Here is a 56332-nt window from a genome sequence, read left to right as displayed (position 1 = left end):
TGTCGAGAAACACCATCCGGAAATGGGGCAGAGCGCCGGAAGCCACTTAGCCGGCGTACCAGCGGTGCGCAACTTTCAACAAACTCAGTCCGTTTCACCAGACGCTGGAGCAGGCGCTCAAGGCCGATTCGTTTCGGGCAAAGCACAACCGCGGAAGCGCCAAAGCCCTCCTAGAGCTGATCAAGGCCGAGGGTTACGACGGCGGCTACAACCAGCTCACCGCCTTCATACGTTCGTGGCGCGGCGAACAAGGCAAGTCTTTACGGGCCTTTGTACCGCTGACGTTTGCACTCGGTGAGGCTTTTCAATTTGACTGGAGCGAAGAGGGTCTGCTGATCGGGAAAGCACTGTGAAGACCTACCGCAACCGGGCGTTCGAACGACTAGGGATCAACTTTCGCAGCCAGTTGTTCGCGCTGTTCACGGCGGTTGGCTGAACCCTGCTCAATCCGCAACGAGTATTTCCTCGTCGTTCGGTCCTTAAGTGGTGCGCTGGCGCGTCAAGTGGACGGTAGCTGAGCGCAAGATGCCGGCTTGAGCGTGCTCCAGTCTCCCGATGTGTAAGCCTCCATCATTTTTTGCAAACGATCCTTGGTTTCGTCGCCAAACGGGCACACTTTACGGGTGTCGAGATTCACATGCACCGCCGTCTGCTGCATGGTCGCGCTGAGATAGTTTTGCTCGTCATGGAAGAGCTCGACCAGAGTCACCAGGCGTTTCTCGTCAAATCTCAGGGGCGTGAGCTCCACACGCAGTGGATCGCCCGCGCTGACCTCCCTGAGGTATTTCAGATTGGCCTCAACGGTAAATAGCCCGCAATTGCGCTCCCGTGTGTATCCCTCGCCCAGCCCGAACTGCTCCAGGATGCGATGGCCCAAGTCATCAAGGAGCTTTACGTAATAAGCCATGTTCATATGGCCGTAGAGGTCGATCCATTCATCTCTGACGACCGCCTTCTCGCAGGGCTTTGCGTTCGGTTGCGGAATGTTCATTGGCTGACTCCTTGTATGTGAAATGTACTATTACGGTGCAGAACCGGAACCGGGCACCCTGACTGGTGCATTAATGTCGCCTTTTTCCAGTTCTCCGGGGAACACTGAATGCAGCCACTGCCGCAGCCGGACGATGGCTTGATCATTCCATTTTCGAGTGGGAGCGATGAAGTAATACCCGCCTAGACGAATCGTCATCGGCAATACATCGATCAGTTCGCCAGCAGCGATTTTTTCATCGGCCAGCAGCTCGCTGACGAGTGCCACACCCTGACCCATGCAGGCCGCTTCGAGGGTGAGGTGACCGTGCCACAGCCGTGGCCCGCGCAACCTGGGAATATCCGTAACACCGGCGATGCTGAACCATTGCGACCAGCGCTGCGTATTACGCTCATGGATCAACGGTAATTCCAGCAAGTCTTCGGCGCAGATCACCTCGGCAAAACGATTGCAAAACGCCGGGCTGGCCACTGCCCGGATCAAGGGTCGGGCGAAAAGCTCTGCGCACAGTTCCTCGCCGAGATTCAGTTCTTCCAGATAGACAATCTCGGCATCCGCTTCATTGCGACTGAAGTCGGGGCGCGTACTGGTCGGCTCGAGTGTCAACTCACGACCGTTGAGTGCCTCTTCCAGCTCGCCCAGTCTTCCCAACAATCGTCTGGAAGCCAGACCCGCCATGCAGCAGACGTGCAGCGCGTCTTCGCCCTGGCGCAGATCGCTGCTGGCGTCCGCGATGATATCCAGTGCCCGCCGAAGCTGTGCCGCGTAGCGCTGGCCTTCACGTGTCATCTCAAGTCCGCGACCTGACTTCTTGACCAGTTTCGTGCCGACGGCGGCTTCCAGATTCTGTATATGCCTGGAGATTACGGTATGTGAAACCGAGAGTTCTTCGGCGCACTGCCGCACGCTTCCACAACGACTGAATCCTTCGAAGGCGCGTACGGCGAGTAGGGGCGGTAGTCGTCGATTCATAGGTATTCCAGGCCTCGGGAGTTAAAGACAAGCGCAAGTCTCATGCCAATGCATCGGTGCATCCAATGCACCATTCAGGCATTTTCTAACTGCTTGTTCGCACGGCCCTCGATGACGGAATTTGTGGGTCATGGCTTTCGATCTTTTCAGGAGTGTGCCTTGAACCTTTCCGGACGCGCCGCCATTGTCGGCGCCTATGAATCGCCCCGCAGGGACGCGCCGAATGTTCATCCTTTCGCGATCCAGGTGGAGTGTATCCAGGCAGCGCTGGTGCAAGCCGGGCTGACCCTTGGGGATGTCGACGGTTTATGTGTGGCGTCGGGCGACTGGGCCGAGGGGGGCGGTGTCAACAGCGTGACCGAAATGGCCGAGTACCTGGGCATAGAGCCGCGCTGGTTCGACAGCACCGACGTCGGCGGTTGTTCCTATCTCGTTCATGCCGCCCACGCGGCAGTGGCGATTGCTGCCGGGCTGGCCGATGTCGTGGTGATCAGCTACGCCGCGTCACCGCGCTGGTGGCCATTGAAGACCCCTTCATTCGATCCGTTCGTCCTTCCTGCCGGCCCGGGACAGTTTGAATTGCCATTCGCGCCGACGCTCATCTCAACGTATGCCATGTATGCCCAGCGTCATATGCACCTCTATGGCACCACGGCCGAGCAGTTAGCGCAGGTGGCCGTAACATTCCGTCAACACGCCGCTGCAAATCCCGATGCGTTTCTGGGGGGCAAACCCATCACCGTCGAAGACGTTCTGAATTCATCCATGATCGCGTCGCCGTTGCACCGGCTCGATTGCTGCGTCGTGACCGATGGCGGCGGCGCAATCGTGATGACGAGCCGGGAGCGCGCAGCAGATTGTCGGAAAAAGCCGGTTTACCTGAGCGGTTTCGGCATGGCCACACAACGCACTCAAATCAGCCAGATGTCCCGCGAACTCATCACGCCAGCGGCTCGAACCGGCCCCCGCGCATTCGAAATGGCCGGGTTGAAGCCTGCCGATATCGACGTTGCGCAGCTCTACGATGCCTTCACGATCACACCAATGCTGGCCCTTGAGGACCTTGGATTCAGCCCTCGGGGTGAAAGCGGGCGGTTCGTGGCGGACGGCCATCTGAGCATCGGCGGTTCTCTACCCTGCAACACCGACGGCGGCGGGCTGGCGTCGAACCATCCGGGCAAGCGCGGCCTGCTGGCGCTGATCGAAGGCGTCCGGCAATTGCGCGGTGAAGGGCCTGGGGTGCAGGTGAAAGACGCGGAGGTCGCGTTGGTTCATGGGCTGGGCGGAACATTCTGTGCCGCTGCCACCGTCATTCTGACCGTCTGAGGAGCCAGCGATATGACCACTTTCAGTCCTGTTGTCACCGACGCCCTGTCGGCACCCTGGTGGGCCGCCCTGCGGGAAGGGCGGTTGCTCGTTCAACACAACCCCGTGTCAGGCGCGTGGCAGTGGTACCCCCGGGACCATTGCCTTGATGATCTGTCGATCCAGCCCGAGTGGGTGCAAGTCTGCGGGCACGGCAAGGTGTTTACCTATTCGGTTATCCACCGTGGCCATTCACGGCTGGACGCGCCTTATGTATGCGCCTTGGTCGAACTCGAAGAAGGCCCACTGATGCTCTCGCAACTTCACGGCATGGCGGTCGACGAAATCACCATCGGCATGAACGTGTCGGTTGCGTTCATTGAAACGGATTCAGCCACCTCATTGCCGGTTTTCCGCCCAAGGAGCCACTCATGAGTTCCACCCTCTACTTCGACGACCTGGCCGTTGCTCAGTCATTGGTGTCGTCCCGTATCACGTTGACGGAAACCCACATCGTCCTGTTCGCCGGGTTGACGGGCGATTTCAACCCGTTGCACATGGATGAAGAAGCTGCGCGTGAGGGCACCTTCGGGCGCCGGATCGCCCACGGCATGTTGGCTCACTCCATGAGCACCGGACTGCGCTCGAGTATCGATGACTGGGCGATCATCGCGTTTCTCGAAACCCGTCGCCGATTCGTCGCGCCGGTGTTCGCAGGCGACACGCTGCACTATGTCGCGGAGATTGAAGCACTGCGCAAAAGCACTTCAAACCCCTCGCGGGGCATTGCCCGGGTCAGGCTGCGCCTGCTCAACCAGAACGGTGAAGTGGTGCAGGAAGGCGACGACGTATTTGCGGTCGCCTGCCGCACAGGGAGCGAATCATGAGCACACGTCTGCAAGGGCATGTCGCGTTGATTACCGGTGGTGCTGGCGGCATTGGCTCAGCGATCTGTCAGCGCCTGGCGCGAGAGGGCGCAGCGGTCGTCATTGCCGACCTCGGCCCTGGTGCAGCCGAGCTGGCTCACGCCCTGACCTCTGAGGGCTATCAGGCGATAGCAATCAATCTTGACGTTTCGAGCCGTGCCAGTTGGACCGCGGTCATGGCTGAACTGCCGCCGGCCTTCAAAGCCGTCGACATTCTGGTGAACGTGGCAGGCATCGTGCGTGATAGAACGTTGATGAAGATGACCGATGAAGACTGGGACGCGGTGATCGACGTCAACCTGCGAGGCTCCTGGATGGGGTGTCAATTCGGGGTGGCGGCGATGGTCGGGCGCGGTTGGGGCAGGATCATCAATATCGCTTCCACTGCGATCCTCGGCACCTACGGTCAGTCGAATTATTCATCGGCCAAGGCGGGCGTGGTGGGTTTGACCCACACCGTCGCTCTGGAGGCCGCGCGCCACGGCGTATTGGTCAACGCCGTGGCACCCGGGATCGTTGAGACACCTATTCTGGCGAGTGTGCCAGAGGAAATCAGGGCGCGCTGGATCGCAAGAATGCCACTGGGCCGACCTGCACAACCTGCAGAAATCGCCTCTGTGGTCGCGTTCCTCGCCTCCGACGACGCCAGTTACATGAGCGGGCAAGTTCTCATTGTCGACGGCGGTGCAACGACAGGCGATTACTGAACCACAGAAACACGGCTATCCACCCACAATAATTACGCAGCAACAGGCGAAGGGGCATCGAAATGGTCGAATTTACGCGGCGCAGATTTTTGCAAGCGAGCAGTATCGCAGGTGCAGGTTTAGCAGCAGGATTGATTCGTCCTTCGTTCGCTGCCGACGAGTCGCTGTACGCGGCTGCACAGAAAGAAGGTGCACTCAACCTTTACTGGGGCTCCTACGAACAAAGGACCATTGAAGCCATCCGTGACACGTTCACCCGGCGCTACCCGGGGATCAAAGTCAACCTGCTGCGTCAGGCATCGCAGACGATCTACACCCGGTTGCGTCTCGAGCTGCAGAACAATGCGCCCAACTGCGACTCGCTGGGCAGTACCAATATTCTTCACTACCTGGAGTTGAAAAAGATCGGCGCGTTGATGCCCTACAAACCGGCGGGTACGGAGTTTCTGCCGCAGGAATTCCAGGGACTGGACAAGGACGACACCTTCCAGGTCGGCGCCATCAGCCTGACCAGCCTGAATTACCAATCGGACAAAGTCACATCAGCGCCCACCTCATGGGAGGCTGCTCTGGATGCTCAATGGGCCAACAAGCTGACGGTCGGCAGCCCGTCCTTTTCGGGGGATGTCGCTTCCTGGGTGGTAGCGATCCGTAAAAAGTACGGCGACCATTACCTCAAGGAACTGGCGAAGCTGAACCCCAAGGTCGGCCAGTCGAACGTGGATACCGTCACCGATATTCTGTCAGGCGAGCGCCTTGTGGGTCTCGGTGCGCCCTTCAGTTACTCGCTGACACAAAAGGCGGCTGGCAACCCGATCAACGTAGTGACCCCGACTGACGGCACTATTCTCAACCTGGGGCTGAGTGCCATTCCACTGAAAGCGCCACACCCGAACGCGGCGAAGCTGTTCTCCGACTTTTTGTATGACCTTGAAGTCTCGCAAATCCTGGCGGCAAACTTCTGGCCAACATTGCGCACTGACGTGCCATGGGCCGAGGGCCGCAGCCTGTCCCAGTTAACCTGGTACCGCAATCCACCTGAAGACCTGGCGGCCGAAGTCGCCGAAGGTATCGCCAAGTGGAAAGACATCATCGGTTGAACCAATACCCGCCGGGCCCGAGCGGCCTGGCGACGGTAGATTCAGGAGTGACCCCTGTATGGGCGTTTTTGCGATAAGCACTTCCTCGGCGACCGTTGGCGCCGAGATGAGACGACACCGACCCTGGGTGCGCTGGACCGTGGTGACCGTGGTTCTGGCGGCGCTGTTCTTATTGGTTGCGCAACCGGTCGGCTGGATTCTGTTCAACAGCGTGCACGATGACGCCACGCAACAATGGACGCTGAACAATTACGTGCGCCTGGTGACTGCCAAAGGCATGCTCCAGCCAATCATCAATTCGATTATTCTGGCGTTCTCGACCGCAGCGATTTCAACGCTGCTGGGTGTTCCGCTGGCCTGGCTGGTGGCGCGTACCAACATGCCGGGACGCGGGCTCATCAGGATGCTCACGCTGGGGGCCTTCGTGACCCCGTCGTTCATTGGCGCACTGGGCTGGATTCTGCTCGCGGCACCTAACGCCGGCTGGCTGAACACGCTCTATCGACAAGTCTCGGGCGGCGATTTGCCCCTGCTCAACATCTACTCGATGGGCGGGGCGATCTTCGTCTGCGCCATCTATACCGTCCCGTATACCTTTACGATCGTCGCCAGTGCGCTCGATGAAATGGCGGTCGAACTGGAAGACGCGGCGACGACGCTCGGCGCCAGCGTTCTTCGCACAATGTTCAGCGTGACCATCCCGATGGTGATGCCTTCGGTCATCGTGGGTTTCATTCTGTCGTTCATTCAGGGAATGACCCTGTTCGGGGTTCCAGCCTTTCTGCTCACGCCTTCAGGGACATCGGTCGTCACCACCAAACTGGCCGAGTTCTATCAGTTGTTCCCGCCCGAGTTGTACATGGCGGCGGCGTATTGCATGCCGCTTCTGTTGCTCACTGGCGGGTTGTTCTGGGTACGCAAAAAAATGCTTGGCCGCAGACGTTTTGTGATGATCGGTGGCAAGAGCCGGGCGGGGCGCAGCATCGATCTGAAAGGCTGGCGTTGGGCCGGGTTGTTGTTCGCGCTGATTGTCCCGGTGACGGCGGTGATCCTGCCTTACTTCGCCCTGATCGTTGTTTCTCTCTCCAAAGCCTGGGGGCAGGGGCCATCGCTGAGCAACCTGACGTTCCACTGGTATCGATGGGCTATCCTGGAGAACGCCGAAACTCAGGCGGCGATTATCAATTCATTGGCCTACGCCGCCATAGGCGCCAGTCTTTGCGTGCTGCTTGGCACCCTGATCGCCTACATCGTCGAACGCCGCCTGGTAGCGGGGACGGCCATTATCGCGGCGTTGACCAATCTGCCGATCATCATTCCCGGGATTGTGTTGTCGGTGGGTTTCTTCGCGGCCTATACCCAGCCACCCCTGAGCCTGTACGGGACCTCGGCGATCATTATTGCGGCGTTCGTCGCGACGTTCCTGCCCATTGCCTATTCCCATGGTGGGGCAATGCTCAAGGGCATCAGCCCGGACCTGGAGCGGGTCGCACGGATTCTGGGTGCTAGTGAGTCGAAGACATTCACCAGCATCACGGCACCGTTGTTGAGGTCTGGACTGATTTCAGGATGGCTGTTGGTGTTTATCCCCGTGATGCGCGAGCTCTCGGTGGCAGTGTTCCTGATAACGCCCAGCACCAACGTCATGACCACGTTGATTTACAACTACAAGGATGGCGGCAATTACGAGGCGGTGGCTGCCGCTAGCGTATTGCTGCTGGTTGTCACCATGGTGGTGGTGGCGATCGCTCAAATGCTCAGCGTGAAGCTAGCGAAACATAAACGTGCCAGTGCTGAAACCGGAGTCGCCCCATGAGCCAGATCCAGATCCGTGATTTGCAAAAAAGCTTCGGCCAGTTCCAGGCGCTGAAGGGCATCGACCTGACCGTGGAGGACGGAACGCTGTTGGCGTTGCTTGGGCCATCCGGCTGTGGCAAGTCGACCACGCTGCAGTTGCTGGCCGGTTTTGAAACCCCGACCGCAGGCGAAATTCGCGTCAATGACCGGGTCATTTCCAGCGCGCAGGGCGTGGTCCCTCCAGAGCGTCGGAATATATCGCTGGTGTTTCAAAACTATGCGGTCTGGCCACACAAAACCGTGGCCGAGAACGTGGCGTTTGGCTTGCAGATACGCAAGGTGCCGCGGGCTGTACTGCAAGAAAAACTCACTAAAACCCTCAAGACCGTGCACCTCGACCACCTGGCTGATCGCTATCCCTCTGAGTTGTCGGGTGGGCAACAGCAGCGTGTGGCCCTGGCGCGGGCGCTTATCGTCGAGCCGAGCATTTTATTGCTCGACGAACCGCTGTCGAACCTTGACGCGCACCTTCGGGAAGAAATGCGCTTCGAAATCCGGCGAGTGCATGACTTGCTTGGACTGACGACGGTCTACGTCACCCACGATCAGGGCGAGGCATTGGTGACGGCCAACCAGGTGGCAGTGATGAATGGAGGCAGCGTGCAACAACTGGGTTCGCCGAGGGAGATTTTCGAGCTGCCGGCCAACGCGTTCGTCGCGGCGTTCATCGGCAGCAATAACGTGATCAAGGGCGTGTTAACGGGGCCCGGCACATTGCGCTTTGGAGAACAGTCACTGGTGGGGGTGGACCGCAGCGGCGCCGGTCCTGGTGCAGAAATCACCCTGTGTATCCGTCCGTCCAAAGTGCGGATCGTCGGGCCAAATCAAGGCGTGACCAATGTCCTGCCCGGCACGGTGCTGCGCACGGCGTACCTCGGAGAATATTGCGATGTTTTGGTGGACATCGGCGCTGGCCTTTCGGTGCGCGCCTTTACGCCCCCGACGGTCGACTATCGGGTAGGGCAGGTCGTGCTGCTGCATTTGCCAAAACAGGATTGCCACCTGCTGCCATCCGGAGAACGGGTTAACAGTTAAACCGGTAGGTTGGCAGCGGCCGTCGAGCGGTAAGTACTCATTAAAAGGCCTGACAGGATTCAACTATGAAAATCGAAGAGAGTGGCGAGATTATCCGGTTACGGCGAGGGAGCGTTGAATGGATCATCTTCAATCGGCCTCACGCCTTGAACGCGATGTCGCCGGCAATGGAAGAGGCGTTGACGGAAATATTCCAGGCGCTTGCAGGCGATGCCTCGGTCAAGGCACTGGTGCTGACCGGTGCTACGGGAGCGCGCCCGTCGTTCATGGCAGGGGCGGATTTCGGCGCGCTGGAGGATGCGAAAACGACCGCAGAGTTTCTTGAGCTCGAAAGTCACAGTGAAACGCTCATCCAGTCGCTCGAAGCGCTGACAATCCCGACCGTCGCTGCCATCGCCGGGCCCTGTGTGGGAGGGGGGGCGCTGATTGCCGCGGCTTGTGACGTGCGCATCATCAGTCGTTCTGCGCGGTTCGGATTCCCTATTGCACGAACCGTTGGCAATTGCCTCAGCGCCCTGAACTATCAGCGCCTAGTTGATCTGTTCGGAACCGCGATGACCAAGGAAATGGTGTTCAGCGCACGCTTGCTGGATGCCCCGGCCTTGATGGCAAGTGGCGCGTTCCGGGAGCTGGTCGACGACGACGCGCTGGAAGCTGCCGCCGAGCGGGTAGCAGAACACCTGGTGCAACTTGCGCCACTGACGCTCTGGGCGACCAAGACCACTCTGCGCCGACTTCGCGACGCGCAAGTGGCAAGTGTCGAGGACGAGGATGTGTTGTTGCGTTGCTATCACTCGGCTGATTTTCGTGAAGGCGTTGCGGCGTTTCAGCAAAAACGTCCTCCCTCGTGGAAGGGGCTTTAGAACAACATTGCGGTGTGATGAAACACCGGTGTTATCACGTTACCGACAGTAGAAAGCGCTGACGCCTGGGTAAACAGCTGCTTTCTCTAATTTAACTAATCATAGTTCGCTGGCAACTTCCGTTGCCGGGCAGGGTGAAGTCATGTCGATTAAATCTGAAATACCCAATAAAGGGCCTTTAAGCGGTATACGTGTCATCGATGCTACGCATATGTTGGCAGGGCCATATTCAACCTGGCTGCTCGCGATGCTCGGGGCTGATGTGATCAAGATCGAGCGTCCGCAAGGGGGGGACTACACCCGTAGCGTTGCGCCGTTCAAGGATGAGGAGAGCATCTACTTCAACAGCGTCAACCGGAACAAGCGCAGCGTCGCGCTGAACTTGAAAGAGGAAGAGGGCAAAGCTGTACTTCGCCAGTTACTGACGACGGCCGATGTGTTTATTGAAAACAATCGGGCGGGGGCAATGGAGCGCCTGGGGTTCGGATATAAAGCCGTGAGTGAGTTGAACCCGCAACTGGTTTACGCCGCCATTTCAGGCTTTGGGCAGGATGGTCCTTATAAGCACTTGCCGTCTTTTGACGTGGTCGCGCAGGCGATGTCCGGCATGATGAGCATCACCGGCGAAGAGTTCGGACCACCTGCGCGCGTGGGCATTTCGCTGGGCGATATCGGGTCTGGCCTATTCACCACCGTCGGTGTGCTGGCGGCGCTGGTGGGCAGGGGCCAGGAGGGCGGAAAGGGGTCGTTCATCGATATTTCGATGCTCGATTGCCAGCTGGCAATGATGGAGAACGCTGTCGCGCGCTTTCTGCAGGTGGGTGATATTCCGCGCCGCCTGGGTAGTCGCCACGCGCTGATCGCGCCGTTCCAGGCCTTCGCTACCGCCGATGAGCCGATTGCCATCTGTGTCGATACCGAAGAGCAGTGGCAACGGATGTGCATCGCGATGCAGCGGCCAGAGTGGATCGATGATCCGCTGCTGCGTGACGGTCCGCTGCGCGCGCAGAATCATGCTCGTCTGGAGCCCTTGATGACGGCCCGATTGCAAGAGAGCGGGCGTGAGTTTTGGATGACGACACTTCAGGCGGCCGATGTACCCTGCAGTCCGATCAACACGGTGGTCGAGGCAATCGCCGACCCGCAAGTGCAGCATCGCGGCATGATCGTCGAGGTGCCGGCCCAATCGGGAAATCGCTACGTGAAGCACCCAGTCCATATGCCTTACACCGAAATGGTTGAAGAGAAGCCATCACCAGGTTTGGGCGAGCATAGTGTCGGCGTTTTGCGGGAGCTGGGGTATTCAGACGAACAGATCTCTGCATTCAAAGATCGAGGAGTGATCTGATCTTAAAGGGTAGCTGCCCAGCTCCGACGTTCGAGATTCTGTGGCATAGCACGAGTTGGTTGACCCTATGAAGGTGGCGACGTCTCTGTCGCCACGTACGCTGGAAAAGACATCATCGACTCGGTTGGTGGAGGCTCGTAGGTTGAGGACAGCACAGCACTGAGTCGATCACCCAACAGGTTCCAGGCGCGCTTTTTCTCTTCAGCATAGCCATGATCCAGGTAGTGGCGTCTCACCGGCTAGCACATGATTTTGACAGCGATCGATGACGTTCAGGCTAACACCTAAGGCTTGCATCATGGTTGCGCCCGTGCGGCGTAGGTCATGCGGCGTCCAATCACCGTTCTGGCCGTCGGCCAGTACCAGCGTATCGTCATGGCGTCGTCGTGAGAGGGCCTTACGATTTTTGAACCGGGCCTGGCGATCGCTGACCTGTTTACTCACCACTTTTACGTCCACATGCTGATCATCCTGCTTATCGGGAAAGCACCATTGGCTATGCCCAGTCAGCGTTTTCAGATCCTGAAAGAAGTGCAGGGCAAATGGTGAGAGGAAAACATGATGGTCTTGTTTCTTGCGCTGGCTGCCTTTGACGTTACCGCTCGGGATGAACCAGGTATGTTTCTCCAGATCGACGTTCGTCCATTCGGCCTGAAGCAGTTCACCGATCCGGCAAAACGTTCCCAAACAGATCCAAAGTGCAAGTTAAAACTCTGGTTTTAGGGAGCGAATTCCATCGTACTTCTTCCCGGCAGGTAGCGCTGCATAGTCTGCGGTCATTTTGTGAAAGCGTTGGTTTAATTCTAGAAGTTCGGAACAGGAGAGAGTTCGGGTACGTTCCTGTTGGTAGTCGCTGGGTATAATTCTTTCGATTTCGACCAAGTCTGCCGGATTTCCGTTGGCCAGCAATGCTCGCCATGGCTGGCGTTTCTCAGCCCATCCAAACATCTGAACGACATCCGAAAAAAGACTGATGGCCTGACGAGTAGCACCGCGAGCCATGACGGAACGCACCAAGTCCCGCAGGTCATGCTCACTGACGGTACTGATCAATTTTGAGCCAACGGCGGGGGAAAGATCTTTCGCCAATTTTCTCCGTAGCTCGGCATTACCGTCTTTTCGTGCATCACCATCGCGAAGCCATTCTCCCGCCAGGTCTAGCACTGTTAGCTCCATAGATTTTTGCTGATCGGCTTCTGCAGGTTTTCAGCCAGCTCCGCTTTTAGTCTGACCTTCTCTACGCGTTTGTACTCATTAGGATTGATCCCTTTGGCTACAAGGTCTCGTGCTTCATTGCGCTCCTTGCGGATTTCAGTCAACGACTTGTTTGGCCAGGTGTTGCACGAAAAGCGGGTGTAGATTCCTTCCCACCGAAACTGGAAGTAAAAGGGGGTGGCGATACCTTTTTTGCGAAGTTACGACCATATAATTCAAGGGGTTTCGAGATTATATCTCGCGACCCCCTTTTGTTCTTAGGCGTTTTTACCCCTACAAAACGACTGGCTCGGGGTGGAATTCTCACTGCTTTAGTGGAAGCCAGCGTCCGCTAATGTAACGTCCAGGTGATCTTAGGTTCCCAACCCGGAAAACTCCTCCATCGCGTCCAACATGGCCTCACGAAAATACGTCTTCGAGGCCCGATCACACAAGATGTGAAAACAGGCCCGCTGCGCCATACTGGAGTTGATCACGATCACGTTGATCCGCGCCGCCGAGGTTTGCGCTACTGCGCCGGGACCGAACGCCAGAGGATTCAGGTCGACGCCGCAGAGCTTGGCCATGACGTCGGCCAGGTGTTCGCCGTTGAGTTGGAAGCAGGCATGGCTGTCCTGACGAGGCAGCAGATAGTTGGCTTGATGATCAAGTTCCCAGCGGGCCTCTTCATCCGCCATTCGTTGGCCCTGATCCTCGGGACTGCCCAGCAGCAGGTATTCGGTCTGCGACAGCCGCACCACCTGACTGCCGTCGGCTTGAATTACCGCTCGGTTGGGCGCATCCGGCAGGACGAAGCCGCGGCTGCGCAGGTACTCGGCACTGTGGGCACCGCGAAAACCGACTCGCGGCAGGTCGGTAAGGTCCTCCAGGCGGCACCCCTGCGTCGGTGCCAGGGCATGCCGGGCGATGGTGTGTTGTTCTCTCAGACTGGTCATGATTCAAAGCTCCTGGCGTTGGTTGTCGGGATCGAAGAAGGGCAACTGCACTACATCGGCCTGGACCACGATGCTGCCTTCGACGCGGATCGGAATCCGTTGCCCAGGCGTGCTCTGGTCGATGCCGGCGTAGGCCAGGCCGATGATCTTGCCCAGAGAGGCGGAATACTCGCAGGAGGTGACGTTGCCGCTGATGTCCGGGCCGTTGAGCACCAGATGACCTTCCAGTGGCTGCAGGCTACCTTTTGGCAGGCTGAAGCCCACCAGTTTGCGTTTCAGCGGCTGGGCTTCGAGGATGTCTACCGAGCGCCGGCCGACGAAGAACGGCTTGGTGCGATTGACCGCCCAGCCCATGTCGATTTCTGCCGGGTGGGTCATGCCGTCGGTGTCCTGACTGATGATCACATGGCCTTTTTCCAGGCGCAGCAGGCGTTGGGTTTCGACGCCGAACGGTCGGATATCATGCGCTTTGCCAGCCTCAATCAGTGCGTCCCAGAGCATGAGCCCGTGACGCGCGGGCACGTGGATTTCATAACCCAACTCGCCGACGAAACCGACTCGTAGCATGCGGGCCTTGATACCGGCCACGGTGCCCTGGCGAACGCCCAGATAAGGGAAGGCATCGGCGCTCAGGTCGAGGTCGGTGCAGACCTGTTCCAGCACCTTGCGCGAGTTCGGCCCGGCGACGTTGACTGCACAAATGGCCGCAGTGACGTTGGCGACATCCACGTCGAGGCGCCATTGCGCGTTCCACTTGAGCATCTGCTGATAGATCCGGTCGACACCGCTGGTGGTGGCAGTGACATAGAAATGGTTCTCGGCAAACCGCGCACAGACGCCGTCGTCGATTACCACGCCGTGCTCATTGGTCATCAGCGCATAACGGGAGCGGCCGATCGGCTGCTTGAGGAACGCAAAGGTGTACATCCGATTGAGCAGTTCGGCCGCGTCCGGACCGCGCACATCCAGGCCACCGAGGGTCGAGACATCGATGATGCCGACCTTGTTGCGCACGTGCAGGGCTTCGGCCTGCATGCATGTCTCGCGATCCTTGGCGTTGCCGTAGTAGGCCGGGCGTTGCCAGATGCCCGCAGGCATCATCTTCGCGCCAGCTTGCAGGTGACGAGCGTGCATCGGCGTTTGCCGGTACGGGTCGAACGCGCGACCGGCGACATGCGCCAGTTTTTCAGCCACAAACGGCGGTCGCGCCGTGGTCACGCCGGTTTCACTGATGTTGCGTTGGGTGGCCCAGGCCACCAACCGCGCGGTCGGCAGCGCCGAGTGACGACCTTGAGACGGGCCCATGCCGACGGTGGAGTAGCGCTTGACCAGTTGCACGTCGCGATAGCCGATCCGGGTGGCGTTGACGATGTCGGCCACTTGCAGATCCTCGTCGAAGTCGACGAAGTCCTTGCCCTTGGGGTGCGGGAAGATTGGCCAATTAAAGTTGACCCGAGCCTCGCCGTTGAATGGCACGCGTTGCGTGCTGACCGTCAGACCCAGCGCGAGAGCGGCTTCGGAACCGGCATTCACACCATCGGCAATCACGTTATCCAGCAGGTGACGACCGTTGACCGAGCCGGCGACATTCAGATTCTTAGGCAGGCCGCTGAGCGTGAACTCGGCACGCTGATCGTCGTAGGCCAGTTTGCCGCCGGCCTGGCACAGCAGTTGATAGACCGGCATGTAACCGGCGGACATGCACAGTAAATCGCACTCCAGGTGTTGCCCGCTCTCGGCGACCTGGCCTTGTGCGGTGATCTTGCGCACGTCGACGCCGTTGATATGGCGCATGCCTTTCTCGTGCTGGGCCTCATATACGGTGCTGTTGCTCTGATGGTAGATCTTGCGTTGTGCCAGTGCGCGCAGCAAGGATTCGTCCGAAGGACCATGGCGCAGGTCCGCCACAGCGACGACCTCCACGCCCTGGTCATGCAGATCCAGCGCGGCGAGGTAACCGTCATCGTTGCCTGTCAGCACCACGGCGCGTTTACCGGGTTTGACTGCATACAGTTTCATCAGTCGTTGCGCGGCGCTGGTCAGCATCACGCCCGGCAGGTCGTTGTTGCGAAAGATCACCGGTTGATCGAAGGCCCCGCTGCACACCAGGCACTGGCGGGCGCGGACCTTGTACATGCGTTTGCCCTGAATCACCGGCAGGTAGTTGTCGGTGAACCAGGCGTTGCAAGTGGCTTCGGTCAGGATCTGGATATTGGCGTGTTGCTCTACCGCAGCGAGCAGTTCGCGGCGCAGGTTTTCAGCCCTGTTGCCTTCGATATCGAAGCGGGCATAGGTGAGCGAACCGCCGAGAACCGGTTGTTGCTCGATGAGCAACACCTTGGCCCCCGCGTTGGCTGCCGTCAGCGCCGCATGGAGCCCGGCGGGGCCGGCGCCGATGACTGCCAGGTCGGTGAAAAGGTAAGCCTTGTCGTAGTACTCGGGCCGGAAGGTCAGGTCGAGCACACCGAGGCCGGCCTTCTTGCGAATGATCGGTTCCCAGACTTTCCACATGCCCTTGGGTTTGTAGAACGAGCGGTAGTAGAAACCCACCGGCATGAATTTCGAGAACTTGCCGAGGTAGGCGTCCTTGTCGTTATCCAGCGAGCCGTTGACGTTCTGCGCCGTCACCTGCAACCCAGCGGACAACGCATGTGCGTCGGCCAGCACGTTGGGTTCTTCGGGCAACTGCACCAGGCTGTTGGCGTCCTGGCCGGCCATGGTCAGCGGGCCACGCGGGCGATGGTATTTGAACGAACGGGAGATCAGGAAACGCCCGTTGGCCAACAGGGCACTGGCGATGCTGTCGCCTTGCAAGCCTTGGTAGCGGTGGCCGTCGAAGCTGAAATCCAGCGGTTGATCACGGTCGATCAGCAAGCCCATGGGGGCGGGTAGGCGATTCATCCTGCGATCTCCTTGGCGGCGCTGAAGTCGACGCGGGTGGTGAACAGTTCTTTAGGGTCGAAGGTGCGCAGGATTTCATCGCTGATGGTGTGACGCTCCGCCAGAAACCAGTAGCTGGAGGGCGTGTGCATCCACCATTCGCGCACCACACCGGCGAGGTTGTCGGTGTTGAACACGTAGTCGGCCCATTCGGCGTCGCTGCAACTGACCGGGTCAGGCATCGGCTTGAATTCACCGCCATAGGTGAACTCGCTGATATTGCGCGGCCCGTTGAGCGGGCAATTCATGATTTTCATAGTCCGCTCTCCGTCAGTGACTGGCCGCCGTGGCGCCCATTTCGTTGACTTGCTGGAAGGTTGAGAAGCGCTCAAGACCGAAGGGTTTGATCAGCTCCGGCACCTTGCCGCCGCTGGCCACCAACTCGGCCATGGTCTTGCCGCAGATCGGCGTGGCCTTGAAGCCCCAGGTACCCCAGCCGGCGTCGAGGTAGTAATTCTTCACCGGCGACAGGCCCATGATCGGGCTGTAATCCGGGGTCATGTCGGTGATGCCGGCCCATTGGCGCATAAGCTTGGCGTTGGCCAGGAACGGGAACATTTCGATCGCATGGGCGAGCAGGCTTTCCTTGAGGTCCAGCGTCGAGCGGGTGTTGAACAGCGGATAGGGATCGGAGCCACCGCCGAAAACCACTTCACCGCGGCTGGTCTGTTGCACGTAGCAGTGCAGGGCGGAGGAACTCACCAGCGGATCGAGAAACGGTTTGAACGGCTGGGTGACCATCGCTTGCAGCGGGAAGGTCTGGATCGGCGAACGGATCCCGGCCTTGGCCATCAGCAAAGAACTGTGCCCGGCAATCGCCTGCACCGCACAACCGCATTTGATGGTGCCTCGGTTGGTCTTGACGGCGGTGATGGCGCCGTTCTCGATGATCAGGTCCTGGACTTCGGTGAGCTGATGGATTTCCACGCCGCGCTTGGCTGCTTGTTTGGCGTAACCCCAGGCCACCGCGTCATGGCGCGCGGTGGCGCCGTCGATATGCCAGAGCCCGGCGATCACCGGCAAGTGGCCGGGATCGAGGTTGAGGCTGGGCACCAGTTCGCGGATCTGCTGCCGGTCGATCATCTCGGTACGGCCGCCAAAGTGTTTGTTGACCTCGGCTCGCTGCCGGAACGAACGCACCGTGGCATCGGTGTGGGCCAGGGTCAGTTGGCCGCGCTCGGAGTACATGATGTTGAAGTCGAATTCGTTGGACAGCGACTGGAACATGCGCACCGACTCGGCATAAAAGCGCACACCTTCGCTGGTCAGGTAGTTGGAGCGGATCACCGCGGTGTTGCGCGCGGTGTTGCCGCCGCCCAGGTAAGACTTTTCCAGCACCGCGATGTTGGTGATGCCGTGGTACTTGGCCAGGTAGTAAGCGGTGGCCAGACCGTGGCCGCCGGCACCGATGATCACCACGTCATAGCTCGACTTGAGTTCCCGCGGTGGCGGCAAATCCACTTCCACCGGGTACTCCGAGCTCAGCCCGTATTTCAATAGATTGAATGGCATAGAGCCTCCGATTGGCTGCGTTGAGCCTGGTGTTGCGCAAGGGCTGCGGTCACGGTGTTCTTCATCAGAAAGGCGATGGTCATCGGCCCGACACCACCAGGGACCGGGGTGATCGCTGCGACATGGGGTAGGGCGCTGTCGAAGTCGACATCGCCTACCAGACGGTTGCGGCCATCGTCTTCGATGCGGTTGATGCCGACGTCAATCACCACGGCGCCTGGCTTGAGCCAACTGGCGTCGATCAGCCTTGGGCGACCCACGGCGGCGATGACGATGTCTGCCTGCCGGCACAGAGCCTGCGGATCCGGGCTGCGCGAATGCAGGACGGTCACCGAGCAGTCGGCCTGCAGCAACAACGCTGCCATGGGTTTGCCGACGATGTTCGAGCGGCCGATCACCACTGCGTGCTTGCCGCGTAAATCACCGCAGGTTTGTTCCAGCAAATACAAACAACCACTGGGGGTGCAGGGCGCGAGCACCGTGCGACCCTGGCTGAGACCACCGACGTTCTGACTGTGGAACCCGTCTACATCCTTGTCCGGAGCGATAGCCTCCAGTGCGCGTAATTCATCGATATGCGAAGGCAGCGGCAGCTGCAGAAGAATGCCGTGGATCGAGCGATCGGCATTCAATCGGGCGATCAGAATGAGTAACTGTTCAGTGCTGGTGTCCGTGGACAGCCGATGTTCCAGCGAGCGGATACCCACCTCTTCGGCGCGCAGGATCTTGTTTCGCACGTAGACCTGGCTGGCCGGGTCGCTGCCCACCAGAATCACCGCCAGTGCCGGTTGAATGTCTTGCTCGCGCAGGCGCTCCACGTCCTTGCGGACCTGTACCAGCACGCGGGCAGCGGTGGCTTTGCCGTCAATCAACTTGTGCATGTTCACCGGAAGATCACCGTTCTGTCCTGGTTGAGGAAAACCCGATGCTCCAGGTGGTACTTGACCGCCTTGGACAGGGCCACGGTTTCGGTGTCGCGACCGGTGGCGACCAGGTCGTCGGGCAGGTAGACGTGGTCGACACGCTGCACTTCCTGCTCAATGATCGGTCCCTCGTCGAGGTCGCTGGTGACGTAATGGGCGGTGGCGCCGATCAGTTTCACGCCACGCTGGTAGGCCTGGTGATAAGGCTTGGCGCCTTTGAAACCGGGCAAGAACGAATGGTGAATGTTGATCGCCCGACCCGAGAGTTGCTTGCACAGGTCATCGGAGAGGATCTGCATGTAGCGCGCCAACACCACAAGTTCGGTGCCGGTGTCGTCGACGATCTTCATCAGCTCGGCTTCCTGCCGGGCTTTGGTGTCTTTGGTGACAGGCAGGTAGATGAAGCGAATGCCCTCGCGTTCGGCCATTGGCCGCAAGTCGAGGTGGTTGGAGACGATGGCGGTGATGGTCATGTCCATCTCGCCCTTGTGGTAGCGGTAGAGCAGGTCGGTCAGGCAGTGGTCAAATTTGCTGACCATCAGCAGCACGCGCATCGGCTCGCGGGTGTCATGCAATTCCCAGGTCATCTCGAACGCCTTGGCGACGTCGGCGAAGCCGTCCTTGATCTGTTGAATGTCGCCCTGATGGCCGTCGTTGAAGCGGAATACCGCACGCATGAAAAAACGGCCGCTGAAGTCGTCGTCGAATTGCGCCATCTCCCCGATGTAGCAACTGTTGTCCGCCAGGTAAGTGGTGACGGCAGCGACGATGCCGGACACCGCGGGACAGGTGATCTTGATGATGAAATGGTTTTTTTCGTGTTGCATGACACGTCCTCGGGATGATGGCGGCAGCTCATCGCATAGCGAAAAAAGTGTCAGCGGACAGCAGGCTCATCCATGAGCGCATTTTCTTGTGGGGAATAAATTATTCCTGTTTGTGGCTTTATAGGGGAAATGGGTGTGTCACGTCTAGAGCTTTTAAGAAAGTTTTTTAACTGGCAGGAAAATGCTTGAGGCCGACGTGGGTCGGCCTCAAGGCGGGGCAAAGCGGGGGAAGAGGGGGCGTTACTCTTTGTCGCTGCCGTAGTTCATGATCGACAGCAGGCGGATCGGCACTTGCACCAGTTGCTCGGGGCCGTGAGGAATTTCGCCTTCAAACGTCAAGCTGTCGCCAGCCTCCATGCGGTAGAGCTGATTGCCGTGGCGATAGATCAGTTCACCTTCCAGCAGGTGGAGGAATTCGGTGCCGGGGTGGGAGAAGGTCGGAAACTCCTCACTCGCGTCATCCATGCTGACCATGTAGGCCTCGAAGCTCTTCTTTGGCCCACGGGTGTGGTTGAGCAAATGGTACGTATGGCCTTTCTCGGTGCCGCGGCGCACCACTTCCATGCCCTGATCGGCCTTGACCAACAGCGCGCTGCCGTCCTGCTGGTCATATTCGCTGAACAACTTGGACAGTGGCAGACCAAGCACGTCGCACAGACGGCTCAGGGTATCGAGGCTGGTGGACACCTGGGCGTTTTCGATCTTGCTCAACATGCCCTGACTGATATCGGCAATCTTGGCCACGTCAGACAATTTCAGATCCTGAGCCTGGCGCTGGCGCTTGATCTGCAATCCCAGATATTGCTCAAGCTTGAGGCGCGGGGCGGTTTCGGTCGACATAGTCATCAGATCCTGCACACTTTCCGTTCAGTAATATTAGTTTCGCACTGAGAAAGTGCAAATGGCGACGCTTGGCGCCTGCCCTGCGGGCAGTATTCCCACAGGGAAAAGAATATTCCCATATATACAGCACAAAAGCGCCTGTCACGGCGTTTCGACGTTTCACTCGCGAATCTGGCAAGGGCTTTGCATTCCTATTGGGAAAATAACTTTCTTTTTAGGAATAAAAAGACGGTCAAGGCCCATCCAGAATGTTTTGCCTTTCGCGAGGAGTGACGAGCAATGTTGCCAGCAGAAACCCAGCGCATCATCGACAAGCACGGGATCAAGTACGTGCTTGCGCAATTTGTGGATATTCACGGTGCGGCCAAGACCAAGTCGGTGCCGATCTGTGGGCTCAAGACCGTCGCCGAAGAGGGGGCGGGTTTTGCCGGGTTCGCGATCAGTGGCATGGGCATGGAGCCCCACGGTCCGGACTTTATGGCTCGCGGCGACTTGTCCACCCTGACCCCGGTGCCCTGGCAGCCGGGTTACGGGCGGGTGGTGTGCGTCGGCCACGTCGACGGTAAGCCGCATCCGTATGACAGCCGTTATGTGCTGCAGCAACAAGTGCAACGCCTGGAAGAAAAGGGCTGGACCCTCAACACCGGCCTGGAACCCGAGTTCAACCTGATGCGGCGCGACGAGCAGGGCAAGCTGCAATTGGTCGACCCCAGCGACAACCTCGACAAGCCTTGCTACGACTATAAAGGCTTGTCGCGCTCCCGCGTTTTCCTTGAGCGGCTGACCGAAGCCCTGCAGGCCGTGGACTTCGAGGTCTATCAAATTGACCACGAAGACGCCAACGGCCAGTTCGAGATCAACTACACCTACAGCGATGCCATGACCTCGGCGGACCGCTTCACCTTTTTCCGCATGGCCGCCGGCGAAATTGCCAATGACCTGGGCATGATCTGCTCGTTCATGCCCAAGCCCGACCCGAAACGTGCCGGCAACGGTATGCACTTTCACCTGTCGATCAGCAGTGCCGACAACAAGAACCTGTTCCATGACGCCAATGATCCGAGCGGCATGGGCCTGTCGAAAATGGCCTATCACTTCGCCGCGGGCCTGCTTGCCCACGGCCCGGCGCTGTGTGCCTTCGCCGCGCCGACGGTCAACTCCTACAAGCGTCTGGTGGTGGGCAATTCGTTGTCCGGTGCGACCTGGGCGCCAGCCTTTATCGCCTTCGGCGCCAACAACCGTTCGGCCATGGTGAGGGTGCCTTACGGCCGCCTCGAATTCCGTCTGCCAGACGCCGGTTGCAACCCTTATCTGGTCAGCGCCGCGATCATCGCTGCGGGCCTGGACGGCATCGACCGTCAGCTGGAAATCGACCACGTCTGCAATGAAAACCTCTACAGCCTGAGCCTCGAGCAGATCGCCGCGCGCGGCATCAAGACTCTGCCGCAATCGCTCAAGGAAGCCTGCGACGCGCTCGAAGCCGACCCATTGTTCGCCGAGGTGCTTGGCCCGCAGATCGTTGGCGAGTTCATCAAGCTCAAGCGCATGGAGTGGGTGGAATACAGCCGCCACGTCTCCGATTGGGAGATCCAGCGCTACACCGAATTTTTCTGATTTTCCATTTTGACAACCATTCGGGCACCCGGCACGGCGTCGGGCGTTCACTGCCTCCGAAGGAGACTTGATATGTGTGGAATCGTAGGTCTTTACCTGAAAAATCCGCAGCTGGAATCCCAGCTCGGCAAGCTCTTTGAGCCGATGTTGCAGGCCATGACCGATCGTGGCCCGGACAGTGCCGGCTTCGCCATTTATGGCGATGAAGTGGCGGACGGTTGGGTCAAGCTGACCCTGCAGGCGACCACCGAAAGCTTTGACTGGAAAACCCTGATGGGCGAACTGGAAGGGCGCCTCGGCTGTTCTCTGGACTGGTTCCAGAACGCCAGCGCCGCTGTACTCAAGATCCATGCCGAGGAGGCGCCGGTACGTCTGGCCCTCGCCGAACTGGCACCGAGCGTACGCATCATGAGTGCCGGGCAAAGCATCGAAATCCTCAAGGGCATGGGCTTGCCCGAGGAAATTTCCCAACGCTTTGGCCTGGCCGGCATGAAGGGTAGCCACATCATTGGCCACACCCGCATGGCCACCGAAAGCGCGGTGACCATGGAAGGCAGCCACCCGTTTTCCACCGGCGCCGACCTGTGCCTGGTGCATAACGGCTCGCTTTCCAACCACTTCCGCCTGCGTCAGGAACTCAAGCGTGAAGGCATCCACTTCGAAACCGACAACGACACCGAAGTGGCCGCCGGCTACCTGACCTGGCGCCTGCAGCAAGGCGACTCACTGAAGGAAGCGCTGGATCACTCGCTGGAGGATCTCGACGGTTTCTTCACCTTCGCCATCGGCACCCGCAACGGCTTTGCGGTGATCCGCGACCCGATTGCCTGCAAGCCGGCGATTCTTGCCGAGACCGACGACTACGTTGCCATGGCCTCCGAGTATCAGGCCCTGTCGAGCCTGCCGGGAATCGAAAACGCCAGAGTCTGGGAGCCGGCACCGGCGACGATGTACATCTGGGAACGCGAGTCAGCTTAAGGAGCGCACACATGAAAACCATCGATCTTTCCATTGCCACCGTGCGTGACCTCAATCAGGCGCTGCACGATCAGGTTAATAACGTTACCGATCACGAATGGGTGGTGACTCACTCCGATGGCAAGCACAACCTCGCGGTCGGGGTGAATGAAGCCGTGTCCATCGATATCCAGGGTCACGCCGGTTACTACTGCGCGGGGATGAATCAAAAGGCCTCGATCACCGTGCACGGCAACGTCGGTGTTGGTTGTGCCGAGAACATGATGTCCGGCTACGTCCGGGTCAAAGGCAGCGCCTCGCAGGCGGCCGGAGCTACGGCACATGGCGGCTTGCTGGTGATTGAAGGCGATGCCGGAGCCCGTTGCGGGATTTCCATGAAAGGTATCGACATCGTGGTCGGCGGCAGCATCGGCCACATGAGCTGTTTCATGGGGCAGGCCGGTCGCCTGGTGGTCTGCGGTGATGCCGGCGATGCGCTGGGCGATTCGTTGTACGAGACCCACATCTACGTCAAAGGCACCGTCGAGTCCCTGGGCTCGGACTGCATCGAGAAAGAGATGCGTGCCGAGCACCTGGAGGAGCTGCAAGAGCTGCTCAAGCGTGCCGGTTTCGAGCACAAGGCGGCTGACTTCAAGCGCTACGGTTCGGCCCGTCAGTTGTACAACTTCAAAGTCGATAACGCGTCCGCGTACTGATCCAGGAGCCATAACATGAGTGAGAAAACCCCTCCAGTGCTGCGTGAGTCAGCCACCTTCGACCGCCTGACCATCCAGGAAATCCAGCGTGCCGCGGAAACCGGCATCTACGATATTCGCGGCGGTGGCACCAAGCGCAAACTGCCGCATTTTGATGACTTGCTGCTGCTCGGCGCCAGCGTTTCGCGCTACCCGCTGGAAGGCTATCGGGAGAAGTGCGGTACCGATGTAATCCTCGGCAACCGCTTCGCCAAGAAGCCGATTCACCTGAAGATTCCGGTGACCATCGCCGGCATGAGCTTCGGTGCTTTGTCGGCCAATGCCAAGGAAGCCCTGGGCCGTGGCGCGACCATCGCCGGCACCAGCACCACCACCGGTGACGGCGGCATGACCCCGGAAGAACGCGGCCAGTCGCAGCATTTGGTGTATCAGTATTTGCCGTCCCGCTATGGCATGAACCCGGACGATCTGCGCAAGGCCGACGCCATTGAAATCGTCCTGGGGCAGGGCGCCAAACCCGGTGGCGGCGGTATGTTGCTGGGGATGAAAGTCACCGAGCGCGTGGCCGGCATGCGCACCTTGCCGATCGGTGTCGACCAGCGCAGCGCCTGCCGTCACCCGGACTGGACTGGCCCGGATGACCTGGCGATCAAGATTGCCGAGCTGCGGGAAATCACCGATTGGGAAAAACCGATCTACGTGAAGATCGGCGCCAGCCGGCCTTACTACGACGTCAAGTTGGCGGTAAAAGCCGGGGCTGACGTGATTGTGCTCGACGGCATGCAAGGCGGCACCGCAGCGACTCAGGAAGTGTTCATCGAACACGTCGGGATCCCGATTTTGTCGGCCATTCCGCAAGCGGTACAAGCTTTGCAGGAGATGGGCATGCATCGCAAGGTTCAGCTGATTGTTTCTGGAGGGATTCGCAACGGTGCCGACGTCGCCAAGGCGATGGCGCTGGGTGCGGATGCGGTGGCCATCGGGACGGCTGCGCTGATTGCCTTGGGCGATAACCATCCACGCCTGGACGAGGAACTGAAGAAAATCGGCTCGGCCGCCGGTTTCTACGATGACTGGCAGAACGGCCGCGACCCGGCCGGGATCACCACGCAGGACCCGGAGCTGTCCAAGCGCCTGGACCCGGTGGAAGGTGGTCGGCGTCTGGCCAACTACTTGCGCGTGTTGGTGCTGGAAGCCCAGACCATGGCCCGGGCTTGCGGCAAGTCGCACCTGCACAACCTCGATCCCGAGGATCTGGTGGCGCTGACCGTGGAGTCGGCTGCCATGGCGCGGGTGCCGCTGGCGGGAACCAACTGGATTCCGGGTTCCGGTACCGGTTACTGACAAAAACCTGTGGCGAGCGAGCTTGCTCGCGCTGGGCTGCAAAGCGGCCCCAAGAATCTTTGCGAGTGCTACGCACTCGAGCGCGAGCAAGCTCGCTGCCACAGTTATAAGCGGGTCTGAAAGACCGCGGCATGTTCATTCAACGACCAAGAGGTCTCTCAAGAGGCCCGTGCACACTCACTTTGCTCGCTGCCAGACACTTTCCATTCTTTTGCAGGAGCTTTGAAAATGGTCAATCGTCTTCTCGGCAAATCCCTTCTTTTCTTATTGGCGGCCGTCGCGCTCGCGCCGCTCGCCCAGGCGGCCGATGCACCCACCTTGAACACCGGCAGCACCGCCTGGATGGTGACCGCAGCGGTGCTGGTGCTGTTCATGTGTCTGCCGGGCCTCGCTTTGTTCTACGGAGGTCTGGTACGGGCGAAAAACATGCTCTCGCTGTTCACCCAGTGCTTCGGCATCGCCGGCCTGGTCGGCGTGCTGTGGGTGATCTATGGCTACAGCATGGTGGTCGACAGCACCGGCATGGTCGAGGGGCAGGTGACGTTTAACAGTTTCGTCGGTGGTTTGAGCCGGGCCTTTCTGGCCGGTATGACCCCGGAGAGCCTGGTCGGTGACATTCCGGAAGGCGTGTTTGTGACCTTCCAGATGACCTTCGCGATCATTACCCCGGCGCTGATTGCCGGCGCATTCGCCGAGCGCATGAAGTTCTCGGCGGCGCTGTGGTTCATGGCGCTGTGGTTTACCCTGGTTTATGCGCCTGTCGCCCATATGGTCTGGGGTGGTTCGGGCGCATTGATGCATAACTGGGGTGTCCTCGATTTTGCCGGCGGCACTGCGGTGCATATCAATGCTGGCGTTGCCGCGTTGGCCGCATGCCTGATACTTGGCAAGCGCAAGGGTTACCAGAATACGCCAATGCCCGCCCACAACTTGAGCCTGACCATGGCCGGCGCGGCCATGCTCTGGGTCGGCTGGTTCGGCTTCAACATCGGTTCCGGCGGCGGCCTCAATGGCACTTCCGGTATTGTCATGCTCAACACCCAACTGGGCGCTTGCGCCGGGATTCTCGGCTGGATGTTCACCGAGTGGTTCAAGGTCGGCAAGCCGAGTGCTTTGGGCCTGGCCAGCGGTGCTTTGGCCGGTTTGGTCGGCATTACTCCGGCGTGTGCGTATGTGGGCGTCGGCGGCGCGTTGGCCATCGGTCTGCTGTGCGGGGTGTTCTGCTACTTGAGCGTCACTGTGCTGAAACGCCGCTTCGGTTATGACGACAGCCTCGACGTGTTTGGCTTGCACGGCATCGGCGGAATGATTGGCGCGGTGTTGACTGGCGTTTTCTGTGTTCCGTCCCTGGGCGGACTGGTGGAAGGCGTGACCATGGGCGCTCAGGTTGTGGCGCAGATCAAGGGCGTGTTGCTGACGACGGTGTACTGCTTCGTCATCAGCTGGATCATTCTCAAGGTGATCAACGCGGTGATCGGCTTGCGTGCCGACGAGTCGGTGGAGGAGATGGGACTGGATCTGGCTGAGCACAATGAGAGTGCCTACAACCACTGATCTTTAATGTTGACTGACACGGCCCACCTTCGCGTGGGCCGTTTTCGTGGTGTTCAGGTAAACGCGGCATCACTGATCGCCTGTCGCTCCCGCGCCTCAACGGCACGCTGCAATTGACTGGCGATCAGGGTGTTCTTCAGCAGATACGCAATGGTCATCGGCCCCACGCCTCCGGGTACCGGCGTGATCGCGCTGGCAACCGTGCGCGCACTGGCGTAATCGACATCACCGACCAGACGATTTCCCGACTTGTCGGAAATGCGATTGATGCCGACATCGATCACCACTACTCCGGGTTTGAGCCAGCTGGCATCGATCATCTCAGGACGACCCACCGCCGCGACCACAATGTCCGCCAACCTGCACAACGCCGGTGCATCGACGCTGCGCGAGTGCACCACACTGACCGAACAATTGGCCTGCAACAACAGGGTCGCCATGGGTTTGCCGACAATGTTCGAACGACCAATGACCACCGCGTGCAAGCCGCTCAAGTCACCGCAGGTTTCTTGCAGCAGACGCATGCAGCCGCTGGGTGTGCAGGGTGTCAGGACTTCGATGCCTTGCACCAGGCCGCCGACGTTTTCCCGATGAAAACCGTCCACGTCCTTGATCGGGTCGATGGCGTGAATTACCGATGCCTCGTCGATATGGCCCGGCAAGGGCAACTGCACCAGAATGCCGTTCACCGTGGCATCGGCATTCAGTTGGGCAATCAGTTCCAGTACTTGCGCCTGGCTGGCGTCGTCCGGCAGACGGTATTCAAGGGAGCGAATCCCGACTTCCTTGGCGCGCAGCAATTTGTTGCGCACATAGACCTCGCTGGCCGGGTCTTCGCCGACGAGCAGCACGGCCAGGGCGGGGTAAATCTGCTGTCCGGCCAGGACCAGAACCTCTTCTCGCACTTCGTCGAGAACCTGGGCAGAGATGGCTTTGCCGTCGATAACGCGGGCAAGAGCAGGGGTGGTGCTGATCAAAAGAGTCACCGTCGTCTTGATTGATAGGGGGACGTGATCATCGAGGCGTCGTTGCGCCCCGATGATCCATCAGAGACCTGCAGGCAAGGGCGCTCAGGCTACCAGTTGATGGCAACCGTACACCACCAGCACACCCGCGATCAGCGTGGCATAAGGCAACCAGCCGGCGCGTTTTTGACCGGCATCGGCCTGAATGTGCAGGTCGCTGAGCATCGTGTCGGGAAAGCGCCCTTTGTCTTGCACGTAGTGGCGGTAGCAGAACACCGGAAGAATCAACAGCGCTAGCAACAGGCCGGTCACCAGGGTACCGGTGCCCCAGATATCGGCGCCCAGCCCCATGCACGCCAGGTTGACGAAGCTCAGTACGCCACCCGCGGCCAATAGCACGGTCGGGGCCTTGTACGGACGTATCCAGTCGGGACGGTCCAGGCGATGGATCCAGCCGGCATTGAGGTTGAGGAAGTTGAAGATGATGTAGCTGACGTTGGACGCGGCCAGCACGAACACATAATCGGACATCAGCAACAGCAGCAGGTTGAACGACAAGTCGGTCCACATCGCTGCGGTAGGCGCGCCGTGTTCGTTGGTGCGCCCCAGGTATTTCGGCAACCAGCCATCCACCGACGCCTGATACAGGGTTCGCGAAGAGCCGGACATCGAGGTCATGATTGCCAGCAGCGTGGCCAGGACCAACATGATCAGCACGATGTTGGCCACCAGCTTGCCGCCGCCGATGCTGTCCGCCATGACTTGGCCGACGCCCATGCCGCTGTAGATCGCGGGTGACAACAGACCGTTGTAGACCGCCGGTGTGACCACCGCGCCGCTGGCATCGAGCACCGCCGGTGTCACCAGTTGGCCGAGTCCGAGGCTGCCCTGAAACGCCAGGGGCACCAGGGTGAACACCAGAATGCACAGCAGGCCGGCGTAAAAAATGGCCTTGAACGTGTCACGCTTGGGGTCCTTGAATTCCCGGGTGTAGCACACCGCGGTTTCGAAACCGTAAGTGGACCATGCGGCCATGAACAGGCCGCCAGCCATCAATGACCACCCGGAAATATCCCAAGGCCCGTCGATCACTTGCCCGGCCGCGTCATGGGCCAGCGGGTACAACGGCAGGAAGTTGGCCTGGGCCGCGTCCCCGGTGAACAACGGCACCACGCCCACCAGCAACAAAGGAATCAGCGAGGTCACGCCAAGCACCAGGGTCAGGCGTGCCGAGCGCAAGATGCCGCCATGCTGCACGGCGAACACCGTCAGTAAAATCAGCAGGCCGATGGCGAACGTCGCGTTGATCCGTAGCGACAGGCCGCTTTTGACCCAGCCCAGGTCAAGCAGGGTCAGTTGCCAGGTATTGATCAACGCATCAGCGGGGAACAATGCGGTGAGGATGTAACCGGCTGCCAGCCCCGAGCCAATGGACAAAACCGGGGACCAGGCCAGCCAGTTGCACCACACCGAGACCGGTGCGATCAGCTTGCTGTAGCGCACCCAGGCGACTGCACCGTAGACCGACGCGCCACCGGATTTGTGTGGGAACAACCCGGCGATTTCGGCATAGGTGAAGGCCTGGATGAAGCCGAACAGGATCGACACAATCCAGACGATCCAGGCCGGTTTGCCTACCGTGGCGGCAATCGCGCCGATAGAGAACAGGACCAGGGCGGGCACGCCACTGGCGACCCAGAAAGCCCCGCGCCAATCGATCTTGCGGTGCAGGCTGCCCACTGAGCTGGCGGCCTGCGGTACGGCCTCGAACGTAGTCGCTTCCATCTTCGTATTCCCATGTCTGAGTAGAGTGGTAGTGGGGCAGTCAAAGTCGGGTGGCGCTTAAGTTCATGTGATCGATCAACTGCGTACCCGGCTCTTGTCGGGGTCGTAGAAAATCGCTGCGGTGACCGTGGCGCTGATGCGCTTCTGCAGGCCATCGACTTTGCCGATCTCCAACGCTGTGCCGACGTCGGCGCAGGCCACGTCGACCCGGCACAGCGCGATATTGCTGGCCAGCAGCGGCGAGCGGCAGGCACTGGTGATGACCCCGACCTGAGCCCGGCCGCGGTACACCGGGTCGCCGTGGTGGGCGCCTTCGTTGCCGCTCAGTTGCAAGCCCACCAGTTTGTGAGCGGGATGGGCGCTGCGCCGCAACAGGGCGTCGCGGCCTATGAAGTCATCGGTTTTGCTTTTCAGCGGTACGCAAAAGCCGATACCGGCCTCGAACGGATCGGTCTGGTCGCTGAACTCGTAGCCGGCAAAAATCAGTCCGGCTTCGATGCGCAGCATGTCCAGTGCTTCCAGGCCCAGCGGCACCAGGCCAAAAGGTTGGCCCAGTTGCCAGATCCGGTCCCAGATCCGCTCGGCATCCTCGGGCTGGCACCAGACTTCGTAGCCCAATTCGCCGGTGTAACCGGTGCGCGAGATCATCAGCGGGCAGCCGTCGTAACCGTCTAGGCGTCCCACCAGAAAACGGAACCAGCCAAGGGTTTCCAGACTCGGCTGGTTAGGCGCGGTCCAGACCATTTGCTTGAGTAAATCGCGGCTCATCGGGCCTTGCACCGCCAGGTTGTGAATCTGCTCGCTGGCGGACTTGATCCAGACCTTCATCCCGAGCTTTTGCGCCTGTTCGCGCAGCCAGACCCCGGCGTAATCCTCGCCGCAGATCCAGCGGAAGTTGTCCGGGCCCAGGCGCAGCAGGGTGCCGTCGTCGAGCATGCCGCCGTGCTCGTGACACATCGCCGAATACACCACTTGACCCACCGCCAGGCGCCGCACGTCGCGGGTCAGGCAGTACTGCAACAAGGCTTCCGCGTCGGGGCCGATGATTTCGAATTTGCGCAGGGCGGTCAGGTCCATCACCGCTACCCGCTCGCGGCAACCGAGGTATTCCTCGATCGCGCCATAGCCGTCATAGCGCAGCGGCAGCCACCAGTTGCGGTAGTCGACGAAGCTGCCGGTCAAGGCGCTGGTGCGTGAGTGGAACGCGGACTCACGGGTAAGAATCGGGTCGGCATCGGCCGTGGTTCGAGTGCTCATGGCGATGGAAAAATGCTCCTTTTCGCTGTAGATGCGGACATGGATATCGGTCGGGTTCCAGCCATTGGCTGGGTCGATGTCATCCGGGCACGAGGTACTGCCGCACAGCAGGTCGGTCATGGCCCGCAGCAGCACGTAGTCGCCGGGGCGCGACCAGGGTTCATCCAGGGTCATCTGCTGGTGCGCGTCGATTCCGGTATTGAAAAAGAAATTGATCGCCGGCCAGCCATTGCGGGCCTTGACCCCATGGGATGCGAGCACTCGGCTGAGGTTGTCGCTGCAGTTGTCGTGCCCGAAGTAGCCATGGCTCTCGTAGTAGCGCGCGGCGCAGGCCAGGGCGAAGGAGTCGTGGCGGCCGACGGTGTCACGCACCACCTCCAGCATCGGCTGCATCTGCCGGTCGAAAAACTTTGAGAACAGTCCCGGTGCCGGATAGGCGCTGCCGTTGAGGGTGCGGGTCACGGTCTGGTCCAGGTCCAGTTCCAGGCCGCGATCCAGTGCCCGTCGATCCAGAGCGACGAAGTCCGAGCACTGGCGACCGGCGACATCCAGCACTTGCACATACTGACCTTTGCCGACGGTGTAGCTGTGGGCGGTGCCGGCGCTGAGGGTGAACTCGTCCAGCAGCTCACCCAGCGGCTCGGGCAAGTGTGGCAGCAGCAGGGGTGAGGGATTGGCCCGTGTCACCAGCAGTCGCAGCTCGCTGGGCCGATACTGGCGGTCGACGGCCGTTGGCCCGGCGGGTGCCGCGACGATCACTAGCAGCTCATCGTTGGCGACGAAGCGGCGGCTGAAGTCGGCAGGGCTTTCCTCGTCCCAGAGTGACGCGGCGCTGGGCAGGTGATGTGGATCAATCGCACGTCGGCTCAGCGCCTGGCCAATGCGACGCGATTGCAAGGTCGGTTCGGCGAGCCGTGCGCCGATGAATCCGCAGGCCGTCGAACCGCTCAGCGTCCAGGCTGCCAGGGCGCTGCGACCCAGCGTATCGATGGCCAGCAATTCGCAGGGTTGCCGGCCTTCGAGGTCGATCACTTGCAAGCTGTCGCCGGGCTGCAACGCGACAAGGGTCAGGCCGCCAGCGGTCACCCGATAGCGCTCCAGGGCCGGGGCCCGGGCAAAGAGTCCGGGCTCCCGCGGGCGGGAAACACGAGGTGCATTCATGGTGGGGCTCCCGGGTCAACCGATCGACTTGACGGACATCGGCGGTTCACCGAGGTACGCCGCCATGGAATCGTCCAGGGCATGCAGCCAAGGCGTGTGGTGGGGTGGCGACTGGGTGCCGGTCATCAGCGATCGGTAGGATTTGTCGCGGTAACCCATGATGTTGTGGGCCTTGTCGTGCTTCCAGTGCAGGAAGGTGTCGTTGACCCCGGCGATATCGAAGTTCGGGTAATCGGTGGCGTCCACCAGTTGCTGGATATAGGCGCCCTGGTATTCGAACATCTGCTGGTTGGTTTCAAGCTGCTGTTCGCGGGCATGCCACTCCTGGATATCGGCGGCCCTTTGTGTCTGCTCGGGTAAAGCGATGCGTTGCAGGATCACGTCGCGGGCGTACCAGGACTGGGCGTCGAACATGTTGAACGAGTACCACTGGTCCTGCATGCCGAGGTAGATCAGTTGCGGGTTGGGCTGCCAGAAAATGCCCTTGTACAGGTTCATCGGCCACAGTCGGTTATCGGTCTTGAGGCACAGCTCGTCCGGCAGGAAGGGGAAGTGATGTTTGTAGCCGGTGCAGAGGATCACCGCGTCGATGTGCTTGTGGGTGCCGTCGATAAAGTACGCGCGGTTTTTTTCCAGGCGTTGCAACAGCGGCTTTTCTTCCCAATTGGCGGGCCAGTCATAGCCCATGGGTGCGGTGCGGTAGCAGCTGGTGATGCTGCGGGCGCCGTATTTGTAGCACTGGGAACCGATGTCTTCGGCGGAATAGCTACTGCCGACAATCAGCAGATCCTTGCCCTTGAACTCCAGCGCCTCGCGGAAATCATGGGCGTGCAGGATACGCCCGCCGAACTGCTCGAACCCGGGGAAGTGCGGCATCTTCGGCGTCGAAAAATGCCCGCAGGCGTTGATCACATAGTCGAACTCTTCCGAGGTCCGGGTATCGCTGCCATGGTCGTGTGCGACCACCGTGAAGCGGCGAGTCTCTTCGCTAAAGGTGACTTGGCGCACCACATTGTTGAAACGGATGTAGTCGCGAACCCCGGCTTTTTCCACGCGACCCTTGATGTAGTCCCACAGCACTTCCCGTGGCGGATACGAGCCGATAGGGCGTCCAAAATGTTCCTCGAAACTGTAGTCGGCGAACTCCAGGCACTCTTTCGGTCCGTTGGACCACAAATAGCGGTACATGCTGCCGTGTACCGGTTCGCCGTTCTCGTCCAGACCGGTGCGCCATGTGTAATTCCACATGCCGCCCCAGTCTTGCTGTTTTTCGTAGCAGACCAGTTCCGGGATGGGCGTTCCCTGGTCCCTGGCCGATTGAAATGCCCGCAGTTGAGCCATGCCGCAAGGGCCGGCGCCGATGATTGCTACGCGTGTGGTCATGGTCGTCTCTCGTGGCTGTGTCTCGTGGCTATGGATCGGAAAAGGGCTCGCTCAGCGAAAAATCACCGTCTTGTCCTGGTTGATGAACACCCGGTGTTCCAGGTGGTATTTCAGGGCTTTGGAAAGCGCTACGGTTTCGGTGTCGCGGCCGATGGCGACCAGCGCATCGGGGAGGTAGGTGTGATCGACTCGCTGGATTTCCTGCTCGATGATCGGGCCTTCGTCGAGGTCGCTGGTGACGTAGTGGGCGGTGGCGCCGATCAGCTTCACGCCACGGTCGTAGGCCTGGTGATAGGGTTTGGCACCCTTGAAGCCGGGTAGGAACGAGTGATGGATATTGATGGCTCGACCGGACAGCTGCTGGCACAGACCGTCAGACAGAATTTGCATGTAGCGGGCGAGTACCACCAGGTCGGTCTGGGTGTCCTCGACGATGCGCATCAACTCGGCTTCCTGGCTGGCCTTGCTGTCCTTGGTGACCGGCAGGTAGATGAAGCGAATGCCTTCGCGTTCAGCCATGGCCCGCAGCTCCAGGTGGTTGGAGACTACTGCGGTGATGTGCATGTCCATCTCGCCCTTGCGGTGGCGGTAAAGCAGGTCGGTCAGGCAGTGGTCGAACTTGCTGACCATCAACAGCACGCGGGTCGGCTGACTGCTGCAGAACAGCTGCCACTGCATGTCGAAGCCGCCGGCCAAGTCGCCCAGACCTTCGCGCAGAGCACCGACATCGCCGGTCACGCCGGTGTTGAAGCGGAACACCGCGCGCATGAAAAACTGCCCGGTGAACTCGTCGTCGAATTGCGCCAGCTCGCTGATGTAGCACTGCTGTCCGGCAAGACAGGTGGTGATCGCGGCAACGATGCCGGACGCTGCCGGGCTATTGATCTTGAGAATGTAATGTTCGTTGGAAGTGTCCATCGAAGGTCCCTTGGATAAAGTGGTTGGAGGCTCAGCCCTTGGCCGTGCGCTTGGTTTTTTCCGGATCGTCGAAGGGCAGGGCGTGGGTCACGGCGGCGCTTTCCTGACTGCCGCGCACCTGCAGGGCAATGCCTGGAACCGAGCAGGTGACGTTCATACGGGCGATGGCCATGGAGCGTTTGCTCAGACGCGAATACATGCCGCAGGTGATCACCCCGACTTGCTGGTTGCCTTGCCACAGGGTGTCGCCGGCTTCGGCGGCGCGCACGCCTTCGAGCAACACACCGGTGATCTTGAAGCGCTCCTGGCCGCGCAGGCGAAAGTGCTCTTCGGCGCCGCGGAATTCGCGCTTGTCAGGGGAGACGGTGAAATCCAGGCCCATTTCCCACAGGGTGTCGCCAGCCTTCTGATCGGCGAAGGGGTACATCTGCGAGTTGTCGTAGGGGAAAAACATCAGCGAGCTTTCCACCCGCAACCAGTCCAGGGCTGTGAAGGCGCACGGGATGATGCCCAGGCCCGCGCCTTGTTCGAGGATCGTGTCCCACAGCGCCGGGGCATCGGCGGCCTTGCAGAAAATCTCGTAGCCGCGCTCGCCGGTGTAACCGGTGCGAGAGATCATCACCGGGCGGTCGAACAGGCGGGTTTGCAGGTGATGGAAGTAAGGCAGTTGACGGATCCCGGGCACGTGCTCGGCGAGAAAGTCCACCGCCAGCGGCCCTTGTAGGGACAGGTCGTGCAGGTCGTCATCGAACAGTACCGCCACTTGCCGGCCCTGGGATGAGCGCACCAGCATTTCGTGGCCGCTGCCGGCACCGTGCACCACCATGAACGCGTTAGGTCCGGTGCGGTAGACGATGCAGTCATCGACGAACTTGCCGTCCTCGTCGAGCATCGAGGCGTACACCGACTTGCCGGGGTAGAGCTTGGCGATGTCGCGGGTGGTTGCCCATTGCAGCAGGCTCTCGGCGTGGGGGCCTACGTAGTGGACTTTTTTCAGCCCGGACACGTCCATCAGCCCGGCCCGTGTGCGGATCGCCTGATGGTGATCGGCGAGGTCGCTGTCGTAGGTCCAGGCAGTGCCCATGCCGTTCCAGTCTTCGAGGTTCGAGCCGAGTGCGCGGTGCCGTTCGGCCAGTGCAGAAATACGCCATGAATGCGTCATGTGAAGATCCTTGTCGGTGAAAGTAGGTCAGAGTTCAGGCTTGCGGGTCGAAGCGGCTAAGCCACTCGACCAGGGTCTGTCGGTAGCGGCTCATGCCTTTGTAATCGGCGATCGGCTCGGGCAAGTCGCGCAGCACACGGTGCAGGCGGCAGCCCCAGCCGGGCTGAGTGACCAACTCATCCATGCTGATCAGGTAGGTGCGGATGCTGAACATCACCCCGTTGCTGCGGGGTAGACGGACCATCACTTGCAACTCGACCCGCAGGTGAACCTGTTGCCCGACGTTCTCGGCGGTGATGCGGCCGCGGTCGGCGCCCCATTCATGGAAAGTCTCAGGGGAGGAGTCCAGGCGCGGGTTGATGGTCAGCGTCCAGTTCAGGCGTCGCACCGGCTGGCCCACCTGCAGGTTGAGCAGGTACTTCAGCGCGCGGTCGAAGATGCCCATCTGGTGGGCCATGGGCACCGGAGAATGCCACTGCTTGAAACTCATGCCGGCGTCGAAGGCCAGGGACCAGTCGGCCGGGCTGGTGACCAGGCCGGCGTCCATGTACAGATCGCCGTCTCGTTGATCGAGCAGGGCGAAATCCCCCTGCACCTGTCGGCCAATGAACTCCAGCGGTTCGCAAGGCAGGGTCGCGGCATCACCGAACACAAAGCGCTGATCGATATCCAGCAGGGTGTTGCGCCAATGCCAGTGCTCAGCGTCACGCTCAAGGGTGAACCACTGCGGATAGTCGGCGGCCAGGTGCTCCATGAGCATCTGCAGCGCATCCCAGGCCGCCACTTGCATGTGCGGCAGCACCAGGTAGCGGCGTGGATCCTTGTCCAGCACCAAGGCGCGTTCGGCCATTTCCGAGCGGTAGTGTTCGTCGATGTCGAACCCGTGCTGGTAGATCGAGCCGGGATCCCGGGAAGTCGCCGGTTCGATGTTCACCGAATACAGGTAGCTGTCCTCGGTGAAGGGGAAAGGGAAACGACTGATGGCAGCTGGGCTGTTGCGAAAGCTGAAATCGTCTCGATAGCTCTGCACGGGGCTTGGTTGAATGGTCATGGTCGACTCCTAAAGATCCAGCGAAACGGTAGGGCCGCAGCCGCGGGAGACACAGGGCATGAGAAAGTCGGCCTGCTCGGCGGGGCTCAGGAAACTGTCGCGGTGTTCGATATCGCCGCCCACGTGGCGGGTCATGCATTGGCCGCAGGCCCCTCCACGGCACAGGTTGGGGATCTGCAGCCCGGCGGACTCCAGGGCTTCGAGCAGGCTCTGATCGGGGCCGACCCGCAGGCGCCGGCCGCTGCGCAGCAGTTCCAGCTCGAAGGGCCGGCCCGGTTGTGCGGCATTGAACGCTTCCCAGTGCACACGGCTGGACGGCCAGCCGAGTGCCTTGGCCTGTTGCCGAACCGCGTCGAGCAACGGTTGCGGGCCGCAGGTGTAAACGTGGCTGCCCAGCGGTCGATCACGCAGGATGTAGCTCAGGTCCGGGCGGCTGGCGTAGATGTGCAGGCGCGATCCCAGCCGCTGTTGCAACGCCTCGACATAGGCATCGCTCAGGCCCGGGCGACAGAGGTAGTGCAATTCGAAGTGAGCCTGGCGTTGTTCCAGGGCCGCGATGTAGGCCATGAACGGCGTGATGCCGATGCCTCCGGCGATCAGGATGTGCAGGCTGGCGGTAGAGTGCAGGGCGAACAGATTGGCCGGTGGCGAGATCTCCAGCCTGTCGCCGATCCGGACCTGCCGATGCAAGTAGTGAGAGCCGCCGCGGGAGGCCTCCTGCAGGCGTACGGCGATGCGGTAATGCTGGTTGTCCGCCGGGTCGCCGGTCAGTGAATAGGCATTGCGCACCTTGCCCTCGGCCAGCGGCAGGTGAACCTGCACATGACTGCCGGGGGAGAAAGCCGGCAGGGGCCCGGCGCACGTCTGCAGGGTGAATTCGCGCACCACTGGGGTAAGCATCCTTGCCGCACTGACCCGCACTTCGATGACGGCGCTCATGACCGAACTCCGGCGTAAGGCTGGTCGGGGTTGGTGCAGACACCGAGGTATGCCCCGAGGCGGCGGGAAAAGTGCTCCCGGACTTCCAGTCCGACTGCGCAACCGATGCAGCTCAGCAGCGGCTCCGGCCCGGCGGCCTGAGTCAGGCCGCAGTGCACGCAATACACCTGGCGCTGGCCGGCAATCGTACGGGTGATGTCGATCTCGTCATCTTCCAGTCCGGCGCTGCGGGCCTCGCCGTGGATACGCCAGATAAAGGCCTCGTCGCCCATGATGTAGAGATGGCTGCCGACGGTAGCGCTAACCAGCACCTGATGCAGGCGGCGGGAAAAGTCGGCGCTCTCGCCATTCAGCACCAAGGGCTGTTCCAGTTCCCCGACAAAGGGCGTGCAGACGGCCGCCGATTGCATGACCACGATGTGCCGGGTGACGCTTTCACGAGGCAGCGGTTGTCGATAGCACGGGAGGCTGTGAAGTCGGTCCGGGGCAGCGCTGTGTCTATCCGTCATGTGGGCTTTCCTGGCGTTGAACTGGGAATTTGTTTCCTGTTGGGGAAGATACTTTCCTATGGGGAAAATCTTCTCAATCCGGAAAAAGGGCTATGCCTTTGGAGATAAGCCCTGAACAACGCCCGTCCGGGGCATGGAAGTTGCTGGTCTTTGCTCAAGGCTGAGCAACCGGACGGGGAGTTATCGATAGTGCGAACACGACCGCAGTGGTGGCCGCTCTGGTTGGGGCGTATCCGCCCCGAACAGGCACGCAGCGTGCGCAAACTACTGACCGGATTGCCCTTGTGTCAGGTGCACGCTGACGGTGCCTTGTCGGGTTTTCTGGACCGTTTCGAAGCAGTGTTGCCGACCTGCAAACTGAATCTGATCCTGGGCGGCGAAGACTTGGGGCCGGCGCGGCGCGGATTGATCGAGGGCTGCCAGGACGTGGAACGCTGCCCTTGGCGTGATTCGACACTGGATGATGCGGCTCAGGTCTGTGGCCCTTGTCGGCAACAAGGCGTTCATCGCCTGGTGTGTGCCTTGCCGCAAAGTGATGATTCGAACAAAGGGGTGTTGTTGCTGGATACCCCTCAACCGGTCCACGCAAGCTGGCGCCAGTTGCTGGAAGAGGCGGCGCAGGCGGTCGGCGTCACCGTGCGCTTGCGCTGCTACACCCGTGAGCAACAGCGCAAACAGGCGACCTCCCGGCACGGCGCCCTGGCTCGTGAGTTGCACGATTCGGTGGCTCAGCAGTTGGGTTATCTGTCGTTCCAGGCGCGTTTGCTGCAGTCGCAGTTGGGCGAGCCTGCGCACGCCAACGCCGCGTTGCAGGAACTGTGCGGCGGCTTGAGTCAGTTGCAGCGTCAGGTGCGGGAGCTGATTACCAGCGCTCGTCTGACCATGGACGGGCGCTCGCTGCGTCAGGCTCTGGCCGACTCTGTCGCTGAGTTTTCGCGGCGCTGCATCATCGTTTTTGAACTGGACAATCGCCTGGCCGACGATGCTTTGGGCCCGGAAACCGAATTGCAGATTCTGCAGATCATTCGCGAGGCACTGGCCAACGCGGTACGCCATTCCCATGCACGGCATGTGCGCATCGAGTTGCGGCAAAACCAGGACGGTGATGCCTCCGTTTCGGTGGAGGATGACGGCATCGGACTGAGCCCGGCGTCAGGGGAGGAAAACCATTTCGGCCTGGCGATTATCCGCGAACGCGCCGCGAGCATTGGCGCCCGACTGACCATTGAGGCGATCCGCCCACACGGGGTTCGCGTACACCTTGGCCTTCGCTGCCACCAAGACCTGCCAGAGGGGAGTTTCGATGGACTGCACGACCTTATTACTGATCGATGATCACCCGTTGTTTCGCAAAGGCCTGGCACAGCTGTTCAGCGCCAGCGACGACTTCGAAGTGGTGGGGCAGGCCGCCAGCGGCCGCGAAGGCATCAACCTGGCGGTGAGCCTGGCGCCGCAGCAGGTCTTGCTGGATCTGCACATGCCCGGCTTGAGCGGTTTGCAGGTGCTCGATGAACTGCGTCAGTTGCGCCTCGACTGTCAGGTGGTGGTACTCACCGCATCGATGGACCGCGCCGAGCTGTTGACGGCCCTGCGCCTGGGCGCCAGTGGTTATGTGCTCAAGGAAACCGAGCCCGATGCGTTGTTGGCCTACATGCGCAATTGCCACAAGGGCGCGATCGTTCTGGATTCAACCCTGATTGCGCTGCTGGCCGATCAGGGGGAGTCGGTGACCCGGCCTGCGCACGATGCGGATCCGCTCGACACCGGCAACCTGACCGAGCGCGAGGGGCAGACCCTGGCCCTGATCGCCGCCGGCATGAGCAATAAACAGATCGGCCGGGAACTGGGGATCAGCGATGGCACGGTCAAAATATATGTGAGGAATCTCTTGCAGAAGCTCAGCCTGCACTCGCGCCTGGAGCTGGCGGCGTGGGTGCACAACGTCGCATCGGTAAGACACGAGGAGCGTCATTAGATGATGGAACGGCCAGAGGCATTAGTGCAGACACTGCCATCGCACTTGATGGATCGCTTTCCTGCGGCGCTGCTCGAACTGCGCGATAACGGTCAGATCGCCCATTTCAATCTGGCCTGGGTCGAGCTGATGGATCTGCCGGGTACGGAACGCAACCTCATCGACTATGTGCACCACGAAGACCGTTCGTTGTGGCGTCAGGCCCTGCATGAACTGCGTCGGCACCCCGAAACCTCCTTCAACCAGCGGCTGCGTTTTGTTCACCCTTCGGGGGAACTGCGTTGGTTCGACGTCAGCCTGAAGCGCGGGCTTCAGGCTTTCTATCTGGTGGCCGGCGACATCACTGCGCACAAGCGGCGCGAGATTGCCTTACAGGCCAGCCAGCGCAGCAGCATGAGCCTGCTCGACAGCATGCCGGGGCTGATCTATCGCGGCCGCAACAACCGCGACTGGACCATGGAATTCGTCAGTGCCGGTTGCCTGCAACTGACCGGGTATCCACCGGAGCGGCTGGTGGACAACCATGAGTTCACCTACAACAGCCTGATCCTGGCCCAGGATGCCGATTACGTCTGGCGCGAGGTGCAATATGCCCTGTCACGGCAGGAACCGTTCGAACTCAATTACCGGATACGCTGCGCAGATCAGTCGATCAAGCATGTTTGGGAAAAGGGAGTGGGGATTTATGCCGACACCCGGGAGGTGCTGGGTATCGAGGGGGCGATTTTCGAGCGACGGGCGGGTCAGCCCTGAAGGGCGATGAGGTTTGTAATGCACAGCAAATCAGGTGTGTACGGGCTTTCTCGCGAGAGGGAGTGTCAGTCGAAATCAATGTTAACTGATACACCGCCTTCGCAAGCAAGCCCGATCCCTATATAGAACTCTGGGTATTATCGAAACGCGGGAACGACCTGCTTGATAAACAGCTCCAGAGATTTTTTCTTCTCTGCATGGGGCAAGCTGTTGTCGCACCAGAAGCTGAACTCATCGACCCCGAGTTCCTGGTAATACTTGATGCGCGGGATGATTTCTTCCGCGGTGCCGATCATGGCAGTCTTGTGTAGGCTCTCCAGCTCGAACTCCGGACGAGCGGCGAATTTTTCTTCCGGGCTCGGCGCCAGGAAGCCGTTGACCGGCACTTCCTTGTTGCCGAACCAGGCATCAAAAGTGCGATAGAACTTTGAGATTGCCTTGGCCCCGACTTTCCAGCCTTCCGGTTCATCGGCCGCGTGGACGTGGGTGTGACGCAGCACCATCAGTTGCGGGCGTGGTACGTCCGGGTTGTTATCCAGGGCAGCCTGGAACTTGTTCTTCAGGTCGAGGACTTCTTCGTCGCCTTTCATCAGCGGCGTGACCATGACGTTGCAACCGTTGGCCACGGCGAAATTGTGCGAGTCCGGATCGCGGGCGGCAATCCACATCGGCGGGTTGGGCTTCTGGATCGGCTTCGGCACGCTGGTGGAGGTGGGGAATTTCCAGATGTCACCGTCGTGGGCGTAGTCGCCTTGCCACAGGGCGCGAACCACTGGAACCATTTCCCGCAGCGCCTGACCCCCGGAAGAGGCAGGCATGCCGCCGGCCATGCGGTCGAACTCCACCTGATAGGCGCCACGGGCCAGACCGACTTCCATGCGACCGTTACTGATCACGTCCAGCAATGCGCATTCGCCGGCGACTCGCAACGGGTGCCAGAACGGCGCGATGATGGTGCCGGCGCCGAGGTGAATGGTGGTGGTCTTGGCGGCCAGGTAGGCCAGCAGCGGCATCGGACTCGGCGAGATGGTGTATTCCATGGCGTGGTGTTCGCCGATCCAGACGGTGCTGAAACCGCCGGCTTCGGCCATCAGGGTCAGTTCGGTCAAGTCTTCGAACAGCTGACGGTGGCTGACGCTTTCGTCCCAACGTTCCATGTGCACGAACAGGGAAAACTTCATGACGCTTACCTCGGATCTTTTGTTGTTGGCCGGTCGATCGAGAGTCGACCGGGCTGATTATTGGAGTCTGGATATTCGCGATGTACGCAAGCTATCTCTGAGTATTGTCGAATCAGGCGAGCACGGGCAGGGCACCCATCTTGCCGTGGCAATACACCAGTGGCCCGGCGTTGTGCTGGGGCACGATCAGGTTCTTCACCGCGCCGACCATGATCGCGTGGTCGCCCCCTTCATATTCGCGCCACAGCTCGCATTCGATCACCGCCGTAGCATTGGCCAGAATCGGGTTACCCAGTTCGCTCAAGGTCCATTCGATGCCTTGCGCCTTGTCTTTGCCTTTGCGCGCGAAAGCATAGGCTTCGCTCTGCTGGCCGCCGGACAGGACGTGAATGGCAAAGCGTTTGTTCTTGATCAGTACCGGATAGGAATCGGAGCTGTAGTTGGGGCAGAACAGCACCAGGGCCGGGTCCATGGACAGCGAGCTGAAGGCACTGGCGGTCAGGCCGACGATTTGGCCGTCGTCATCCAGCGTGGTAATCACAGTCACCCCGGAAGGAAACGAACCCATCACTTGTTTGTAGATGGCGGCATCGATCATGGGACGGTCCTCTGGCGGTGTAATGCGGGTTTTTATGTGTTTGTAGGTCTGATGGTATACCGTAATACATAGTTTGCAAGGGCTTTTTTTTCGACCCGATAAACGTACTCCTTGGGTCTTTAAGTCAATGTTTACGGGGCTTTTAGCCCGTCTCTGCAGGCACTGAGGCGCCACGATTACGAGGCAGATGGGCGCTAAAAGACCGGATCAGTCTTGTTTAAAAGATGGAATACCATAATATGGTAGGCATCTGAGGGGTAGCCGAAGAGCTCCCCCGGTTTGGCTTAGTACAACTATAAGATCAGACAAACTAGAGTTCATGCACATGCCCCAGATGTCCCGGCAAGACCCCCTGATCGAGAATCACACGGTCGATTACGTCCCACTCGCGGAACGCCACGGGAAGGCCCGCGACCTTTTCACATTATGGTTCAGCACCAACATCGCGCCGTTGCCCATCGTGACCGGCGCCATGGTGGTTCAAGTGTTCCACCTTGACCTGTTCTGGGGGCTGTTGGCGATTGCGCTCGGGCATATGGTCGGCGGTTTGGTGATTGCCCTGGCGTCGGCTCAAGGGCCGCGCATGGGGATTCCGCAGATGGTGCAGAGCCGCGGCCAGTTCGGCCGTTACGGTGCGCTGTTGATCGTGTTCTTTGCGGCGATCATCTACATCGGCTTTTTCATCTCCAACATCGTCCTGGCGGGCAAGTCGATTGTCGGCATCGCGCCTTCGGTTCCGGTGCCGGCGAGCATCCTCATCGGCGCCTTGAGCGCCACCGCGATCGGGGTGATCGGTTACCGCTTCATTCACACCCTTAACCGCATCGGGACCTGGGTCATGGGCAGTGCCTTGCTTGCCGGTTTCCTTTACATCTTCGCCCATGACCTGCCGGCGGACTTCTTCACCCGTGGCGGTTTTAACCTGTCGGGCTGGCTGGCAACGGTGTCTTTGGGGATCATCTGGCAGATCAGTTTCTCGCCTTATGTGTCGGACTACTCGCGTTACCTGCCGGCGGATATCGGGATCGCCCGTCCGTTCTTCGCCACGTATCTGGGCGCGACCCTGGGCACCATTTTGTCGTTCACTTTCGGCGCGGTGGCGGTACTGGCCACTCCGGAAGGCACTGAAGCGATGGCTGCGGTGAAGCAATCCACCGGGTGGTTGGGACCGATTTTGATGGTGCTGTTTCTGCTCAACATCATCAGCCACAACGCCTTGAATCTGTATGGCGCCGTGCTGTCGATCATCACCTCGATCCAGACCTTCGCCAGTCAATGGACGCCGAGCATCAAAGTGCGCGTGGTGTTGTCGAGTGTCGTGCTGGTGGGTTGCTGCCTCGTCGCATTGGGCGCTTCGGCGGATTTCATCTCGCAGTTCATCGGGTTGATTTTGGCGTTGCTGCTGGTGCTGGTGCCTTGGGCGTCGATCAACCTGATTGATTTCTATCTGATCAAGCGTGGCAGTTATGACATTGCCTCGATCTTCCGTGCGGATGGCGGGATTTACGGGCGGTTTAATCTGCATGCGATTGTTGCGTATTTCATCGGGATTATCGTGCAGCTGCCGTTTGCCAATACGTCGTTGTATGTCGGGCCGTATGCCAATCTGGTGGAAGGTGCTGACCTGTCGTGGCTGGTGGGGTTGGTGGTGACTTGTCCGTTGTATTATTGCCTGGCTACCCGCAGTCAAGCGCAAGAGCGTAAAGCCACCAGCCTCGGTTATGCCGATTAATCAAACCTGTCTTCTGTTCGTCTGAAATGCCCGGCCTGTGCCGGGCATTTTCGTTTGGATGGCGAACAGAGAGGGGAGATGGAGGTGCACATTTGATCGGTACCGAGCTTGAATCCTGTGTCCACTAAAGATTCATTGCGTGAGCTTGCTGGAGAAAGCGGTTGGTCATGCGACGACGGTGTTGGCTGGGTGGTGGTATTCGCGAACAGGCCCCCCACATTTGATCGGGGCGGGGTAGGGATGCTGTGTTCGCTGAAGGTCTTTGCGGGAACGGGCTTGCCCGCGAAAGTGCGAAGTCAGACGACTGCGTGGTTGGCTGAAGGATGTGTTCACGAGGGAGGTACGCATCGGCTCGGGGCAGGGCACGGATGCTGTGTTCGTGGCGATCTCGGGGGGCTTTGCTTGTGAAAGCGATGAGTCAGGCAGAGGAGGTAGTGAGATCAAAAAAAGGCCGCTGCAACCCGACGTTGCAGCGACCTGAGGGTGACAGTTGAATCACGGCCCACGGGCATGGGCTGGTGAGGGTTAATGGGCGCCAGCAGCCTTGTTCAGATCACTTTCAGCCCATTCGGTGTACACGCAGGCATCCGCAGTGGCCCAGCGCACGCGCACCGGGTCGCCAGTCTTCAGCTGCATGCCGGCGGCGGAGAGCGCCTTGACGGTCATCGAGGTGCCGCCGGAAGTCATCACCGTGCAGGTCTGGCTTTCACCGAGAAACAACACTTCACCGACAATCGCCGACACTTCATTCCAGCCTGCCGCGAGCGGTTCCTGGCGCGCTTGCTCAACGCTCAATGCCAAAGCCTTTTCGGGGCGAACCATCAGCAACACATCCTGATTGGTTTGCAGTCCTGCGGTCAGTCGAATCGACAACGATTGCCCTTCAAACGTAGCGACCGCATTGCCCTGAGCCTTGAGCTTGAGGAAGTTCGAGTTACCAAGGAACGAAGCAACAAAGGCATTCGGTGGATTCTGGTACAGGTCAAAGCCGCTGCCCAAGCCGACAATCTTGCCGTGGCTGAATATCGCGATGCGCTGGGACAGGCGCATGGCTTCTTCCTGGTCGTGGGTCACGTAAACAATGGTGATGCCCAGACGCCGATGCAGCTGGCGCAGTTCATCCTGTAAGTCTTCACGCAGTTTCTTGTCCAGCGCACCGAGCGGTTCGTCCATCAGCAGAATGCGTGGTTCATAAACCAGCGCCCGAGCAATCGCCACACGTTGCTGCTGGCCGCCGGACAGTTGCGAAGGGCGGCGATGGGCGAACTGTTCCAGCTGCACCAGTTTGAGCATCGCATCGACCCGGCGCTCGCGCTCGGCGCTGGCCAGTTTGCGGATCGCCAACGGGAATGCGATGTTGTCGCGCACTGACAGGTGCGGGAACAGCGAATAACGCTGGAACACCATGCCGATGTCGCGCTTGTGCGGCGGCACGTTGACCAGCGATTGGCCGTTGACCAGGATCTCGCCGCTGCTCGGGGTTTCGAAGCCGGCGAGCATCGACAGCGTTGTACTTTTACCTGAGCCGCTGGAGCCAAGAAATGTGAGGAATTCACCGTCCTTGATGTCCAGCGAGATGTTGTCCACGGCGGCAAAATCGCCATAGTACTTGTTCAGGTTGCGCAGGCTAACCAACGGTTGGTCGCTCTGTTGCGCGGAATCTTTGATCACTGCACTCATGTCGTACTCCTGGGCGCTCAGGCGCTGATTGGATTGCGCCGGCGAAGGGCGGCGGCGATCACCATGACCAATACCGAGAGGCCGATCAGCAGCGTCGAGGCGACGGCGATCACGGGCGTCAGGTCCTGGCGCAGGGTGGTCCACATTTTCACGGGAAGGGTTTGCAGGGTCGGGCTGGCCATCATCACGCTCAGCACCACTTCATCCCAGGACACCAGGAACGCAAACAGGGCGCCGGCCACCATGCCCGGACGAATCGCCGGAAAGGTCACCTTGAACACCGCCTGCAGGCGTGAGGCGCCACAGATCACCGCGGCATCCTCGATCGACTGATCGAACAGCTTCAGCGAGTTGATGATCGAGATGATGGTGAACGGCAACGCAACAATGACGTGGCTTACCACGAAAGCGAACATCGTTCCGGTGTAGCCCAGTTTGAGAAACAGCGCGTACACCGCCACCGCGATGATCACCAGCGGCACGATCATCGGCAGGGTGAACAGGCCGTAGAGCATTTCCCGTCCTGGGAAGCGTCCGCGCACCAAAGCGAAAGCGGTGGGCAAGCCCAGGGCCACAGCAAAAAATGTGGTCAGTACCGCGACCTTGAGGCTGGCTACGGCTGCGTTCATCCAGTCGGCGTTGGAGAAGAACTGGCCGTACCACTTCAGCGTCCAGCCCGGTGGCGGGAAGACCAGCCACTGGGAGGAGCCGAAGGACAGCAGCACGATGAACACGATCGGCAGCAGCAAGAACAGCGCGATCAAGCCCGTGGTGAAGTAGAGCCCGAAACGCATCCGGCGGCTCATGGCATTGGGGGTCAGGAGCATGACGGCTTACCTCGCGTTGCTGGCGCCAACCGGTGATTCCGGCTGGAGCTTCAGGTAGAAGTAGAACAACACCAGCGTAATGACGATCAGCAACGCGGCGCCGGCGCTGGCCAGGCCCCAGTTGAGGAACGATTGCACCTGCTGAATGATGAACTCGGGCAGCATCATGTTCTGCGCACCGCCCAGCAACGCCGGGGTGACGTAGTAACCGAGCGACATCACGAACACCATCAACCCACCGGAGAACAGCCCCGGCCGGCACAGCGGCAGGAACACCCGGAAGAAATTGGTCCAGGGGCTCGCGCCGCAGATCGAACCGGCCTGCAGGATCATCGGGTCGATGGCCTGCATGGTCGCCTGCAGCGGCAGCACGATGAACGGGATCATGATGTAGCTCATGCCGATCACCACACCGGTGAGGTTATGCACCATCTCCAGCGGTTGATCGATGATGCCCATCGCCATCAGCGCCTTGTTGATCACCCCGGAGGCTTGCAACAGCACCAGCCAGGAATAGGTCCGGGCGAGGAGGCTGGTCCACATCGACAACAGCACGATGTTGAGGATCCAGCGCCCCCAGCCTTTTGGCACCAGGGTGATGGCCCAGGCCAGTGGAAAGCCGAGCAGCAGACTGAACAATGTCACCAGTCCGGCCACCGAGAAGGTGTTGAGCAAGACCCGGGCATACGCCGAGTTGGCGAACAGCTGCTCGTAGTTGCCCAGCCCCGGCACTGGCTCCAGCACGCCGCGCAACAGTAACCCAATCAGCGGCGCCAGAAAAAACAAGCCGAGGAACAGCAGGGCGGGAATCAGGTTGCTCGCGCCACGCCAGCGCTGTGCCAGTGAAGGGGATTGGTTCATCGCAGCCGCCTTGCCGAGTGCCGAGCCGGCAGCGCCAGTGGCGCTCCCGGTCTGCGTGGGTTGGCGGGACGCAGTTGCCGTCATTTTCATTTGACCAGCCATTCGTTCCACCGTGTCGCGATGGCCGGACCGTTTTTGGCCCAGTACGCGAAATCAAGAGTGATTTGATCCTTAGCGTAGGCAGTCGGCAGGTTAGGGGCCAGCACCGAATCCAGGCGCGCCACGCTGTCGACGTTGACCGGCGCATAGGCGGTCAGGTTGGAGAAGTCAGCTTGTCCTTTGGCGCTGCTGGCATTGGCCAGGAACTTCATGGCCGCAGCCTTGTTTTTTGTCCCTTTGGGCACGACCAGAATGTCGGCCATGACCAGGTTCTGTTTCCAGCTCACGCCCACCGGTGCGCCATCTTCTTGCAGGGCGTGGATCCGGCCGTTCCAGAACTGCCCCATGCTGGCTTCGCCAGAGGCCAGCAACTGTTGCGACTGGGCACCGCCGCCCCACCAGACGATGTCTTTCTTGATGGTGTCGAGTTTTTTGAAGGCGCGATCCAGGTCCAGTGGGTAGAGCTTGTCGGCGGTTACACCATCGGCCAGCAGAGCCAGTTCAAGCACGCCTGGGCTTGGCCATTTGTAGAGGGCGCGTTTGCCGGGATAGGTCTTGGTGTCGAACAACGCGGACCAGTCCTGAGGTTTGCTGGCACCGAGCTTGCCTTCGTTGTAGCCGAGGACGAAGGAGAAGAAGAACGAGCCGACGCCGTGATCGGAGACAAACCGCGGGTCGATTTTGTCGCGCTGGATGACCGAGAAATCGAGGGGTTCTAGCAAGCCTTCGGCGGCGGCGCGTAGGGCGAAATCGGCTTCGACATCGACCACGTCCCACTGCACATTGCCGCTTTCGACCATGGCTTTGAGTTTGCCGTAGTCGGTCGGACCATCCTGGACCACGGTGATGCCGCTGGCTTTGCTGAACGGATCGGCCCAGGCCTGCTTTTGCGCATCCTGGGTGCTACCGCCCCAGCTGACGAAGTTGACGCTTTCGGCCGCCATTGCCACGTGACTGGCCGTGGCCAGTAAACCCGCGAACAGTACTGCGGTTGCACGTTTGTTCAACACCATTTTCACGCCCTCATTTGTTGTGTTTTGAGCGGGCTTTGTAGTGCCCGCCTATCGGGAGCAGTAGGTCCATCTGGCCTTTAAAGGCGACCGTGCCAAGGGCTGTTGTTGGTGCTTTCCCTGTCGGGCGCACTTGGCTGAAGCGTTCGGTCTATGGAATATCATATTATGGTATTCCAAACTTTGTGCAAGCACTTTGCCTTACCGGCTATCAGCCAAAACAGGTTTTTTGCCGTTCAGCCGCCAGAGCGCGGCCGGTTTGAGATCATTCGGTGAAGGGGATGCTTTCCACCACTTCCAGGTCGTAGCCGGTCAAACCGGCGTATTTCAATGGCGGGCCGAGGTGACGCAGCTTGCCCACCCCGAGATCTTGCAAAATCTGCGCCCCGGTACCCACTTCAGAATAGATGCGCGACTGCGAACGACTGAACTGCCGTGGCGGCTGGGTCAGTTGCGGCACACGCTCCAGCAGCGCTTGCGACGACTCATGATTGGCCAGCACCACCACCACGCCACGACCTTCCTCGGCCACTCGCTGCAACGCCGCCCACAACGTCCAGTTGGACGGACCGCTGTATTCAGCGCCCACCAAATCGCGCAGCGGATCGATCACATGCACGCGCACCAGCGTCGGTTCGTCCCGGTGCAACTTGCCCATGACCATTGCCATGTGGACGCCGCCTTCGATGCGGTCTTCAAAAGTGATCAAGCGGAAAGTGCCATGCACCGTGGACAGTTCACGTTCACCGATACGCACGACAGTGCTTTCGGTGCTGAGGCGATAGTGAATCAGGTCGGCGATGGTGCCGATCTTGATTCCGTGCTTGCGGGCGAACACTTCCAGGTCCGGGCGGCGGGCCATGGTGCCGTCATCGTTCATCACTTCGACGATCACCGAAGCCGGGGTGTAGCCGGCCAGGCGTGCCAGGTCGCAACCGGCCTCGGTATGACCGGCGCGAGTCAGCACGCCGCCTTCCTTGGCACGCAGCGGGAAGATATGACCGGGTTGCACAAGGTCAGCGGGCCCGGCATTAACGGCGACGGCGGCTGCCACGGTACGCGCCCGGTCGGCGGCGGAAATGCCGGTGGTCACGCCGACGGCGGCCTCGATTGACACAGTGAAAGCGGTGCTGAACACGCTGCCATTGCTCGGCACCATCTGTTCCAGCCCGAGGCGTTGGCAGTGGTCGTCGGTCAAGGTCAGGCAGATCAGGCCGCGAGCTTCCCGGGCCATGAAACTGATGGCCTCGGCCGTGCAGCAATCGGCGGCCAGCAGCAGGTCGCCTTCGTTTTCACGGTCCTCGTCATCGACCAGGAGCACCATCTTGCCTTGTCGATAGTCTTCGATAATTTCTTCGATGCTGTTGAAGGCCATGTTGGGATTCTCAGTGTTTGGTGGAAATATTGTGTGGTATACCATAATACAAAATAAACCGAGAGGTCACTATGAAGGCGTACTGGATTGCTCATGTAGATGTCACCGACCCCGATCAATACAGCCAATACACCCAGCGGGCGCCGGCGGCCTTCGCGTTGTATGGCGGACGGATGTTGGCCCGGGGCGGGCGCAGCGAAGCGCTGGAAGGCGGGCCCACGCCGCAGCGCAACGTGGTGATTGAATTCGACTCGTACGAACAGGCGCTGGCCTGCTATCAGTCGGAGGAATATCAGGAAGCGAAACGGCACCGCGAGGGCGTGGCTCGGGCTCAGATCATCATTGTCGAGGGCGTGGCGCCCTGAGGGACGTCAACGAATGAAGTGGATCTTGCCGGTATCGTCGTTGCCGATGTAGATGCCGTACACCCCGGCCTGGCGTTCCTCGATATAGCGTTCGAGGATCTGCCGGATTGCCGGGTAGTAGATGCTGTCCCAAGGAATGTCCTCGGGCGCGAAGAATTTGTAGTCGAGGGTTTCCGGCCCGTACTGGCCGGTGATCTCCAACGCAATGGCGCGGAAGATGATGTACACCTCGCTGATCTTCGGCACGCTGAAGATCGAGTACGGCGAGAGAATTTCCGCGCGCACGCCGCTCTCTTCCCAGACTTCGCGCAGCGCCGCCTGCTCGGTGGTCTCGCCACCTTCCATGAAGCCCGCCGGCAGCGTCCAGGTACCAGGACGCGGCGGGATGGCGCGCTGACACAGCAAATATTTGCCGTCCTGCTCGATGATGCAGCCGGCAATGATTTTCGGATTGATGTAATGGATGTAGCCGCAACCGCGGCACATCAGGCGCTCGTGCGTATCGCCCGGCGGCAGCTGTGACCTGAGGTCATTGCCGCCGCACTTTGGACAAAAGCTCGGGCTGAACATCTTTAGCGACCTATGCGCGGTTCTTTAAGCGCGATCGGCAGGGTGATTTCGGGGATTTTCCCGGTCTCTTCCTGTTTGCGTTTGAGGTAATCCAGAGCGACGGCTGCGGCGGCGCGGACGTGATCGACACACGCCTGATGGGCGGCCAGCGGATCGCCGCTCTTGATGGCCTCGACCATGCGTTCCATTTCCTGATTGCTCGCGCCACGACGGTTTTCCTGGGACACCGATGTCGCCCGCAAGTAGCTGATTCGTGCCTGCAACTGGCGCAGTTGAGTGGCCGCCACATGGTTGCCGGAGCCTTCGAGCAGGACATCGTAGAAACCCTGAACCGAGTCGATGACCTGTTGCAGTTCACCTTCCTTGAGGGCCTTGCGGTTTTCCTCCAGGGCTTTTTCCAGGGCCTTGATGTCCTTGGCCTTGGCACGCAAGGTAAACAGTTGGACGATCAAACCCTCGAGCACGCAACGCAGTTCGTAGATATCGACGGCATCGGCCAGGGTAATGATCGCGACACTGGGCCCTTTGGCGTCGGCGAATTCCACCAGGCCTTCGGATTCCAGGTGACGCAAGGCCTCGCGTACGGACGTGCGGCTGACGCCCAGGCGATCACACAAATCGCGTTCGACCAAGCGGTCTCCCGGCATGAGCTGGAAGTTCATGATGGCGCTTCGCAGTTTATCCAGCACGATTTCGCGCAGGGTAACGGGGTTGCGATTGACCTTGAAGCTGTCGTCGAGTGGCAGGCGTTTCATGGGGTCCGCTCTGAATGTGGCTGTCCATGCAAAAAGAGCACTTCGATCGCAAGAATCTCCGTGCTCGGTCAGATCAAACAGCCAAGGGTTAACTGGAGGCCTCGGCATCGGCTTCGGCGAACGCTTCACGGGCGAGCCGGAAACTGTCTACGGCAGCGGGGACACCGCAATAAATACCGACCTGAAGCAGAATTTCGCGTATTTGTTCACGAGTCAGTCCGTTACGCAAGGCGCCGCGTACATGCAGCTTGAGTTCGTGAGGCCGATTGAGGGCCGAAATCATGGCCAAGTTTATCATGCTGCGCTCTTTAAGCGACAAACCCTCACGGCCCCAGACGTGGCCCCAGCAGTACTCGGTGACCATTTCCTGCAGCGGCCGGGTGAAGTCGTCGGCGTTCTCGATAGAGCGTTTCACGTAGGCTTCGCCCAGCACCTGGGTGCGGATTTTCAGACCCTGTTCATATTTCTCGTTGCTCATCGCGGTGTGCTCCCAAAGTCGTCCAATCCGCCCATCAGGGTGTATTTGAGTTCCAGATAATCCTCGATGCCGTACTTGGAACCTTCACGGCCCAGGCCCGAGGATTTGATGCCGCCAAAGGGCGCGACTTCAGTGGATATCAGCCCTTCGTTAATCCCGACCATGCCGTACTCCAGCGCTTCGCTCATGCGCCACGCGCGACCGAGATCGCGGGTGTAGCAATAGGCGGCGAGGCCGAATTCGGTGTCGTTGGCCATGTGGATCGCCTCGGCTTCAGTCTCGAAGCGGAATACGGCGGCCAGTGGACCAAAGGTTTCGTCCTGGGCGACTTTCATCGAGGTGGTCACATCGGCCAGCACCGTCGGCTGGAAGAAGCCGTGTCCAAGGGCATGACGTTCGCCGCCGCACATTAGCTGGGCACCCTGAGCGAGCGCGTCCTGAACGTGGTCTTCGACTTTGGCCACGGCGCGTTCGTTGATCAGCGGGCCTTGATTCACGCCGGTTTCAAAACCGCTACCGACGTGCAGTTGCTTGACCCGTTCGGCCAGGCGAGCGACGAAGGCGTCGTGTATGCCGTCCTGCACCAGGAAGCGATTGACGCACATGCAGGTCTGCCCGGCGTTGCGGAATTTGGCGATCAGCGCACCCTCGACGGCACGCTCCAGGTTGGCGTCGTCGAAGACGATGAAGGGCGCATTGCCCCCCAGTTCCAGCGAGACTTTTTTCAGTGTCGGCGCGCACTGGGCCATCAGCAGTTTGCCGATGGCGGTGGAACCGGTGAACGACAGCTTGCGCACCAGCGGGCTGGCCGTCAGCTCGCCGCCGATGGCCACGGCGTCGCCGGTGATCACGTTGAAAATGCCCGGCGGAATACCGGCCTGTTCAGCCAGCGCAGCCATGGCCAATGCCGAGAACGGCGTTTCCGGTGCCGGTTTGACGATGCACGGGCAACCCGCCGCCAGTGCCGGGCCGGCCTTGCGGGTGATCATCGCCGCTGGGAAATTCCACGGCGTGATGGCCGCGACGACGCCGATCGGCTCCTTGCTGACGACGATGCGCGCATCGCCTTTGTGGCTGGGAATGGTGTCGCCATAGATGCGCTTGGCTTCTTCGGCAAACCACTCGATGAAACTCGCGGCGTAGAGGATTTCGCCCTTGGCTTCGGCCAGCGGCTTGCCTTGTTCGAGGGTGAGGATTTCTGCCAGCGCATCGGCATTTTCAATCATTAGCGCGTGCCAGCGTTTCAGCGTCTGGCTGCGTTCTTTGGCGGAAAGCGCACGCCAGGCCGGCCAGGCCTTGTTGGCGGCGGCGATGGCCTGACGCGCGTGCTCGGCACCAAGGTTCGGCACTCGGCCGATCAACTCGCCGGTGGCCGGGTTGAAGATGTCCTGACAGGCGCCGTCCGGGGCATCCAGCCATTGGCCGTCGATATAGGCCTGCTGGCGGAACAGTTGCGAGGCTGCTGGGTTCATGCCGGCTCCTGGGAATATAAAAAAACTTGTGCCGAATGCTGTACCTGTGGGAGCGGGCTTGCTCGCGAATGCGGACTGACATTCACAATCAATGTCGACTGACCCACCGCTTTCGCGAGCAAGCCCGCTCCCACAGGGTTTTGTGTACGACTATCAGGCCAGGACGGGCAGGGGGCCCAGCTTGCCTTTGTGGTAGATCATCGGCGTCACCGGTTGCTCGGGCAGAATCAGGTTCTTCACCGCGCCGACGATGATCGCGTGGTCACCGCCGTCGTATTCGCGCCACAGTTCGCACTCGATGATCGCCGTGGCTTTGCCCAGCAGCGGATTGCCCAGCGCGCTCAAGTGCCAGTCGATGCCATTGGCCTTGTCCTTGCCTTTACCGGCAAACGCATAGGCTTCGGCGGTCTGGTCGGCGGACAGCAAGTGAATCGCGAACTGCTTGCTGTCGCGCAGGATCGGGTACGTGTCAGAGGCATAGTTGGGGCAGAACAGCACCAGTGCCGGATCGATCGACAGCGCACTGAACGCGCTGGCGGTAATGCCGACGATGCCGCCGTCCGGGTCCAGGGTGGTGACCACCGTGACCCCGGACGGGAACGAGCTCATGACGTCTTTGTAAATGCCGGGTTCGATCATTTCGTCAATCTCCTAGCGCATCACGAAGGGGTCAGGCATCGGTGCCTGGGAGAGGTTGATCCACACCGTTTTCAGCTCGGTGTAGGCCAGCACCGAATCGATGCCGCTCTCGCGTCCATAGCCGCTGTTCTTGAAGCCGCCGATCGGCGCCATGGCCGAGACAGCGCGGTAGGTGTTGACCCAGATGATCCCGGAGCGCACGTCCCGGGCCAGGCGATGAGCCCTGCCCAGATCACGGGTCCAGATGCCGGCGGCGAGGCCGAACTGCGAGTCGTTGGCAATCGCCAACGCTTCGGCTTCATCCTTGAAACGGATGACCGAGGCCACCGGACCGAAGACTTCTTCCTGCATGATCTTCATCGAGTTGCGATCGCATTCAAACAGGGTCGGCTCGTAGAACCAGCCATCGCCTAGATTCTGCGGACGCTTGCCGCCCAGGCGCAGGCGCGCACCTTCGGCGATGGCATCGGCGACCAGGCCTTCGACCACCGCCAGTTGCTGCGCGGTGGCCATGGGGCCCATTTCGCTGCTGTCTTCCTGCGGGTTGCCGATGCGGATGCGTTTGGCGCGTTCGACCAAGCGATCGACAAACTCATCGTAGATTTCGTCCTGCACCAACAATCGCGAACCGGAGACGCAACTCTGACCGGAGGCCGCGTAGATCCCGGCAATCGCGCCGTTGATTGCGCTGTCGAGGTCGGCGTCGGCGAAGATAATGTTCGGTGATTTGCCGCCCAGTTCCAGCGACAGCTTGGCGAAGTTCTCGGCGCTGCTGCGCACCACGTGCCGCGCCGTCGCAGCGCCGCCGGTGAAGGCGATTTTGCGGATCAGCGGATGACGGGTGAGGGCTGCGCCGGTGCTTGGGCCGTAGCCGGTAACGACGTTGACCACGCCCGGCGGGATGCCGGCTTCCAGTGCCAGGCGCGCCAGTTCGAGAATGGTGGCGGAGGCGTGCTCCGACGGTTTGATCACGATGGTGTTGCCCGCCGCCAGGGCCGGGGCCAGTTTGATCGCGGTCAGGTATAACGGACTGTTCCAGGGAATGATCGCGGCGACCACGCCCATGGCTTCGTGCACCGTGTAGGCAAACAGGTCCGGCTTGTCGAGGGGCAGGGTGCCGCCTTCGAGTTTGTCGGCCAGGCCCGCGGTGTAGTGGAAGAATTCCGGCAAGTAGCTGACCTGACCACGGGTTTCGCGGATCAGCTTGCCGTTGTCACGGCTTTCCAGCTGCGCCAGGTGTTCCTTGTTTTCGGCGATCAGATCGCCCAGGCGCCGCAGCAGTTTTCCCCGGGCGGTGGCGGTCAGACCGCGCCAGGCCGGGCTGTCGAAAGCTGTCTGCGCAGCCTGTACGGCGCGCTCGACATCGGCTTCGTCGGCATCGGGCAGTTCGGCCCAGGCTTGGGCCAGCGCCGGGTTCAGGCTTTCAAAGGTCTTGCCGGACAGGGCATCGACCCATTCACCGCCGATGCACATCTGGAAGCGTGCGAGTGTCATGCAACGATCCCCTTTATTTGGTTTTGTCGGGAGTGCACCGTGTCGAGAAACTCCAGCAGCAGCTGGTTGACCAGGCGCGGTGATTCTACGGGCATCATATGCCGCTGTTCGGCGAGCACGGCAACTGTCGCGCCGGGAATGCGTGCGGCCAATTGCTCGGCCATTTCAGGTGTCGAACCGGGGTCCAGTTCACCGGTGGCGATCAGTGTCGGCACCTGAATGCTGCCCAAGTCGTCAGCGCGGTACATGTCCTGGGTCGCGAACAGCTCATAGGTGGTCAGGTAACCCTGCGGGTCATTGTCTGCCAGGGTTTGGCGCAAGGCCGCAATCTGCGCCGGGTTGGCCGCCTGATATTCACGGCTGAACCAGCGCGACAGGGCGGCTTCGGCGTTGGCATCCGGTCCGTGCTCGGCCGCTTGAGCGGTGCGGGCGATAACGCCGGCACGCTGTTCGGGGCTGCGATTGAACACGCTGTTGAGCACCACCAGGCCTTGCAGGCGTTGCGGGTAATGCAAGGCAAATGCCCGCGCCACCAGCCCGCCCATGGAAAAACCGATCACCGTCGCCTGGGGCAATTGCAGGTGATCGAGTAGCTCCAGCAACTGGTCGGCATAGCCGAGCAGCGGGGTTCCACTTTCCGGGCGTGGGCTGGCGCCATGGCCCAGCATGTCGTAGGCAATCACGCGGTACTTCGTGGCCAGGCCAACGACCTGGCCGCCCCACATTTCTTTGTTCAGGCCCACGCCGTGGATCAAAACCACGGGCTGGCCTTGGCCGGTCGCCAGGTAACTGGTGCCAGCCGGGGTGAGTTCAGCGGTGAGCCGAATCATGGAGCGCTCCTGCATGCCTTTTTG

General features: G+C 60.3%; 51 protein-coding genes and 2 pseudogenes (1 of these 53 only partly in view). 20 read left to right on the top strand and 33 right to left on the bottom strand.

The window, feature by feature from the left end; all coding sequences use genetic code 11:
- Positions 1-341, top strand: a pseudogene (locus tag AB7M29_RS20665) (IS21 family transposase); its annotated part reaches 70 nt to the left of the window's first position; the annotation flags it as partial.
- A 158-nt stretch (positions 342-499) separates the two neighbouring features.
- On the opposite strand, the gene AB7M29_RS20660 reads toward AB7M29_RS20665, so the two are convergent.
- A complete protein-coding gene (locus tag AB7M29_RS20660; RefSeq protein ID WP_454247743.1) occupies positions 500-991 on the bottom strand; it encodes an acyl-CoA thioesterase in 492 nt (163 codons plus the stop codon).
- A gap of 30 nt (positions 992-1021) precedes the next feature.
- Positions 1022-1963, bottom strand: a complete 942-nt coding sequence (locus AB7M29_RS20655) for a LysR substrate-binding domain-containing protein (protein ID WP_454247742.1) — start codon at positions 1961-1963, stop codon at positions 1022-1024.
- A gap of 159 nt (positions 1964-2122) precedes the next feature.
- Between AB7M29_RS20655 and AB7M29_RS20650 the strand changes: the two genes are divergently transcribed.
- From AB7M29_RS20650 to AB7M29_RS20610, 9 genes are all read left to right on the top strand, one after another.
- On the top strand, positions 2123-3289 hold the full coding sequence (locus AB7M29_RS20650) for a thiolase C-terminal domain-containing protein (protein WP_454247741.1): 1167 nt from the start codon (positions 2123-2125) through the stop codon (positions 3287-3289).
- Between the two features lie 12 nt (positions 3290-3301).
- Complete coding sequence (locus AB7M29_RS20645; protein ID WP_454247740.1) at positions 3302-3703, top strand: Zn-ribbon domain-containing OB-fold protein; 402 nt, start codon at positions 3302-3304, stop codon at positions 3701-3703.
- Positions 3700-4155 carry a MaoC family dehydratase gene (locus tag AB7M29_RS20640; RefSeq protein WP_454247739.1) on the top strand — a complete coding sequence of 152 codons (456 nt, stop codon included), beginning with the start codon at positions 3700-3702 and terminating at the stop codon, positions 4153-4155. Before AB7M29_RS20645 ends, AB7M29_RS20640 begins: the two co-directional genes overlap by 4 nt.
- A complete protein-coding gene (locus AB7M29_RS20635) occupies positions 4152-4901 on the top strand; it encodes an SDR family oxidoreductase (protein WP_454247738.1) in 750 nt (249 codons plus the stop codon). Before AB7M29_RS20640 ends, AB7M29_RS20635 begins: the two co-directional genes overlap by 4 nt.
- Positions 4902-4963: 62 nt before the next feature.
- The gene (locus tag AB7M29_RS20630; protein WP_454247737.1) at positions 4964-6001 is read left to right on the top strand and encodes an extracellular solute-binding protein; all 1038 of its coding nucleotides are present in this window, start codon (positions 4964-4966) and stop codon (positions 5999-6001) included.
- Between the two features lie 106 nt (positions 6002-6107).
- Entirely contained in the window at positions 6108-7817 is a 1710-nt protein-coding gene (locus tag AB7M29_RS20625) for an ABC transporter permease (RefSeq protein WP_454247736.1), read from the top strand.
- Entirely contained in the window at positions 7814-8893 is a 1080-nt protein-coding gene (locus AB7M29_RS20620) for an ABC transporter ATP-binding protein (RefSeq protein WP_454247735.1), read from the top strand. Before AB7M29_RS20625 ends, AB7M29_RS20620 begins: the two co-directional genes overlap by 4 nt.
- Positions 8894-8958: 65 nt before the next feature.
- Complete coding sequence (locus tag AB7M29_RS20615) at positions 8959-9756, top strand: enoyl-CoA hydratase (RefSeq protein WP_454247734.1); 798 nt, start codon at positions 8959-8961, stop codon at positions 9754-9756.
- Between the two features lie 142 nt (positions 9757-9898).
- A complete protein-coding gene (locus AB7M29_RS20610; protein ID WP_454247733.1) occupies positions 9899-11104 on the top strand; it encodes a CaiB/BaiF CoA transferase family protein in 1206 nt (401 codons plus the stop codon).
- A 65-nt stretch (positions 11105-11169) separates the two neighbouring features.
- Here AB7M29_RS20610 and AB7M29_RS20605 read toward each other — a convergent pair.
- The 8 genes and pseudogenes from AB7M29_RS20605 to AB7M29_RS20570 all read right to left on the bottom strand — a co-directional run.
- Positions 11170-12519: pseudogene (locus AB7M29_RS20605) on the bottom strand (tyrosine-type recombinase/integrase); the annotation flags it as partial.
- 153 nt (positions 12520-12672) lie between these two features.
- On the bottom strand, positions 12673-13254 hold the full coding sequence (locus AB7M29_RS20600) for a sarcosine oxidase subunit gamma (RefSeq protein WP_454247732.1): 582 nt from the start codon (positions 13252-13254) through the stop codon (positions 12673-12675).
- A 3-nt stretch (positions 13255-13257) separates the two neighbouring features.
- The gene (locus tag AB7M29_RS20595; protein ID WP_454247731.1) at positions 13258-16155 is read right to left on the bottom strand and encodes a 2Fe-2S iron-sulfur cluster-binding protein; all 2898 of its coding nucleotides are present in this window, start codon (positions 16153-16155) and stop codon (positions 13258-13260) included.
- Positions 16152-16451, bottom strand: coding sequence for a sarcosine oxidase subunit delta (locus AB7M29_RS20590; protein WP_454247730.1), 300 nt, complete (start codon positions 16449-16451; stop codon positions 16152-16154). The genes AB7M29_RS20595 and AB7M29_RS20590 overlap by 4 nt, the downstream gene beginning before the upstream one ends.
- 13 nt (positions 16452-16464) lie before the next feature.
- Positions 16465-17706: an FAD-dependent oxidoreductase gene (locus AB7M29_RS20585; RefSeq protein ID WP_454247729.1), complete on the bottom strand. Its 1242-nt coding sequence runs from the start codon at positions 17704-17706 to the stop codon at positions 16465-16467.
- Complete coding sequence (gene folD / locus AB7M29_RS20580; protein WP_454247728.1) at positions 17688-18593, bottom strand: bifunctional methylenetetrahydrofolate dehydrogenase/methenyltetrahydrofolate cyclohydrolase FolD; 906 nt, start codon at positions 18591-18593, stop codon at positions 17688-17690. Before folD (AB7M29_RS20580) ends, AB7M29_RS20585 begins: the two co-directional genes overlap by 19 nt.
- Positions 18590-19456: a formyltetrahydrofolate deformylase gene (gene purU / locus AB7M29_RS20575; RefSeq protein WP_454247727.1), complete on the bottom strand. Its 867-nt coding sequence runs from the start codon at positions 19454-19456 to the stop codon at positions 18590-18592. The genes folD (AB7M29_RS20580) and purU (AB7M29_RS20575) overlap by 4 nt, the downstream gene beginning before the upstream one ends.
- 240 nt (positions 19457-19696) lie before the next feature.
- Positions 19697-20296, bottom strand: coding sequence for a helix-turn-helix domain-containing protein (locus tag AB7M29_RS20570; protein WP_123366042.1), 600 nt, complete (start codon positions 20294-20296; stop codon positions 19697-19699).
- 282 nt (positions 20297-20578) lie between these two features.
- On the opposite strand from AB7M29_RS20570, the gene glnT reads away from it, so the two are divergent.
- From glnT to AB7M29_RS20545, 5 genes are all read left to right on the top strand, one after another.
- Entirely contained in the window at positions 20579-21913 is a 1335-nt protein-coding gene (glnT, locus tag AB7M29_RS20565; RefSeq protein WP_454247726.1) for a type III glutamate--ammonia ligase, read from the top strand.
- A gap of 72 nt (positions 21914-21985) precedes the next feature.
- The gene (locus AB7M29_RS20560) at positions 21986-22891 is read left to right on the top strand and encodes a class II glutamine amidotransferase (protein ID WP_454247725.1); all 906 of its coding nucleotides are present in this window, start codon (positions 21986-21988) and stop codon (positions 22889-22891) included.
- Positions 22892-22902: 11 nt separating this feature from the next.
- Positions 22903-23586, top strand: a complete 684-nt coding sequence (locus AB7M29_RS20555) for a GltB/FmdC/FwdC-like GXGXG domain-containing protein (protein ID WP_454247724.1) — start codon at positions 22903-22905, stop codon at positions 23584-23586.
- A gap of 15 nt (positions 23587-23601) precedes the next feature.
- Positions 23602-24930: an FMN-binding glutamate synthase family protein gene (locus tag AB7M29_RS20550; RefSeq protein WP_339491984.1), complete on the top strand. Its 1329-nt coding sequence runs from the start codon at positions 23602-23604 to the stop codon at positions 24928-24930.
- 228 nt (positions 24931-25158) lie between these two features.
- Positions 25159-26484, top strand: coding sequence for an ammonium transporter (locus AB7M29_RS20545; protein ID WP_454247723.1), 1326 nt, complete (start codon positions 25159-25161; stop codon positions 26482-26484).
- Between the two features lie 53 nt (positions 26485-26537).
- On the opposite strand, the gene folD (AB7M29_RS20540) is transcribed toward AB7M29_RS20545, so the two are convergent.
- The 9 genes from folD (AB7M29_RS20540) to AB7M29_RS20500 form a co-directional block, all read right to left on the bottom strand.
- Positions 26538-27461, bottom strand: coding sequence for a bifunctional methylenetetrahydrofolate dehydrogenase/methenyltetrahydrofolate cyclohydrolase FolD (gene folD / locus AB7M29_RS20540; RefSeq protein WP_454247722.1), 924 nt, complete (start codon positions 27459-27461; stop codon positions 26538-26540).
- A gap of 93 nt (positions 27462-27554) precedes the next feature.
- Positions 27555-29234 (bottom strand): APC family permease, encoded by a 1680-nt coding sequence (locus tag AB7M29_RS20535; protein WP_454247721.1) that lies wholly within the window; start codon positions 29232-29234, stop codon positions 27555-27557.
- A gap of 75 nt (positions 29235-29309) precedes the next feature.
- Positions 29310-31652: a DUF1989 domain-containing protein gene (locus AB7M29_RS20530; RefSeq protein ID WP_454247720.1), complete on the bottom strand. Its 2343-nt coding sequence runs from the start codon at positions 31650-31652 to the stop codon at positions 29310-29312.
- Positions 31653-31667: 15 nt separating this feature from the next.
- A complete protein-coding gene (locus AB7M29_RS20525) occupies positions 31668-33035 on the bottom strand; it encodes an NAD(P)-binding domain-containing protein (RefSeq protein WP_454247719.1) in 1368 nt (455 codons plus the stop codon).
- Between the two features lie 51 nt (positions 33036-33086).
- Complete coding sequence (gene purU, locus AB7M29_RS20520; protein WP_454247718.1) at positions 33087-33953, bottom strand: formyltetrahydrofolate deformylase; 867 nt, start codon at positions 33951-33953, stop codon at positions 33087-33089.
- A gap of 31 nt (positions 33954-33984) precedes the next feature.
- On the bottom strand, positions 33985-35115 hold the full coding sequence (locus AB7M29_RS20515) for an aminomethyltransferase family protein (protein ID WP_454247717.1): 1131 nt from the start codon (positions 35113-35115) through the stop codon (positions 33985-33987).
- Between the two features lie 34 nt (positions 35116-35149).
- Positions 35150-36166 (bottom strand): heme-dependent oxidative N-demethylase family protein, encoded by a 1017-nt coding sequence (locus tag AB7M29_RS20510; RefSeq protein WP_454247716.1) that lies wholly within the window; start codon positions 36164-36166, stop codon positions 35150-35152.
- A 9-nt stretch (positions 36167-36175) separates the two neighbouring features.
- Positions 36176-37105, bottom strand: coding sequence for a PDR/VanB family oxidoreductase (locus AB7M29_RS20505; protein WP_454247715.1), 930 nt, complete (start codon positions 37103-37105; stop codon positions 36176-36178).
- Positions 37102-37614: a dimethylamine monooxygenase subunit DmmA family protein gene (locus AB7M29_RS20500; RefSeq protein WP_454247714.1), complete on the bottom strand. Its 513-nt coding sequence runs from the start codon at positions 37612-37614 to the stop codon at positions 37102-37104. Before AB7M29_RS20500 ends, AB7M29_RS20505 begins: the two co-directional genes overlap by 4 nt.
- Positions 37615-37803: 189 nt before the next feature.
- Between AB7M29_RS20500 and AB7M29_RS20495 the strand changes: the two genes are divergently transcribed.
- The 3 genes from AB7M29_RS20495 to AB7M29_RS20485 are packed head-to-tail and all read left to right on the top strand — an operon-like array spanning position 37804 to position 40342.
- Positions 37804-38949 carry an ATP-binding protein gene (locus tag AB7M29_RS20495; RefSeq protein ID WP_454247713.1) on the top strand — a complete coding sequence of 382 codons (1146 nt, stop codon included), beginning with the start codon at positions 37804-37806 and terminating at the stop codon, positions 38947-38949.
- On the top strand, positions 38918-39589 hold the full coding sequence (locus AB7M29_RS20490; RefSeq protein ID WP_454247712.1) for a response regulator: 672 nt from the start codon (positions 38918-38920) through the stop codon (positions 39587-39589). The genes AB7M29_RS20495 and AB7M29_RS20490 overlap by 32 nt, the downstream gene beginning before the upstream one ends.
- Positions 39590-40342, top strand: a complete 753-nt coding sequence (locus AB7M29_RS20485; RefSeq protein ID WP_454247711.1) for a PAS domain-containing protein — start codon at positions 39590-39592, stop codon at positions 40340-40342.
- 137 nt (positions 40343-40479) lie between these two features.
- Here AB7M29_RS20485 and AB7M29_RS20480 read toward each other — a convergent pair whose 3' ends face one another.
- Both AB7M29_RS20480 and AB7M29_RS20475 read right to left on the bottom strand, forming a co-directional pair.
- Positions 40480-41523, bottom strand: coding sequence for an LLM class flavin-dependent oxidoreductase (locus tag AB7M29_RS20480; RefSeq protein WP_454247710.1), 1044 nt, complete (start codon positions 41521-41523; stop codon positions 40480-40482).
- A 112-nt stretch (positions 41524-41635) separates the two neighbouring features.
- Positions 41636-42121, bottom strand: coding sequence for a flavin reductase family protein (locus AB7M29_RS20475; RefSeq protein WP_128872071.1), 486 nt, complete (start codon positions 42119-42121; stop codon positions 41636-41638).
- 325 nt (positions 42122-42446) lie between these two features.
- Here AB7M29_RS20475 and AB7M29_RS20470 point away from each other — a divergent pair, with 325 nt between their 5' ends.
- Positions 42447-43853 carry a purine-cytosine permease family protein gene (locus AB7M29_RS20470; protein ID WP_454247709.1) on the top strand — a complete coding sequence of 469 codons (1407 nt, stop codon included), beginning with the start codon at positions 42447-42449 and terminating at the stop codon, positions 43851-43853.
- Positions 43854-44378: 525 nt separating this feature from the next.
- Here AB7M29_RS20470 and AB7M29_RS20465 read toward each other — a convergent pair.
- From AB7M29_RS20465 to ribBA, 5 genes are all read right to left on the bottom strand, one after another.
- Entirely contained in the window at positions 44379-45533 is a 1155-nt protein-coding gene (locus AB7M29_RS20465; protein ID WP_454247708.1) for an ABC transporter ATP-binding protein, read from the bottom strand.
- Between the two features lie 17 nt (positions 45534-45550).
- Complete coding sequence (locus AB7M29_RS20460; protein ID WP_454247707.1) at positions 45551-46360, bottom strand: ABC transporter permease; 810 nt, start codon at positions 46358-46360, stop codon at positions 45551-45553.
- Positions 46361-46366: 6 nt separating this feature from the next.
- On the bottom strand, positions 46367-47311 hold the full coding sequence (locus tag AB7M29_RS20455) for an ABC transporter permease (protein WP_454248742.1): 945 nt from the start codon (positions 47309-47311) through the stop codon (positions 46367-46369).
- A complete protein-coding gene (locus tag AB7M29_RS20450; RefSeq protein ID WP_454247706.1) occupies positions 47308-48333 on the bottom strand; it encodes an ABC transporter substrate-binding protein in 1026 nt (341 codons plus the stop codon). The genes AB7M29_RS20455 and AB7M29_RS20450 overlap by 4 nt, the downstream gene beginning before the upstream one ends.
- Before the next feature lie 262 nt (positions 48334-48595).
- Positions 48596-49705: a bifunctional 3,4-dihydroxy-2-butanone-4-phosphate synthase/GTP cyclohydrolase II gene (ribBA, locus tag AB7M29_RS20445; protein WP_454247705.1), complete on the bottom strand. Its 1110-nt coding sequence runs from the start codon at positions 49703-49705 to the stop codon at positions 48596-48598.
- Between the two features lie 71 nt (positions 49706-49776).
- Here ribBA and AB7M29_RS20440 point away from each other — a divergent pair, with 71 nt between their 5' ends.
- Positions 49777-50070, top strand: coding sequence for a DUF1330 domain-containing protein (locus tag AB7M29_RS20440; RefSeq protein WP_033057753.1), 294 nt, complete (start codon positions 49777-49779; stop codon positions 50068-50070).
- Positions 50071-50076: 6 nt separating this feature from the next.
- Here the strand turns inward: AB7M29_RS20440 and AB7M29_RS20435 are convergent, their stop codons facing one another.
- From AB7M29_RS20435 to AB7M29_RS20405, 7 genes are all read right to left on the bottom strand, one after another.
- Positions 50077-50640, bottom strand: a complete 564-nt coding sequence (locus AB7M29_RS20435) for an NUDIX hydrolase (protein ID WP_415769518.1) — start codon at positions 50638-50640, stop codon at positions 50077-50079.
- Positions 50641-50642: 2 nt separating this feature from the next.
- Positions 50643-51395 carry a GntR family transcriptional regulator gene (locus tag AB7M29_RS20430; protein WP_201112033.1) on the bottom strand — a complete coding sequence of 251 codons (753 nt, stop codon included), beginning with the start codon at positions 51393-51395 and terminating at the stop codon, positions 50643-50645.
- 88 nt (positions 51396-51483) lie between these two features.
- Positions 51484-51873, bottom strand: coding sequence for a carboxymuconolactone decarboxylase family protein (locus AB7M29_RS20425; protein WP_046049783.1), 390 nt, complete (start codon positions 51871-51873; stop codon positions 51484-51486).
- Positions 51870-53345 (bottom strand): NAD-dependent succinate-semialdehyde dehydrogenase, encoded by a 1476-nt coding sequence (locus AB7M29_RS20420; RefSeq protein ID WP_454247704.1) that lies wholly within the window; start codon positions 53343-53345, stop codon positions 51870-51872. The genes AB7M29_RS20425 and AB7M29_RS20420 overlap by 4 nt, the downstream gene beginning before the upstream one ends.
- A gap of 153 nt (positions 53346-53498) precedes the next feature.
- Positions 53499-53984 carry a flavin reductase family protein gene (locus AB7M29_RS20415; RefSeq protein ID WP_454247703.1) on the bottom strand — a complete coding sequence of 162 codons (486 nt, stop codon included), beginning with the start codon at positions 53982-53984 and terminating at the stop codon, positions 53499-53501.
- A 12-nt stretch (positions 53985-53996) separates the two neighbouring features.
- Positions 53997-55478: an aldehyde dehydrogenase gene (locus AB7M29_RS20410; RefSeq protein WP_033057762.1), complete on the bottom strand. Its 1482-nt coding sequence runs from the start codon at positions 55476-55478 to the stop codon at positions 53997-53999.
- A complete protein-coding gene (locus tag AB7M29_RS20405; protein WP_454247702.1) occupies positions 55475-56308 on the bottom strand; it encodes an alpha/beta fold hydrolase in 834 nt (277 codons plus the stop codon). The genes AB7M29_RS20410 and AB7M29_RS20405 overlap by 4 nt, the downstream gene beginning before the upstream one ends.
- Between the last annotated feature and the right edge of the window lie 24 nt (positions 56309-56332).

The sequence above is a fragment of the Pseudomonas sp. F-14 TE3623 genome (genome assembly GCF_053629015.1).
This window is presented reverse-complemented; position numbering and strand designations above follow the sequence as displayed.

Coding starts and splice junctions, on each gene's coding strand:
- AB7M29_RS20410 (WP_033057762.1), bottom strand. CDS start 55,478: ATGACACTCGCACGCTTCCAGATGTGCATCGGCGGTGAATGGGTCGAT.
- AB7M29_RS20470 (WP_454247709.1), top strand. CDS start 42,447: ATGCCCCAGATGTCCCGGCAAGACCCCCTGATCGAGAATCACACGGTC.
- AB7M29_RS20460 (WP_454247707.1), bottom strand. CDS start 46,360: ATGCTCCTGACCCCCAATGCCATGAGCCGCCGGATGCGTTTCGGGCTC.
- AB7M29_RS20480 (WP_454247710.1), bottom strand. CDS start 41,523: ATGAAGTTTTCCCTGTTCGTGCACATGGAACGTTGGGACGAAAGCGTC.
- AB7M29_RS20555 (WP_454247724.1), top strand. CDS start 22,903: ATGAAAACCATCGATCTTTCCATTGCCACCGTGCGTGACCTCAATCAG.
- AB7M29_RS20620 (WP_454247735.1), top strand. CDS start 7,814: ATGAGCCAGATCCAGATCCGTGATTTGCAAAAAAGCTTCGGCCAGTTC.
- AB7M29_RS20615 (WP_454247734.1), top strand. CDS start 8,959: ATGAAAATCGAAGAGAGTGGCGAGATTATCCGGTTACGGCGAGGGAGC.
- AB7M29_RS20645 (WP_454247740.1), top strand. CDS start 3,302: ATGACCACTTTCAGTCCTGTTGTCACCGACGCCCTGTCGGCACCCTGG.
- AB7M29_RS20635 (WP_454247738.1), top strand. CDS start 4,152: ATGAGCACACGTCTGCAAGGGCATGTCGCGTTGATTACCGGTGGTGCT.
- AB7M29_RS20545 (WP_454247723.1), top strand. CDS start 25,159: ATGGTCAATCGTCTTCTCGGCAAATCCCTTCTTTTCTTATTGGCGGCC.
- AB7M29_RS20450 (WP_454247706.1), bottom strand. CDS start 48,333: ATGGTGTTGAACAAACGTGCAACCGCAGTACTGTTCGCGGGTTTACTG.
- AB7M29_RS20505 (WP_454247715.1), bottom strand. CDS start 37,105: ATGAGCGCCGTCATCGAAGTGCGGGTCAGTGCGGCAAGGATGCTTACC.
- AB7M29_RS20550 (WP_339491984.1), top strand. CDS start 23,602: ATGAGTGAGAAAACCCCTCCAGTGCTGCGTGAGTCAGCCACCTTCGAC.
- AB7M29_RS20465 (WP_454247708.1), bottom strand. CDS start 45,533: ATGAGTGCAGTGATCAAAGATTCCGCGCAACAGAGCGACCAACCGTTG.
- AB7M29_RS20570 (WP_123366042.1), bottom strand. CDS start 20,296: ATGTCGACCGAAACCGCCCCGCGCCTCAAGCTTGAGCAATATCTGGGA.
- AB7M29_RS20535 (WP_454247721.1), bottom strand. CDS start 29,234: ATGGAAGCGACTACGTTCGAGGCCGTACCGCAGGCCGCCAGCTCAGTG.
- AB7M29_RS20490 (WP_454247712.1), top strand. CDS start 38,918: ATGGACTGCACGACCTTATTACTGATCGATGATCACCCGTTGTTTCGC.
- AB7M29_RS20475 (WP_128872071.1), bottom strand. CDS start 42,121: ATGATCGATGCCGCCATCTACAAACAAGTGATGGGTTCGTTTCCTTCC.
- AB7M29_RS20500 (WP_454247714.1), bottom strand. CDS start 37,614: ATGACGGATAGACACAGCGCTGCCCCGGACCGACTTCACAGCCTCCCG.
- AB7M29_RS20515 (WP_454247717.1), bottom strand. CDS start 35,115: ATGACGCATTCATGGCGTATTTCTGCACTGGCCGAACGGCACCGCGCA.
- AB7M29_RS20600 (WP_454247732.1), bottom strand. CDS start 13,254: ATGACCAGTCTGAGAGAACAACACACCATCGCCCGGCATGCCCTGGCA.
- AB7M29_RS20585 (WP_454247729.1), bottom strand. CDS start 17,706: ATGCCATTCAATCTATTGAAATACGGGCTGAGCTCGGAGTACCCGGTG.
- AB7M29_RS20655 (WP_454247742.1), bottom strand. CDS start 1,963: ATGAATCGACGACTACCGCCCCTACTCGCCGTACGCGCCTTCGAAGGA.
- AB7M29_RS20530 (WP_454247720.1), bottom strand. CDS start 31,652: ATGAATGCACCTCGTGTTTCCCGCCCGCGGGAGCCCGGACTCTTTGCC.
- AB7M29_RS20595 (WP_454247731.1), bottom strand. CDS start 16,155: ATGAATCGCCTACCCGCCCCCATGGGCTTGCTGATCGACCGTGATCAA.
- AB7M29_RS20630 (WP_454247737.1), top strand. CDS start 4,964: ATGGTCGAATTTACGCGGCGCAGATTTTTGCAAGCGAGCAGTATCGCA.
- AB7M29_RS20415 (WP_454247703.1), bottom strand. CDS start 53,984: ATGATCGAACCCGGCATTTACAAAGACGTCATGAGCTCGTTCCCGTCC.
- AB7M29_RS20485 (WP_454247711.1), top strand. CDS start 39,590: ATGATGGAACGGCCAGAGGCATTAGTGCAGACACTGCCATCGCACTTG.
- AB7M29_RS20525 (WP_454247719.1), bottom strand. CDS start 33,035: ATGACCACACGCGTAGCAATCATCGGCGCCGGCCCTTGCGGCATGGCT.
- purU (WP_454247718.1), bottom strand. CDS start 33,953: ATGGACACTTCCAACGAACATTACATTCTCAAGATCAATAGCCCGGCA.
- AB7M29_RS20640 (WP_454247739.1), top strand. CDS start 3,700: ATGAGTTCCACCCTCTACTTCGACGACCTGGCCGTTGCTCAGTCATTG.
- AB7M29_RS20660 (WP_454247743.1), bottom strand. CDS start 991: ATGAACATTCCGCAACCGAACGCAAAGCCCTGCGAGAAGGCGGTCGTC.
- AB7M29_RS20590 (WP_454247730.1), bottom strand. CDS start 16,451: ATGAAAATCATGAATTGCCCGCTCAACGGGCCGCGCAATATCAGCGAG.
- AB7M29_RS20440 (WP_033057753.1), top strand. CDS start 49,777: ATGAAGGCGTACTGGATTGCTCATGTAGATGTCACCGACCCCGATCAA.
- AB7M29_RS20425 (WP_046049783.1), bottom strand. CDS start 51,873: ATGAGCAACGAGAAATATGAACAGGGTCTGAAAATCCGCACCCAGGTG.
- purU (WP_454247727.1), bottom strand. CDS start 19,456: ATGCAACACGAAAAAAACCATTTCATCATCAAGATCACCTGTCCCGCG.
- AB7M29_RS20510 (WP_454247716.1), bottom strand. CDS start 36,166: ATGACCATTCAACCAAGCCCCGTGCAGAGCTATCGAGACGATTTCAGC.
- AB7M29_RS20560 (WP_454247725.1), top strand. CDS start 21,986: ATGTGTGGAATCGTAGGTCTTTACCTGAAAAATCCGCAGCTGGAATCC.
- AB7M29_RS20405 (WP_454247702.1), bottom strand. CDS start 56,308: ATGATTCGGCTCACCGCTGAACTCACCCCGGCTGGCACCAGTTACCTG.
- AB7M29_RS20435 (WP_415769518.1), bottom strand. CDS start 50,640: ATGTTCAGCCCGAGCTTTTGTCCAAAGTGCGGCGGCAATGACCTCAGG.
- AB7M29_RS20430 (WP_201112033.1), bottom strand. CDS start 51,395: ATGAAACGCCTGCCACTCGACGACAGCTTCAAGGTCAATCGCAACCCC.
- AB7M29_RS20610 (WP_454247733.1), top strand. CDS start 9,899: ATGTCGATTAAATCTGAAATACCCAATAAAGGGCCTTTAAGCGGTATA.
- AB7M29_RS20420 (WP_454247704.1), bottom strand. CDS start 53,345: ATGAACCCAGCAGCCTCGCAACTGTTCCGCCAGCAGGCCTATATCGAC.
- AB7M29_RS20455 (WP_454248742.1), bottom strand. CDS start 47,311: ATGAAAATGACGGCAACTGCGTCCCGCCAACCCACGCAGACCGGGAGC.
- AB7M29_RS20625 (WP_454247736.1), top strand. CDS start 6,108: ATGAGACGACACCGACCCTGGGTGCGCTGGACCGTGGTGACCGTGGTT.
- ribBA (WP_454247705.1), bottom strand. CDS start 49,705: ATGGCCTTCAACAGCATCGAAGAAATTATCGAAGACTATCGACAAGGC.
- glnT (WP_454247726.1), top strand. CDS start 20,579: ATGTTGCCAGCAGAAACCCAGCGCATCATCGACAAGCACGGGATCAAG.